This is a genomic window from Pseudoflavitalea sp. G-6-1-2 (assembly GCF_012927185.1).
GTDB lineage: Bacteria > Bacteroidota > Bacteroidia > Chitinophagales > Chitinophagaceae > Pseudobacter.
Window position 1 is genome coordinate 288,358 of sequence record NZ_JABBGB010000003.1, and the last position, 57,671, is coordinate 346,028.

Annotated in this window: 42 protein-coding genes and 2 tRNA genes (2 of these 44 only partly in view); 34 read left to right on the forward strand and 10 right to left on the reverse strand. The window is 46.5% G+C overall.

The window, feature by feature from the left end; all coding sequences use genetic code 11:
• The 4 genes from tuf to nusG form a co-directional block, all read left to right on the forward strand.
• Positions 1-1,127, forward strand: the 3' portion of a protein-coding gene (gene tuf / locus HHL16_RS18445; protein WP_169426823.1) for an elongation factor Tu. It extends 61 nt beyond the left edge of the window; 1,127 of the gene's 1,188 nt are visible here — the last part of the coding sequence; its start codon lies off the left edge, out of view; the stop codon is at positions 1,125-1,127.
• Between the two features lie 100 nt (positions 1,128-1,227).
• Positions 1,228-1,298, forward strand: a tRNA-Trp gene (locus HHL16_RS18450).
• Positions 1,299-1,322: 24 nt separating this feature from the next.
• Positions 1,323-1,517, forward strand: a complete 195-nt coding sequence (gene secE, locus HHL16_RS18455) for a preprotein translocase subunit SecE (RefSeq protein ID WP_169426824.1) — start codon at positions 1,323-1,325, stop codon at positions 1,515-1,517.
• Positions 1,517-2,083 (forward strand): transcription termination/antitermination protein NusG, encoded by a 567-nt coding sequence (nusG, locus tag HHL16_RS18460; protein ID WP_169426825.1) that lies wholly within the window; start codon positions 1,517-1,519, stop codon positions 2,081-2,083. Before secE ends, nusG begins: the two co-directional genes overlap by 1 nt.
• Positions 2,084-3,123: 1,040 nt before the next feature.
• On the opposite strand, the gene HHL16_RS18465 is transcribed toward nusG, so the two are convergent.
• Positions 3,124-3,615: a hypothetical protein gene (locus HHL16_RS18465; protein WP_206022491.1), complete on the reverse strand. Its 492-nt coding sequence runs from the start codon at positions 3,613-3,615 to the stop codon at positions 3,124-3,126.
• A gap of 349 nt (positions 3,616-3,964) precedes the next feature.
• Complete coding sequence (locus tag HHL16_RS18470; RefSeq protein ID WP_169426826.1) at positions 3,965-4,492, reverse strand: hypothetical protein; 528 nt, start codon at positions 4,490-4,492, stop codon at positions 3,965-3,967.
• A gap of 467 nt (positions 4,493-4,959) precedes the next feature.
• Between HHL16_RS18470 and rplK the strand changes: the two genes are divergently transcribed.
• From rplK to HHL16_RS18570, 20 genes are all read left to right on the forward strand, one after another.
• Complete coding sequence (rplK, locus tag HHL16_RS18475) at positions 4,960-5,403, forward strand: 50S ribosomal protein L11 (RefSeq protein WP_169426827.1); 444 nt, start codon at positions 4,960-4,962, stop codon at positions 5,401-5,403.
• A 47-nt stretch (positions 5,404-5,450) separates the two neighbouring features.
• A complete protein-coding gene (gene rplA, locus HHL16_RS18480; RefSeq protein ID WP_169426828.1) occupies positions 5,451-6,143 on the forward strand; it encodes a 50S ribosomal protein L1 in 693 nt (230 codons plus the stop codon).
• Between the two features lie 63 nt (positions 6,144-6,206).
• Positions 6,207-6,740, forward strand: coding sequence for a 50S ribosomal protein L10 (gene rplJ, locus HHL16_RS18485; RefSeq protein ID WP_169426829.1), 534 nt, complete (start codon positions 6,207-6,209; stop codon positions 6,738-6,740).
• 109 nt (positions 6,741-6,849) lie between these two features.
• Complete coding sequence (gene rplL / locus HHL16_RS18490) at positions 6,850-7,224, forward strand: 50S ribosomal protein L7/L12 (protein WP_169426830.1); 375 nt, start codon at positions 6,850-6,852, stop codon at positions 7,222-7,224.
• A gap of 251 nt (positions 7,225-7,475) precedes the next feature.
• Complete coding sequence (locus HHL16_RS18495; RefSeq protein WP_169426831.1) at positions 7,476-8,507, forward strand: LacI family DNA-binding transcriptional regulator; 1,032 nt, start codon at positions 7,476-7,478, stop codon at positions 8,505-8,507.
• Between the two features lie 366 nt (positions 8,508-8,873).
• Positions 8,874-11,156 carry a GH92 family glycosyl hydrolase gene (locus HHL16_RS18500; RefSeq protein WP_169426832.1) on the forward strand — a complete coding sequence of 761 codons (2,283 nt, stop codon included), beginning with the start codon at positions 8,874-8,876 and terminating at the stop codon, positions 11,154-11,156.
• A 10-nt stretch (positions 11,157-11,166) separates the two neighbouring features.
• Positions 11,167-13,476: a GH92 family glycosyl hydrolase gene (locus tag HHL16_RS18505; RefSeq protein ID WP_169426833.1), complete on the forward strand. Its 2,310-nt coding sequence runs from the start codon at positions 11,167-11,169 to the stop codon at positions 13,474-13,476.
• A 521-nt stretch (positions 13,477-13,997) separates the two neighbouring features.
• Positions 13,998-17,804 (forward strand): DNA-directed RNA polymerase subunit beta, encoded by a 3,807-nt coding sequence (rpoB, locus tag HHL16_RS18510; RefSeq protein ID WP_169426834.1) that lies wholly within the window; start codon positions 13,998-14,000, stop codon positions 17,802-17,804.
• A 69-nt stretch (positions 17,805-17,873) separates the two neighbouring features.
• Complete coding sequence (gene rpoC / locus HHL16_RS18515; RefSeq protein ID WP_169426835.1) at positions 17,874-22,163, forward strand: DNA-directed RNA polymerase subunit beta'; 4,290 nt, start codon at positions 17,874-17,876, stop codon at positions 22,161-22,163.
• A gap of 218 nt (positions 22,164-22,381) precedes the next feature.
• Complete coding sequence (locus HHL16_RS18520; RefSeq protein ID WP_169426836.1) at positions 22,382-22,981, forward strand: OmpH family outer membrane protein; 600 nt, start codon at positions 22,382-22,384, stop codon at positions 22,979-22,981.
• Positions 22,982-23,068: 87 nt separating this feature from the next.
• Positions 23,069-24,460 carry an amino acid permease gene (locus tag HHL16_RS18525; protein ID WP_169426837.1) on the forward strand — a complete coding sequence of 464 codons (1,392 nt, stop codon included), beginning with the start codon at positions 23,069-23,071 and terminating at the stop codon, positions 24,458-24,460.
• 3 nt (positions 24,461-24,463) lie between these two features.
• Positions 24,464-25,459 (forward strand): PfkB family carbohydrate kinase, encoded by a 996-nt coding sequence (locus HHL16_RS18530; RefSeq protein ID WP_169426838.1) that lies wholly within the window; start codon positions 24,464-24,466, stop codon positions 25,457-25,459.
• A gap of 122 nt (positions 25,460-25,581) precedes the next feature.
• On the forward strand, positions 25,582-26,484 hold the full coding sequence (locus tag HHL16_RS18535; RefSeq protein ID WP_206022492.1) for a ribonuclease Z: 903 nt from the start codon (positions 25,582-25,584) through the stop codon (positions 26,482-26,484).
• A 39-nt stretch (positions 26,485-26,523) separates the two neighbouring features.
• Positions 26,524-27,165, forward strand: coding sequence for an RNA polymerase sigma-70 factor (locus HHL16_RS18540; RefSeq protein ID WP_169426839.1), 642 nt, complete (start codon positions 26,524-26,526; stop codon positions 27,163-27,165).
• Between the two features lie 44 nt (positions 27,166-27,209).
• A complete protein-coding gene (locus HHL16_RS18545; RefSeq protein ID WP_169426840.1) occupies positions 27,210-28,394 on the forward strand; it encodes a FecR family protein in 1,185 nt (394 codons plus the stop codon).
• Between the two features lie 170 nt (positions 28,395-28,564).
• Positions 28,565-31,894, forward strand: a complete 3,330-nt coding sequence (locus tag HHL16_RS18550; RefSeq protein ID WP_169426841.1) for a SusC/RagA family TonB-linked outer membrane protein — start codon at positions 28,565-28,567, stop codon at positions 31,892-31,894.
• Between the two features lie 10 nt (positions 31,895-31,904).
• Positions 31,905-33,359: a RagB/SusD family nutrient uptake outer membrane protein gene (locus HHL16_RS18555; RefSeq protein WP_169426842.1), complete on the forward strand. Its 1,455-nt coding sequence runs from the start codon at positions 31,905-31,907 to the stop codon at positions 33,357-33,359.
• Positions 33,360-33,370: 11 nt separating this feature from the next.
• Positions 33,371-34,144 (forward strand): DUF4843 domain-containing protein, encoded by a 774-nt coding sequence (locus tag HHL16_RS18560; RefSeq protein ID WP_169426843.1) that lies wholly within the window; start codon positions 33,371-33,373, stop codon positions 34,142-34,144.
• A 15-nt stretch (positions 34,145-34,159) separates the two neighbouring features.
• Positions 34,160-35,695, forward strand: a complete 1,536-nt coding sequence (locus HHL16_RS18565) for a PKD-like family lipoprotein (RefSeq protein WP_169426844.1) — start codon at positions 34,160-34,162, stop codon at positions 35,693-35,695.
• A 25-nt stretch (positions 35,696-35,720) separates the two neighbouring features.
• A complete protein-coding gene (locus HHL16_RS18570; protein ID WP_169426845.1) occupies positions 35,721-37,088 on the forward strand; it encodes a TlpA disulfide reductase family protein in 1,368 nt (455 codons plus the stop codon).
• Between the two features lie 95 nt (positions 37,089-37,183).
• Here HHL16_RS18570 and dapA read toward each other — a convergent pair whose 3' ends face one another.
• Both dapA and HHL16_RS18580 read right to left on the reverse strand, forming a co-directional pair.
• Positions 37,184-38,065 carry a 4-hydroxy-tetrahydrodipicolinate synthase gene (gene dapA / locus HHL16_RS18575; RefSeq protein ID WP_169426846.1) on the reverse strand — a complete coding sequence of 294 codons (882 nt, stop codon included), beginning with the start codon at positions 38,063-38,065 and terminating at the stop codon, positions 37,184-37,186.
• A 236-nt stretch (positions 38,066-38,301) separates the two neighbouring features.
• A complete protein-coding gene (locus HHL16_RS18580) occupies positions 38,302-39,285 on the reverse strand; it encodes an acetyl-CoA carboxylase carboxyltransferase subunit alpha (protein ID WP_169426847.1) in 984 nt (327 codons plus the stop codon).
• Between the two features lie 208 nt (positions 39,286-39,493).
• Between HHL16_RS18580 and HHL16_RS18585 the strand changes: the two genes are divergently transcribed.
• From HHL16_RS18585 to HHL16_RS18600, 4 genes are all read left to right on the forward strand, one after another.
• Positions 39,494-39,567 (forward strand) — tRNA-Asp (locus tag HHL16_RS18585).
• Between the two features lie 225 nt (positions 39,568-39,792).
• Complete coding sequence (locus tag HHL16_RS18590; RefSeq protein WP_169426848.1) at positions 39,793-40,641, forward strand: hypothetical protein; 849 nt, start codon at positions 39,793-39,795, stop codon at positions 40,639-40,641.
• Positions 40,642-40,842: 201 nt separating this feature from the next.
• Positions 40,843-41,463: a class I SAM-dependent methyltransferase gene (locus tag HHL16_RS18595; protein WP_169426849.1), complete on the forward strand. Its 621-nt coding sequence runs from the start codon at positions 40,843-40,845 to the stop codon at positions 41,461-41,463.
• Between the two features lie 115 nt (positions 41,464-41,578).
• Positions 41,579-43,231 carry a Zn-dependent hydrolase gene (locus HHL16_RS18600; RefSeq protein ID WP_169426850.1) on the forward strand — a complete coding sequence of 551 codons (1,653 nt, stop codon included), beginning with the start codon at positions 41,579-41,581 and terminating at the stop codon, positions 43,229-43,231.
• A gap of 60 nt (positions 43,232-43,291) precedes the next feature.
• Here HHL16_RS18600 and HHL16_RS18605 read toward each other — a convergent pair whose 3' ends face one another.
• Positions 43,292-44,191, reverse strand: coding sequence for a helix-turn-helix domain-containing protein (locus HHL16_RS18605; RefSeq protein WP_169426851.1), 900 nt, complete (start codon positions 44,189-44,191; stop codon positions 43,292-43,294).
• Between the two features lie 87 nt (positions 44,192-44,278).
• Here HHL16_RS18605 and HHL16_RS18610 point away from each other — a divergent pair, with 87 nt between their 5' ends.
• Positions 44,279-45,559 carry a serine hydrolase domain-containing protein gene (locus tag HHL16_RS18610; protein WP_169426852.1) on the forward strand — a complete coding sequence of 427 codons (1,281 nt, stop codon included), beginning with the start codon at positions 44,279-44,281 and terminating at the stop codon, positions 45,557-45,559.
• 74 nt (positions 45,560-45,633) lie between these two features.
• On the opposite strand, the gene HHL16_RS18615 is transcribed toward HHL16_RS18610, so the two are convergent.
• Positions 45,634-46,017, reverse strand: a complete 384-nt coding sequence (locus HHL16_RS18615; protein WP_169426853.1) for a VOC family protein — start codon at positions 46,015-46,017, stop codon at positions 45,634-45,636.
• A 61-nt stretch (positions 46,018-46,078) separates the two neighbouring features.
• Positions 46,079-46,876: a helix-turn-helix domain-containing protein gene (locus tag HHL16_RS18620; RefSeq protein ID WP_206022493.1), complete on the reverse strand. Its 798-nt coding sequence runs from the start codon at positions 46,874-46,876 to the stop codon at positions 46,079-46,081.
• Between the two features lie 176 nt (positions 46,877-47,052).
• On the opposite strand from HHL16_RS18620, the gene HHL16_RS18625 reads away from it, so the two are divergent.
• Positions 47,053-49,590, forward strand: coding sequence for a DPP IV N-terminal domain-containing protein (locus HHL16_RS18625; protein WP_169426854.1), 2,538 nt, complete (start codon positions 47,053-47,055; stop codon positions 49,588-49,590).
• A gap of 179 nt (positions 49,591-49,769) precedes the next feature.
• Positions 49,770-52,187 (forward strand): TonB-dependent receptor, encoded by a 2,418-nt coding sequence (locus HHL16_RS18630; RefSeq protein WP_169426855.1) that lies wholly within the window; start codon positions 49,770-49,772, stop codon positions 52,185-52,187.
• A 75-nt stretch (positions 52,188-52,262) separates the two neighbouring features.
• On the opposite strand, the gene HHL16_RS18635 is transcribed toward HHL16_RS18630, so the two are convergent.
• Complete coding sequence (locus HHL16_RS18635) at positions 52,263-52,694, reverse strand: SRPBCC domain-containing protein (RefSeq protein ID WP_169426856.1); 432 nt, start codon at positions 52,692-52,694, stop codon at positions 52,263-52,265.
• A gap of 101 nt (positions 52,695-52,795) precedes the next feature.
• A complete protein-coding gene (locus HHL16_RS18640; protein ID WP_240966266.1) occupies positions 52,796-54,013 on the reverse strand; it encodes an MFS transporter in 1,218 nt (405 codons plus the stop codon).
• Positions 54,014-54,223: 210 nt separating this feature from the next.
• Between HHL16_RS18640 and HHL16_RS18645 the strand changes: the two genes are divergently transcribed.
• The 3 genes from HHL16_RS18645 to HHL16_RS18655 all read left to right on the forward strand — a co-directional run bounded on the left by HHL16_RS18645 (position 54,224) and on the right by HHL16_RS18655 (position 56,987).
• Positions 54,224-54,811: a TetR/AcrR family transcriptional regulator gene (locus HHL16_RS18645; protein ID WP_169426857.1), complete on the forward strand. Its 588-nt coding sequence runs from the start codon at positions 54,224-54,226 to the stop codon at positions 54,809-54,811.
• Positions 54,812-54,878: 67 nt separating this feature from the next.
• Positions 54,879-56,129, forward strand: a complete 1,251-nt coding sequence (fabF, locus tag HHL16_RS18650) for a beta-ketoacyl-ACP synthase II (protein ID WP_169426858.1) — start codon at positions 54,879-54,881, stop codon at positions 56,127-56,129.
• 108 nt (positions 56,130-56,237) lie between these two features.
• Positions 56,238-56,987, forward strand: coding sequence for a zinc-dependent peptidase (locus HHL16_RS18655; protein WP_169426859.1), 750 nt, complete (start codon positions 56,238-56,240; stop codon positions 56,985-56,987).
• On the opposite strand, the gene HHL16_RS18660 is transcribed toward HHL16_RS18655, so the two are convergent.
• Positions 56,941-57,671, reverse strand: the 3' portion of a protein-coding gene (locus HHL16_RS18660; RefSeq protein WP_169426860.1) for a glutamate--tRNA ligase family protein. The gene runs 208 nt beyond the window's last position; 731 of the gene's 939 nt are visible here — the last part of the coding sequence; the start codon falls outside the window, past its right edge; it ends in the stop codon at positions 56,941-56,943. The genes HHL16_RS18655 and HHL16_RS18660 overlap by 47 nt on opposite strands.

The window sequence follows — 57,671 nt, forward strand, 5'->3', positions numbered from 1 at the left end:
TTGACCACGGTAAAACAACTTTGACAGCAGCCATCACTACCATTCTGGCTCAGAAGGGTCTGGCTCAGGCAAAAAAGTATGATGAAATCGATGGCGCGCCCGAAGAAAAAGAGCGTGGTATCACCATCAATACTGCACACGTTGAGTATCAGACGGACAACCGTCACTATGCTCACGTAGACTGTCCTGGTCACGCTGACTATGTGAAGAATATGATTACAGGTGCTGCTCAGATGGACGGCGCTATTCTGGTTGTGGCTTCTACAGACGGTCCTATGCCCCAAACAAAAGAGCACATCCTCCTGGCTCGTCAGGTAGGTGTTCCACGTATTGTGGTATTCATGAATAAAGTTGACCTGGTTGACGATCCAGAGCTTCTTGAGCTGGTTGAAATGGAAATCCGTGAGTTGCTGAGCTCTTATGGCTTCGATGGCGACAACACTCCAATCATTAAAGGTTCTGCAACAGGCGCTCTGGCTGGTGAAGCTAAATGGGTTGCTGCAGTTGAAGAACTGATGGCTGCGGTTGACGAGTACATTCCTCTTCCTCCACGTCCGGTTGATATGCCATTCCTGATGTCTGTAGAGGACGTATTCTCTATCACAGGTCGTGGTACTGTTGCTACAGGTCGTATCGAAAGAGGTCGTATTAAAGTAGGTGAGCCTATCGAGATCGTAGGTCTGATGGAAGCTCCTCTGTCTTCTACTGTAACAGGTGTGGAAATGTTCCGCAAACTCCTCGATTCAGGTGAAGCTGGAGACAACGCTGGTCTGCTCCTCCGTGGTATCGATAAAGCTCAGGTTCGTCGTGGTATGGTACTGTGCAAACCAGGATCTATCACTCCTCACACTGAGTTCAAAGGCGAAGTATACGTACTGAGCAAAGAAGAAGGTGGTCGTCACACTCCATTCTTCAACAAATACCGTCCTCAGTTCTATTTCCGTACAACTGACGTAACTGGTGAGTGCGAACTGCCAGCAGGTACTGAAATGGTTATGCCTGGTGACAACACCAACCTGCATGTGAAACTGATCCAACCCATCGCGATGGAGAAAGGTCTGAAATTCGCTATCCGTGAAGGTGGACGTACCGTAGGTGCGGGTCAGGTTACAGAGATCATTAAATAAGTTGAATCTCAATAAAAAGCCATTAGCGTTTTGCTTTTAGCTATTAGCCTCGGATTACTTATATTTGCTAACAGCTCTTGCATACACTAATGGCTTTTATACGGGCATAGTTCAATGGTAGAATAGAGGTCTCCAAAACCTTTGATCTGGGTTCGAATCCTAGTGCCCGTGCAACACAAAACTGAATGTGTTCTTATGAATAAAGTAACCACCTATTTCAGGGAGTCTTACAGAGAACTGCTTGAAAAAGTAAGTTGGCCCTCCTGGACGCAGCTGCAGCAATCGACTGTGATCGTCCTCGTAGCAACGGTTCTCATTACCGCCCTCGTGTGGGTAATGGATATCATTGCTCAATCGGGTCTTAAATTCATCTATTCACTATTTTACTAATGGAACAAACTACTCAACAACAGGAAACCAAGTGGTACGTGCTGCGCGTTGTGAGCGGCAAGGAGAGGAAGGTGAAAGAGTACCTCGACAAAGAGATTTCCCGCGGGGGATGGGGCGAGGTAGTGAAACAGGTTTTTCTGCCAGTGGAGAAAGTATACAAAGTTCAGAATGGTAAAAAGGTAATGCGTGAAAGAAACTACTATCCAGGCTACGTAATGATCGAAGTACAGGATGGTAAACTTTCCGACGACCTCAAAGAAGCAATAAAGAACACTACCAACGTAATTCACTTCCTCGGAAAAGACAATCCGATCGCCCTCAGAAAGGCAGAAGTGAACAAGATGCTTGGTAAGATGGATGAAATGGCAGAAGTTGGTGGCATGAGCATGGTTGAGCCATTCATCGTTGGTGAGACTATTAAGATCATCGAAGGACCATTCAATGATTTCAATGGTATCATCGAAGAAGTGAACGACGAGAAGAAAAAACTGAAAGTGACCGTAAAGATCTTCGGCCGCTCCACACCAGTGGAACTGAACTATATGCAGGTAGAAAAACTGGCATAAACACAGGGAAACTGATAAAAAGATTAACCACAGCAAACGCTGTGGTTTTTTTGTGTCTGTACGTGATGGCGAAGAGCTCCCGGAAGCAGTAATTATGTTATTCGCTTACATATAAGATAACCGTAGAAACTAAAAAACAGACCTTCATATTCAGTACCCAGGCATGTACAGGCAGGTTCTTATGCACCATTATTTAGTGAAACACTGCTACTGGCAAATGCCTTCAGCAGATCAGCAATGGAAGATAGCGGATGAAAAGAGATCAATGGAAAGCGTGAGGTTGCCATAAAACCAGCGCCTTGAATTCCCTAACCGGAAAAGGATGTATGGGAGGGTTATTATCTCAGACCCAAAGGCTAGGGCTGCAACACAAGCTGGTTTTAATTACGCAAGTTTGGTTATACGATCCAGTCCTGCATAGAAATTACAGCTGCGAAGCATTGGATAGTTCATAATCTAGAAATGAGCATGCTTTAAAAAAACAAGGCAGTCCAAACTATAAGGTAAGAATTCAGTAGAAGAATAAGGATCATGGATTTTGCCCTAACCTTCCTTTAAAGTAATACTCTACCGTTTCTGAAGTAGATTACTGAATCGGCTTTCTATGAATAAAGGCTCCTGAATTCGGTTATGCATTTCCGATAAATAAAAAACAACCAGGCGAAATTGAATTTCGATCTATTTACTGCGCTTTCGGTGCTGGAGAAATTCAGGAAGCGAAAAAGGGGAGATGAGTAATGCATTTTTGGGATCGATGGCATATTGTAAAAGCGCATATCCCTTCTTGTTAGCTAAAAATCCTTCAGTTTTTTCTACCTTTTTAGTTTGAACTGATCATTTCTTATTCTCCTGTAACCCTTATCTGTAGCGGGTTTAGTGGTGGGTATAGTGTGCGTGTGCATCGGCATCGGCAAACATTTCACATCAGTAAAGATGTCTCCGCAGGCTCAGCATTACTATCATCAGTTAGAGAAAATAAAAAAGCCTTTCCGTTCATTCTGCACGGGAAGGCTTCACTTATTTGCGTGATAATAACAGGCTTAGTTATTATCGTCGTCTCCGCCAGATGTTTCCTCTGCGGTATAACCAAAATCGATGGTCGCTTGCTCTTCAGCAACTGGGAAATCGACAACTGCAGGAGCTTCAGGAGCTGGAACTGGTTTTGGTTTCCTTGGTCTTGGCGCTGATTTCTTCGCTTTTTTAGCAGGAGCTGCTTTCTTAGCGGGAGCGGCTTTCTTGGCAGGAGCTGCTTTTTTACCAGCTTTCTTTGCTGCTTTTTTAGGAGCAACAGCTTTCTTAGCTGCTTTCTTTGCGGCTTTAGGAGCTGCTTTTTTTGCTGCTTTCTTAGGAGCGGCTTTCTTGGCTGCCTTCTTTGCTGCTTTTTTTGGAGCTGCTTTAGGTGCTGCTTTTTTAGCTGCTTTCTTCGCTGCTTTTTTAGGAGCTGCTTTTTTTGCTGCCTTCTTAGGAGCGGCTTTCTTCACAGCTTTCTTGGGAGCTGCTTTTTTAGCTGACTTTTTCTTTGCTTTGGCCATAGTGTGATGTGTTTTATAGTTGATGGTAAAGATACAATTACACAGAACTATTTGAGTGCAAAAGCTACGCAGAAATATTCATATTATAAAAAACTCATTGAAAGTTTGATGCCCGGATGATGATCGCAGATGAAATTTACCGCTGCTCATTACCGGTATGTGGAAGAAGAGGGGCAAACTAAACCGGTAATCCGGGCTGGATTTTCGTTGTTGCCGATGGCCGGGATGGGGATCTTAATTACACCTTACCTTCCGGCAATCATCGAAATGGTGTGTTCCCTGAAACACAATACTGTACAGCGTTTCAGCGGAATGTTGTACATGCCTGAATACACCTGCAGCCTCCTTTTTACACCCCATTGATCCACTGTTTTACGCTGCTTTGCATTCGCATTTCCGGCATGCAAACAGCAATTGCGATAGAAGACACTACACTGATGATCTGTTTGCAGATAGCGCTTTCATTTTGTGAAGAGAGTGTGAAGAATTTTAATGAATTTTTTCCTGATTTGGGCTTCCCGAAAGGCCTGTTTGGGCTGTTACCGATACTTGCTCCTGCACTTTCTTCATCATTGCATGCATCGTAATCCTGATGATAGCGGTGTTTTTCTGCCTGTAAGAGGGGAGGGTAGCTGTCCGCAATGTATCGGATGGTGATGCAACAGATAAGAGGATCCCGGCAGTCATGCGCGCGCAGAGTCTGGTAAGAAAAAACAGGATGGATCATATTGGGGCGAGCGTTTTCAGTTTTTCCTTGTGCTGTAAAAACTGAATTGAAGCATTGCGGTATCTGATTGTACTGTACCTGTTCACCTGCACACGATCCGCAGCTGAGGAATATGGTTGGTACGGATCCGATGCTTGAGATTGCGCTCATGACCGTGATCATCGTTGCTGCAATGAAACAGAAGACAGCTGCATCGGCAACAACCAATCAATTCAATAAAAAGTTGCCGGCAGTTTTTAACCGGCGTAACCCGACATCGACAAATGCGCTGTTGCCTGGGTTGCTTTTTCTTCGTCCCGAAGCATGAAGCTCTTCCATCCCGGCAGGTAATCTTTGTTCGCGGATGCCTTTTCCAGCCTATCTTTGCCAGCTCCCTGAGGGACTCATTTTTTTAGAGAAATTGTTCTTCAATCAAAACATTTTCCTACCTTTGCGTCCCCAATTGAAGTTCTTTACAAAGCCCGTTTCAAAACGGAAGCATTGACGGATACAGCGAAAGACCCGGTTTTCCGGGATATTTCAAATTGAAAATCAATTGTTTCCAACATAAAAACGGGATAAGAGGAATTTGGGAGTCCGCCAATTGACGGACGTTTGAACCAATAAATCATTAAGTAATGGCAAAAGAAATTACCGGCTTCGTTAAGCTGCAGGTAAAAGGTGGACAGGCCAACCCTGCACCTCCAGTAGGTCCTGCATTAGGTTCCAAGGGTGTAAATATCATGGAATTCTGCAAGCAGTTCAATGCTCGCACGCAGGATAAAATCGGGAAAGTTCTCCCCGTACTCATCACTGTTTATTCTGATAAGTCTTTCGATTTTGTTATCAAAACCCCTCCCGCAGCAGTACAGTTGCTGGAAGCTGCAAAACTGCAGAGCGGTTCCAAAGAGCCTAACCGTAATAAGGTAGGTAAAGTGAACTGGGCGCAGGTAGAGGCTATTGCAAAAGACAAAATGCCCGACCTGAACTGCTTCACCCTGGAAAGTGCTATGAAGATGGTTGCTGGTACAGCCCGCAGCATGGGAATTACTGTAGATGGTAATGCCCCCTGGGAAAACTAAATGTTCACATTCCTGCTCTGCGGGGATAACTTAAAACCGAATAGACAATGGCAATCGCAAAAAAAAGAAAAGTAGCTGACGCCAAGCTCGATAAAAATAAAGTATACTCACTGAAAGAAGCTTCTTCGCTGGTGAAAGAAATCAACACCACCAAGTTCGATTCTTCAGTTGACCTTCACATCCGTCTGGGCGTAGATCCTAAGAAAGCTGATCAGGCTATCCGCGGAACTGTAACCCTTCCACACGGTACCGGTAAAACAAAAAGAGTACTGGTACTCTGCACTCCTGATAAAGAAGCTGATGCTAAAGCAGCAGGCGCAGACTACGTAGGTCTCGATGAATTTGTAACAAAGATCGAAGGCGGATGGGTAGACATCGATGTAATCGTTGCTACACCAGCAGTTATGCCGAAAATCGGTAAACTGGGTAAGATCTTAGGTCCACGTAACCTGATGCCTAACCCCAAAACCGGTACAGTTACCAATGATGTAGCTGCAGCTGTAAATGAGGTGAAAGGTGGTAAGATCGCTTTCAAAGTTGATAAAGCTGGTATCATCCACGCTTCTATCGGCCGTGTTAGCTTCAGCCCTGAGAAGATCGCTGAGAACAGCCATGAGCTGATCAATGCACTTATCAAAGCAAAACCATCTTCTGCTAAAGGAACTTACCTGAAGAGCGTGTTCATGGCAAGCACTATGAGCCCCGGTATTGCAGTAGACACAAAATCATTGATCAACTAAACAGATTAACGCATAGGCAAAGACTTCTGTCAACGCCTGCGAAATCATAAAAAAATCTGCGTTATGAACAAGCAAGAAAAAAATGAAGTGATTGAAGTACTGAAAGAGAAATTCTCTCAGTATAACAATTTCTATATCACCAATACAGAGTCGCTCACTGTAGAGCAGGTTGGTAAACTCCGCCGCATCTGTTTCGACAAGAATGTTGAAATGAAAGTGGCTAAGAACACCCTCATCAAGAAAGCACTCGAAAGCCTGGATTCTACCCGTTATGCTGGTGTATTCGAAGCACTGAATGGCGTTACCGCTATCATGTTCAGCGAAACAGCAAAAGAACCGGCACTGATCATCTCTGACTTCCGCGCTAAAGGTCCTAAAGACTTCAACAAACCAGTTCTGAAAGCTGCATTCATCGACGGCGACGTATTCGAAGGCGATGATCAACTGAAAGTACTGACCGCGCTGAAGAGCAAGAACGACCTCATCGGCGAAATCATCGGTCTTCTCCAATCACCTGCGAAGAACGTTATCAGCGGCCTGAACGCTGGCAACAAAATCGCCGGTCTGGTAAAAGCACTCGAAGAAAGAGCTCAGTAATTAATTACTATTTCAACTTATTAACGCACGCCTGAGCGTTATATTCAACAAATTTTTTTAAACTTTCCGCCGGAGCACAGGCAATGAAGGCGGAAAAAATTTGACAATTATGGCAGATTTAAAATCATTCGCTGAGCAGTTGGTTAACCTGACTGTTAAAGAAGTAAACGAACTCGCAAAGATTCTGAAAGATGAGTATGGTATCGAGCCTGCTGCTGCTGCAGTAGTTGCTGCTGGTCCTGCTGCTGGCCCTGCTGCTGCAGCTGAAGAGAAAACTGCTTTCGACGTTATCCTGAAAAACGGTGGCGCTAACAAACTGAACGTAGTTAAGATCGTTAAAGATCTGACTGGTCTCGGTCTGAAAGAAGCAAAAGACCTGGTTGACGGAGCTCCAAAACCAGTGAAAGAAGGTATCAGCAAAGCTGATGCTGACGCTCTCGCTGCTAAGCTGAAAGAAGCTGGTGCAGAAGTAGAGATCAAGTAATCTTTGCAATAGCATATTTTACTATAGGCCCCGGATCATTCCGGGGCTTTTTGTTTTTACTGCTTTACGCATACAGAACATCCAATCCCGGCACACGGGAGATCCGCACACAATTCACCCCTCCGCAATTGTGGCTGACCACAAATTTCCGATACCCGCATCCGCTCCGCTGCAAGTATATTTTCACCCAAACCAGCCGTGTGTAGCGCGATCTGCCGGTTAGTTTGTATATTGGCTCCCTTATCTGATCGATGAAAAAAGTTTCACTGAAAGATATCGCCGAAATGACTGGTGTGAGCACTTCCACCGTAAGCTTTATCCTCAATGGTAAAGCCAGTGAAATGCGCATTAGTGAAGCGCTCAAAAAGAAAGTGCTTGCTACTGCCAACCGGCTCGGATATCAACCCAATCAGGTTGCGGTCAGCCTTCGGACCGGACAAACAAAAATCCTCGGCCTTCTTGTTGAAGATATCTCCAACAACTTCTTCGCCATGCTGGCCAAAACCATCGAAGACGAAGCTGAGAAGTTCGGTTACCGTGTAGTGTATTGCAGTACAGAGAACGATAGCAAGAAAGGGCAGGCCCTGCTCCGCATGCTCGCTCAAAGGCAGGTAGATGGATTTCTCATCACGCCCACATCCGGCATGGAACAGGATATCCGCAAACTGCATTCGCAGCATAAACCTGTGGTGCTGATGGATCGCTGCTTTTCCGGCATGGAAGTGCCTCATGTGCTGGTGAACAACTATGGCGGTACATCAGAAGCCATGCAGCATCTGATCAAAAAAGGCTATACCAGAATCGGGTTTATCACCGTTGACCTTGGTCTCAATCAAATGCTGGAGCGCGAAGCCGCGTATTCGGATGCCATTGCCAAAATGCCCGCCACCAAAGCAAAGGCGAAGAAAACCGTACTCACCATCAATTACCACAGCTCCAAAGAAGAGAACAAAAAACAGATCAGCAAATTCATCAAAAGCAATAAGCTCGACGCTGTTTTCTTTGCCACCAACTACCTCGGCATTCTCGGCCTCGAATGCCTGCGCGAACAACAGATCCGCATCCCGAACGAACTGGCGGTTGTCTGCTTCGATGATCATGATATCTTCCGCCTCTATATTCCCGATATTTCCGTAGTTCAGCAACCCGTTGAAGAAATGGGGCGCAAAGCTGTTCACCTGCTGATGGATCAGCTGGGAAAAGAAAGAACAGGATCGAAAGATCAGCAGCTGCGGCTGAACGCAAAGTTCGTAGCGAGAGAATCTACATCCCGCGAAGCATAGACAGTTTCAGTTTTTCTGCATTTGGTCTGTATCGAAAACAATTCCTGCTACAGTGAAGCATGTATAATTCATTTTGCAGTAAGGCAATTACGGCGTAATATTGGAGAATGGTTGCTAAATCGATTTAGCAAAACACAGGAAGAACATTAAGAAGGATTGGTGCGGCAAGTGTGGTGAAGAGTAGAAGCCGGAACAAAGGAAAGACCAGTGTAGTACCGTTCCCGATCAATTCAGCCGGAATTAATATTAGCAGCGTATTTTGTGTACAACAACAACGTTTTTTTGAAGTACGCCGGATGTCAGGTTCAGGGAATCCATCCGGCTTTTCATCAACATATTCGAATTGGCTTTCACTAAACAGCTATTATGAAGAATTGCATCGCGCTGACCCTTGCCCTGTTTGCTTCTGTTGGCCTGATGGCCCAGCACACGCCATCAGCCACCGACCCCGCAGATTGGGTGAACCCACTCATGGGAACCGATTCCAAACCAGGTCTGTCTAACGGAAACACTTATCAGAGCATTGTTCTCCCATGGGGTATGAATGCCTGGATGCCGCAAACCGGCAAAATGGGAGATGGATGGGGATACACTTATGCCTCCGACAAGATCCGCGGTTTCAAACAAACCCATCAGCCATCTCCCTGGATGAACGACTACGGCCAGTTCGCCATCATGCCCGTTACCGGCAAACTGAAATTCAATGAAGATGATCGCGCCAGCTGGTTCTCTCATAAAACCGAGATCTCCAAACCATACTATTACAGCGTTTACCTCGCCGATGCAGACGTAACTGCTGAACTCACTCCCACAGATCGAGCTGCGCAGTTCCGGTTCACCTTTCCGGAATCCGACAGCTCTTTTATTGTGGTGGATGCTTTCGATAATGGTTCACATATCAAAATCATTCCATCGGAAAGAAAGATCATTGGATACACTACCAAAAACAGCGGTGGCGTTCCCGGAAATTTCAAAAACTACTTCGTTCTCAAATTCGATAAAGACTTTGCTCTCGCTTACACTTCCAACGGCAGAAACCTCATCAAAGACTCTCTGGAAGTTACCAACGAGCATGCAGGTGCTGTGATCGGTTTCAAAACAAAAAAAGGTGAGCAGGTCCACGTTCGGGTGGCCAGCAGTTTCATCGATGAAATACAGGCTGAATACAATCTTCATCTCGAAGTGGATGCCGACACTTTCGAGTACACCCTCAAAAAAGCAAAACAAACCTGGAACAATACACTCGGCCGCATCAAAGTGGAAGGCGGTACTGAAGAGCAGACCCGCACTTTTTACTCCTGCCTCTATCGCGCCGTGCAGTTTCCTCAAAAGCATTACGAGATCGACGAGTTCGGTCGTGTACTTCATTACAGCCCGTACAACGGTAAAGTGTTGCCCGGATACCTCTACGCAGGTACAGGTTTCTGGGATACTTTCCGCGCCCTCTATCCATTGCTGAACCTGCTGTATCCGAACACCAACAAAGAAATGCAGAAAGGTTTGGTGAACGATTACAAAGAAAGCGGCTGGTTACCCGAATGGAGCAGTCCGGGGCTTCGTGATGTGATGGTAGGCAACAATTCCGCATCCATTGTAGCAGATGCTTACATCAAAGGAGTGCGGGGATACGATATCGATACGCTGTACAAAGCACTGCTGCATGGAGCTAACAATGAAGGACCACTTACAGCTGTAGGAAGAAAAGGTGTGAAATATTACAACGAGCTCGGCTATGTTCCCTACGATGTTCAGATCAATGAGAACGCGGCCCGTACACTCGAATATGCCTACGACGATTTCACCATCTTTCAACTGGCGAAAATGCTGAAGCGCCCACAGGCAGAGATCGATCTGTATGCAAAGCGCAGCCAGAACTATCGTAATCTCTTCGATCCCGAAACAAAACTCATGCGCGGCAAAAATCGTGATGGGCGTTTTCAGTCACCTTTCAATCCTTTCAAATGGGGTGATGCCTTCACCGAAGGAAACAGCTGGCACTATTCATGGAGCGTTTTTCACGATGTATACGGATTGAAAAAACTGATGGGCGGAGATGCCGCATTCATCAGCAAACTCGATTCGGTTTTCATCCTTCCGCCAGTATTCGACGACAGCTACTATGGAGGCGTGATCCACGAAATAAGAGAAATGCAGATCATGAACATGGGACAGTACGCACACGGCAATCAGCCCATCCAGCATATGATCTATCTCTACAACTATACCAGCCAGCCCTGGAAGGCGCAACAGCATATCAGAAAAGTGATGTCGCAGTTGTACAAACCAACACCAGACGGCTATTGTGGTGATGAAGACAATGGACAGACCTCCGCATGGTATATTTTCTCGGCCATGGGATTCTATCCTGTTTGTCCGGGTACAACGGAATATGTGCTGGGCACTCCGCTCTTCAAAAAAATGACCATCGCACTGGAGAATGGCAAAACATTGGTGGTGAACGCACCGGACAACAGTGCATCCAACCAATATGTGCAGGATCTCAAAGTGAATGGCAAGCTGCATACGAAGAACTGGGTCGATCATTTCGACCTGCTGAAAGGCGGCGTACTGGAATTCAATATGGGCGCCGCTCCCAACAAGCAACGCGGCATCAATGAAAGCGATCATCCTTATTCTTTTTCAAAATAGCACTCGTACAATGAAACGATTACTGCCCGCCCTGCTGTTAACCTTTCCTGCATTCAGTGCAATGGCACAGCACATGGCCGATGATCCGGTTCAGTATGTGAAACCCATCATCGGTACACAGCGCATGGGGCATACTTATCCCGGTGCAACGGTCCCTTTTGGAATGGTGCAATTGAGTCCGGATACAGACACGCTGCCATACGAAATGAATGGCCGGTACAATAAAGACGTGTACAAGTATTGTGCAGGATATCAGTACGATGATAAAACCATCGTTGGTTTCAGTCACACGCATTTCAGCGGCACCGGCCATTCCGATCTCGGCGATTTTCTGGTGATGCCAACTGTGGGCCCGCTGAAGCTCAATCCCGGTCAGGCGGATCAGCCGCGAAGCGGATTCCGGTCTGCTTTCTCGCACAGCAACGAAACGGCAGAAGCGGGCTACTACAAAGTAAAACTCGACGATTACAATATCACAGCCGAGCTAACGGCAACGAACAGGGTAGGATTCCATCAATACACTTTCCCGAAATCCGATCAGAGCCATATCATTCTCGATCTGATGTATGGCATCTACAATTACGAGGATAAGAACACCTGGACTTTCGTTCGCATAGAGAACGATACACTTATCACCGGATATCGTCAGACCAACGGATGGGCCAGAACCCGCACGGTGTATTTCGCCATGGCATTCTCCAAACCATTTTATCAGTACGGCAATAAGAAGTTCGATAAGAGTCAGGTGTACCGTGGATTCTGGGGCAAGTTCGATCAGAGTAAGAATTTCCCGGAGATGGCGGGCAAACAGATCCGTGCGTACTTCGATTTCAAAACGGAAGAAGGGGAGCAGATCAAGATCAAATTTGCGCTTTCTTCTGTGAGTACGGATGGTGCATTGCGCAATCTGCGCGCTGAAGCGCCGGGCTGGGATTTCAATCAGGTGAAACAACAGGCGCAAAGCAGCTGGAGCAAAGAGCTGAGCCGCGTGAGCATCCGATCGAACAACAGAGATGAGAAAGAGAATTTCTATACATCGATGTATCATGCGTTTCTGAGTCCGATCACGTACACGGATGTGGATGGCCAGTATCGCGGGCTCGATCAGAATATCCATCAGGCCAAGGGCTTTACCAACTACACTATATTTTCTCTGTGGGATACGTATCGGGCGCTGCATCCGCTTTTCAACATAGTGCAACCCAAACGAAATGCAGACATGGTGCAGAGCATGCTGGCGCATTATGATCAGAGCGTGCACAAGATGCTGCCTGTCTGGAGCCACTATGCCAACGAAAACTGGTGCATGATCGGATACCACAGCGTGAGTGTGATCGCAGATGCAGCGATCAAAGGCAATGCAGGATTCGATGCCAATAAAGCGCTCGAGGCCTGTGTGCAATCCGCACGCAATGGCTGGTACGAAGGGTTGAACCACTACATCAAACTCGGTTACGTTCCCGAAGACAAGAGTGGTTCATCAGTATCCAAAACACTCGAATACGCATACGACGACTGGGCCATTGCTCAACTCGCGAAGAAGCTGAACCGGAATGATATCTACGAAGAGTTCATCCATCGCTCCAACAACTGGAAGAACGTGTACGATGCCAGCATCGGTTATATGCGTCCCAAAATGAGCGATGGCAGTTTCCGAAAAGACTTCGATGTGCTGAGCACGCATAACCAGGGATTCATCGAGGGCAATGCCTGGAACTACAGTCTCTATGTGCCGCATCAGCCGGCTGAGCTGATCGATGCAATGGGAGGGAAGAAGAAATTCACTGCGCATCTCGATTCGCTCTTCACCATGCACCTGCCGGATAAGTATTTTGAGGAAACGGAAGACATTACCCGTGATGGCATCATCGGCAATTATGTGCATGGCAACGAGCCATCGCATCACGTACCATATCTGTACAACTGGACGGACCAGCCCTGGAAAACGCAGGAGCGTGTACGCATGATTCTGAAGAAGCAGTTCAAACCCACACCGGACGGGCTTGGGGGGAATGATGATTGCGGACAGATGAGCGCCTGGTACATTTTCACTGCGCTTGGTTTCTATCCTGTGGCGCCGGGTTCGGATGAATATGCCATTGGTAGTCCGTCTGTAGATGGCGCCAGTGTTCAGCTGGAGAACGGCAAAACTTTTACGATCGATGTGGCGAACAACAGCGATAAGAACGTGTACATTCAGAAGATACTGCTGAACGGAAAGCCGCTTCAAAGGCTTTTTATGAAGCATGAAGATATTCTCGGTGGCGGCACCCTTCAGTTTGTGATGGGGGCTAAGCCGAACAAGAGCCTTACTCAGTAAGTTTTGGTTTTCAAATGCGATTCCTTGCGCGGCATACTCATAGTGCCGCGCTTTTTTTGCTCTTTTGGGCAGAGTGAACCGAATGATCATTTACCATGTTATTATTAACCGGCACCAGATCGGACCGGGGTAAGGAGGCGAGGGCAGGGAGATGACGAAATTATCAATAAAAAAGCGGGCGGCTGAGCGGAAGAAGGGGATGCGGAGAAGCGCCAATACTGATACACAACTGGTTGAAGCCTGTTTATCAGCAGGGCAGCCAAACCCGCGGAATTCTGCCTTTTTTACCTTAAATTCGGTCTGAATTTTGTAGGCAAAATTTCTCTTGTTTTTTGAACGTATATTGCTTACCTTTGCCGTCCATTTTCATAAACTAATTAGTAGAGGTACGTTTTTTTCATGGCCATAAATTCTTAACTGCCTCATTTTCAGTGCACTGAGAACCTGTAAGTTCTCCTGTATTTTTTTTGTCTATAGACGATTTTTGACGTTCGAACAACTAAAAACCGGTTTTAATCAATATGTCTTCAACAAAATTGCAAAGCAGGATCAACTTCGGTAAGATCAAAAACTTATCAGAAGCTCCTGACCTACTCGAAGTACAGATTCAATCTTTCAAAGAATTTTTCCAGTTAGAGACCACTCCGGACAAACGTAACATCGAAGGACTGTTCAAGGTGTTCAAGGAAAACTTTCCTATCACCGACACCCGCAACATCTTCGTGCTGGAGTTCCTGGATTATTTCATTGATCCGCCCCGTTACACTATCGAAGAGTGTATGGAGCGTGGTTTGACGTATGCCGTTCCCCTCAAGGCGAAACTGCGTCTGAGCTGTAACGACGAAGAGCACGTAGACTTCCAGACTATCGTGCAGGATGTATTCCTCGGAAACATTCCTTACATGACTCCCCGCGGTACTTTCGTGATCAACGGAGCCGAGCGCGTAGTGGTAAGCCAGCTGCACCGTTCACCCGGTGTATTCTTCGGCCAGTCCATTCACCCGAACGGTACCAAGATCTATTCCGCCCGTGTGATCCCTTTCAAAGGAGCATGGATGGAGTTCGCTACCGATATCAATAACGTGATGTATGCGTACATCGACCGTAAGAAGAAATTCCCGGTAACTACCCTCCTCCGTTCTATCGGTTATGAAACTGATAAGGACATCCTCGAACTCTTCGGCATGGCTGATGAAGTGAAAGGAGACAGGAAATCCCTCGCCAAATACGTAGGCCGCCGTCTCGCTGCCCGCGTACTGAGAACATGGGTAGAAGATTTCGTGGATGAAGATACTGGTGAAGTAGTATCCATCGAGCGTAACGAAGTGGTTCTTGAGCGCGACACTGTGCTCGACGACGAAGCTATCGAGAACATCGCCGATATGGATGTGAAATCTGTATTCATCCAGAAAGAAGATGTAGGTGGAGATTACGCTATCATCTACAACACCCTGAACAAAGACACTTCCAACTCAGAACTGGAAGCTGTTCAACATATCTACCGCCAATTGCGCGGCGCTGATGCACCGGACGACGAAACTGCCCGTGGTATCATCGACAAACTCTTCTTCTCCGACAAGCGTTACGACCTTGGCGAAGTTGGCCGTTACAAGATCAACCGCAAGTTGAACCTTACTCAGCCGCTCGACCAGAAAACGCTGACCAAAGAAGATATCATCGAAATCATCAAGTACCTGGTTCGCCTCACCAACGCGAAAGCAGAGATCGATGACATCGATCACCTGAGCAACCGTCGTGTTCGTACAGTAGGAGAGCAGCTCTATGCTCAGTTCGGTGTTGGTCTGGCCCGTATGGCCCGTACCATCCGCGAGCGTATGAACGTACGTGACAACGAGGTGTTCACTCCGGTTGACCTGATCAATGCAAGAACCCTGAGCTCTGTGATCAACTCCTTCTTCGGAACTTCACAGCTCTCTCAGTTCCTCGATCAGACCAACCCGCTTTCTGAGATCACACACAAACGTCGTATCTCCGCACTCGGACCAGGCGGTCTGAGCCGTGAGCGCGCCGGCTTTGAGGTTCGTGACGTACACTACAGCCACTACGGCCGTCTCTGTACCATCGAAACTCCGGAAGGACCGAACATCGGTCTGATCTCTACTCTTTGCGTACACGCGAAGATCAACGAGATGGGCTTCATCGAAACTCCATACCACAAAGTGGACAATGGTAAAGTAGACCTGAAGAAGCTCACTTTCCTCTCTGCTGAAGAAGAAGATATCGCCAAGATCGCACAGGCATCTGCACCACTCGACGAGAAAGGTGTATTTGCTGAAGAGAAGGTCGCCAGCCGTCAGACAGGTGACTTCCCGATCCTCGATAAAGAAGAAGTGGAGTACATGGACGTTGCCCCCAACCAGATTGTGGGTCTCTCCGCTTCACTGATTCCGTTCCTCGAGCATGATGATGCCAACCGTGCACTGATGGGATCGAACATGCAACGTCAGGCTGTACCGCTGATCCGCCCTGAAAACCCGATTGTGGGTACAGGTCTGGAAGGTAAAGCAGCCCGCGACGCACGTGTTCAGATTCTCGCTGAAGGTGATGGTGTGGTAGAATACGTAGACGGTAGTGAAATTCACATTCGTTACGATCGCTCCGACGCTGACCGTCTGGTAAGCTTCGAAGATGATCTGAGAATATACAAACTCACCAAGTTCATCAAAACCAACCAGGAAACCTGCATCAACCACAAACCTTCCGTTAAGAAAGGACAGCGCATGAAAAAAGGCGACTTCCTCACAGAAGGTTATGCGGTACAAGCTGGTGAACTGGCGCTCGGACGTAACCTGCAAGTGGCCTTCATGCCATGGAAAGGGTACAACTTCGAGGATGCCATCGTAATCAATGAGAGAGTAGCACGTGAAGACCTCTTCACTTCTATTCACATCTCTGAGTACGAACTGGAAGTTCGCGATACCAAACTCGGTGAAGAAGAACTTACACCAGATATCCCTAACGTTTCTGAAGAGGCTACCAAAGACCTCGACGAAAATGGTATCATCCGCCTGGGTGCTGCTATCAAGGAAGGTGATATCCTCATCGGTAAGATCACTCCGAAAGGAGAGAGCGATCCTACCCCTGAAGAGAAACTGCTCCGCGCCATCTTCGGTGATAAAGCCGGTGATGCGAAAGACGCTTCTCTGAAAGCACCGAACGGTGTGGAAGGTGTGGTGATCGGTAAAAAACTGTTCCAGCGCGCCAAGAAAGACAAGAACGCGAAGATCCGCGAGAAAGCTTCTCTGGAAAAACTGGAAAAAGTACACGAGAAAAACGTGGAAGAACTGAAGGAACTGTTGATGAACAAACTGCAGTCTCTGTTGAAAGACAAGGCGAGCATGGGCGTAAACAACAACTTCGGTGAGGTGCTGATCGGAAAGGGAGCCAAATTCAATCCTAAGAATCTCGGTGGTATCGACTACCAGAACGTGAATCCGCTGGGTTGGACTGGTGACAATTCAATTGACGATCAGATCAACATCCTGCTCCACAACTACAATATCAAGTTCAACGAAGAGCTCGGGCGTTACAAGAGAGAGAAGTTCAACATCTCTATCGGTGACGAGTTACCAGCCGGCGTATTGAAACTCGCGAAAGTATATCTCGCTGTTAAGCGTAAGCTGAAAGTGGGTGATAAGATGGCGGGACGTCACGGTAACAAGGGTATCGTAGCCAAGATCGTGCGTGCAGAAGACATGCCGTTCCTCGCTGATGGTACACCGGTAGATATCGTTCTGAACCCACTCGGCGTACCTAGCCGTATGAACCTTGGACAGATCTATGAGACTGTACTCGGTTGGGCTGGTCTGAAACTGGGTGTGAAATTCGCAACTCCGATCTTCGACGGTGCTACTGTAGATGAGATCGCTGAGAACATCGCAAAAGCAGGTCTGCCAACCTATGGCCACACATACCTGCACGACGGTGAAACCGGCGAGCGCTTCCACCAGAAAGCAACCGTAGGTGTGATCTACATGATCAAACTGCACCACATGGTAGACGATAAGATGCACGCACGTAGCATCGGGCCATACTCTCTCATCACGCAACAGCCGCTCGGTGGTAAAGCCCAGTTCGGTGGTCAGCGTTTCGGTGAGATGGAAGTTTGGGCACTCGAAGCATACGGTGCTTCAAACATCCTCCAGGAGCTGCTCACTATCAAATCTGATGATATCATCGGCCGTGCGAAAACCTATGAGGCGATCGTTAAGGGTGATAACATTCCGAGAGCGGGCATTCCGGAATCTTTCAACGTACTCGTACACGAGTTGAGAGGTCTGGGTCTGGATCTGAGGTTTGAGTCGTAGTGCTGGTTACACGATAACCCCCGTGTGAGTTGAATTTGAATTATTAAAAAAGAAACTGAAAACTATAATATGGCTATCAAAAAAGATAATCGTCCCAAAGCCACGTTTTCTAAGATCACCATCGGTCTCGCTTCTCCTGATTCCATTCTGGAGCGCAGCTATGGCGAAGTGCTGAAGCCTGAGACCATCAACTACCGTACGTACAAACCTGAGCGTGATGGTTTGTTCTGCGAGCGCATCTTCGGACCTGTTAAAGATTACGAGTGTGCCTGCGGTAAGTATAAGCGTATCCGTTATAAAGGCATTGTCTGCGACCGTTGCGGTGTGGAAGTAACTGAGAAGAAAGTTCGCCGCGAGCGCATGGGCCACATCAAACTGGTAGTGCCTGTTGTACATATCTGGTATTTCAAGAGCCTTCCCAACAAAATCGGTTACCTGTTGGGCGTAAGCTCCAAAAAACTGGAGACCATCGTTTACTATGAAAGATTTGTAGTAATTCAGGCTGGTATCCGCGACGACAAATTCAAAACCGGTGACCTGCTCACTGAAGAAGAATATCTCGAAGTACTGGAAAATCTCCCTAAAGAGAACCAGTATCTGCCTGATGAAGATCCGCAGAAATTCATCGCGAAGATGGGTGCTGAAGCCGTTCACGACCTTCTCGGCCGTATCGAACTGGATTCGCTCTCTTTCGATCTCCGCAATGCTGCTGCCACTGAAACTTCTCAGCAACGTAAAGCAGATGCCCTCAAGCGTCTGAGCGTTGTGGAAGCTTTCCGTGAAGCCAACGGCCGCATCACCAACCGCCCTGAGTGGATGGTAATGCAGTACATCCCTGTAATTCCACCGGAACTGCGTCCGCTCGTTCCTCTGGATGGTGGCCGTTTCGCATCTTCCGACCTGAACGATCTCTACCGCCGTGTGATCATCCGCAACAACCGTCTGAAACGTCTGTTGGAGATCAAGGCACCAGAGGTGATCCTGCGTAACGAAAAACGTATGCTGCAGGAAGCCGTTGACTCACTGTTCGACAACAGCCGTAAATCAAATGCGGTGAAAGCTGAAGGTGGTCGCGCACTGAAATCACTCTCCGATGTACTGAAAGGTAAACAAGGTCGTTTCCGTCAGAACCTGCTCGGTAAACGTGTTGACTATTCCGGTCGTTCTGTAATCGTGGTAGGCCCTGAGCTGAAACTCCACGAGTGCGGTCTTCCGAAAGATATGGCTGCTGAATTGTTCAAACCATTCATCATCCGCAAACTGATTGAAAGAGGTATCGTAAAAACAGTGAAATCTGCCCGTAAACTGGTAGACCGCAAGGAAGCTGTTGTTTGGGATATCCTTGAAAATATCCTGAAAGGTCACCCGGTGATGCTCAACCGTGCCCCAACACTGCACAGGTTGTCTATCCAGGCCTTCCAGCCTAAACTGATCGAAGGTAAAGCAATCCAGCTCCACCCGCTCGTGTGTTCTGCGTTCAACGCCGACTTCGACGGTGACCAGATGGCGGTTCACGTTCCACTGAGCAATGCCGCTGTACTGGAAGCCCAATTGCTGATGCTTTCTTCACACAACATCCTCAACCCGCAGAACGGTTCTCCGATGACCCTGCCTTCACAGGACATGGTACTCGGTCTCTACTACATCACAAAAGGTAAGAGATCTACAGAAACCGAGAAGATCCGCGGAGAAGGAAAAGCATTCTACAGCGCTGAAGAAGTGATCATCGCTCACAACGAAGGCACTGTTGAACTGCACGCTCACATCAAGGTGAAAGCAGTTGTTCGTCTCGATGATGGCACACTCGTAAAAAAACTGATCGACACCACTGTAGGTCGCGTACTGTTCAACCAGTTCGTACCAAAAGAGGTTGGTTATATCAATGCACTGCTCACCAAGAAATCTCTCCGTGAGATCATTGGCGACATCATTACCATCACCAACGTTCCTAAAACAGCGAAGTTCCTGGACGATATCAAGCAGCTCGGTTTCCGTACTGCCTTCCAGGGTGGTCTGTCGTTCTCTATCAATGACCTGATCATTCCTTCTATCAAAGAAGAAGTGCTCGATAACGCGAAAGGTGAAGTAGATGAGGTTTGGGACAACTATAACCTCGGTCTGATCACCAACAACGAACGATACAACCAGATCGTAGATATCTGGAGCCGTGTGGATACCCGCATCACGGAAACACTGATCCGTGAGCTGGCAACCGACAAACAAGGCTTCAACTCCGTATACATGATGCTTGATTCCGGAGCCCGTGGTTCCAAACAACAGATCAAGCAGCTTTGCGGTATCAGAGGTCTGATGGCTAAACCAAGAAAATCAGGTTCTACCGGAAGTGAGATCATCGAAAACCCGATCCTCTCCAACTTCAAGGGCGGTCTGAACGTATTGGATTACTTCATCTCTACCCACGGTGCCCGTAAAGGTCTTGCGGATACGGCCCTTAAAACGGCTGATGCCGGTTACCTCACCCGCCGTCTCGTAGACGTTGCTCAGGATGTGGTAATCACAGAAGAAGATTGCGGAACACTGCGTGGTATCGCTATCTCAGCACTGAAAGACAATGAAGAAATAGTAGAGCCGCTGTACGATCGTATCATCGGACGTACATCACTCCACGATGTATACAACCCTGTTAATGAGAAACTGATCGTTGCTGCCGGCAGCCAGATCACAGAGCTCATTGGCAAGGAAATCGAAGAAGCAGGTATCGAAACCGTTGAGATCCGTTCTGTACTCACCTGCGAAAGCAAACGCGGTGTGTGCGTAAGATGTTACGGTAAAAACCTTGCCTCCGGAAACATTGCACAGAAAGGTGACGCCGTAGGTATCATCGCTGCGCAGTCGATCGGTGAGCCTGGTACACAGCTTACCCTCCGTACCTTCCACGTGGGTGGTGTTGCGGGTTCCGCTTCAATCGAATCTTCACTTCCTGCCAAATTCGATGGTACCATTCAGTTCGACGGTCTGCGTACTGTAACAACTGAGAACAACGAAGGCGAGAAGATCCAGATCGTAATCGGCCGTACAGGTGAATTGCGTATCATGGATGTGAAGAACGATCGTCTCCTCATCACCAACAACATCCCTTACGGTGCAACACTGCTGGTGAAAGATGGTCAGACAATCAAGAAAGGTGAGCCGATCTGCACATGGGATCCGTTCAACAACGTAGTTGTTGCCGAGATCGCTGGTAGCATCAAATTCGATAACGTAATCGACGGTATCACTTACCGCGAAGAGGCCGACGAACAAACCGGTCACCGCGAAAAAGTGGTTATCGAAACAAAAGATAAGAACAAGATCCCGACCCTCGTAGTAGAAGGCAAAGAGGTGAAACTCTATAACCTTCCTGTAGGTTCACACATCGTAGTGGACGAAGCAGAAGAAGTACGTGCCGGTCAGGTACTGGTGAAGATCCCGAGAACACTGCGTATGCAGCGAGATATCACGGGTGGTCTGCCACGTGTAACCGAGCTCTTCGAAGCACGTAATCCGGGTAACCCCGCTATCGTGTGCGAAATCGACGGTGTGGTTAGCTTCGGCGTAATCAAACGTGGTAACCGCGAAATCGTGGTAGAAGCGAGAGATGGTATCGTAAGAAAATACCTCGTTCCGCTCACACGTCAGATCCTCGTTCAGGACGGTGACTTCATCAAAGCGGGTGCTACATTGTCCGACGGACAGGTTGCTCCTGGCGATATCCTCTCCATCAAAGGACCATTCGCAGTACAGGAGTACGTTGTGAATGAAATCCAGGAGGTTTACCGTCTGCAGGGTGTAAAGATCAACGACAAACATATCGAAGTAATCGTTCGTCAGATGATGAAGAAGGTTGAGATCATCGACCCAGGCGATACACGCTTCCTCGAGGAAGACCTCGAAGATCGTATCGACTTCATCGAAGAGAACGACTGGATCTACGATAAGAAAGTGATCACCAACGCCGGCGAAAGCACCAAGCTGAAAGCAGGTCAGATCGCCAGCCTGCGCGAGATCCGTGAAGAAAATTCACTCCTCCGCAGAACCGATAAGGCAGCTGTAGAGTACAGAGATGCAAATCCTGCTACTTCTCACCCTGTACTGCTCGGTATCACCAAAGCATCACTCGGAACACAAAGCTGGATCTCAGCTGCATCGTTCCAGGAAACCACCAAAGTACTGTCTTCTGCAGCCATCCAGGGTAAAACAGATGACATGCTCGGTCTGAAAGAGAACGTGATCACTGGTCACCCGATCCCAGCCGGTACTGGTCTCCGCGACTTCGACAACATGGTTGTAGGTAGCAAAGAAGAATACGAGCTGCTGCAAACCACCCGCGAAGCCATGAGCTTTGATGACGAAGAATAATTACCTGAAAGGATGAATAAAGCCTGATGGTACATATAATCAAGAGTAGGGAGCATTCGCTTCCTACTCTTTTGTTTTTTACCATTACTTCGGGAGCGCCCCGTCGCTCGCGTCTCGCGAGTGATTCATATTTCTTCGCCTCCGGCGAAAACTTTTGGTGTTAAAACTTTTAACAATTTTCTTTTATCTCAAGAACCTATCTTGCAAAAAAGCTTTAGATGAGAAATATCTCTACTATTTTAAGTGTACTGGCCCTCGTTCTGATCGGCGTTCTGTTCTATCTGCATTTCAGTGGAAATAAAGGAACGAAAAAGGTTTCCGATGAAGGCACCAAAGCCGCTCAGCATGATTTTAAAATCGCTTATTTCGATATAGACTCTCTCCAGAACCACTACGAATATTTCAAAGATGTACTGGAGCAAATGAAGAAGAAAGAATCTTCGATGAATGCTGAACTGAACCAAATGAACAATCAGTATCAGCGCCGCGTACAGCAACTGCAGGCAGAGATCCAGGCGAAAGGCCAGGGTGTAACGCAGGCAGATGAACTCAAAGCACAAAACGAACTGCAAACCATGCAGCGTAACTTCGGTGAGCGCAAAGCCTCTCTCGAACAGGATATGCAGAAAACACAGGTAGAGAACATGGCTACGCTCAGAAAAACTGTAGAAGATTATCTGAAGGAATATAACAAAACAAAAGGTTATGCGTTCATCCTTTCATATGAGCCCGGCCTGCTGATGTACTACAAAGATTCTCTGTACGACGTAACCGGAGACCTCATCAAAGGACTCAACGAGCAGTACAAAAAGAAGTAACCAACAAGAAAGGACCCAGACCAACTGACCACGCTGCTCGACCAACGGACAACACCAAAACCCTTATCAATCTAACGACTGCTTATTATGGCTGAACAAACCTCATTCAAACCGAGCCTCGGTTTGCTGGATGCTACAATGATTGTGGCAGGATCAATGATCGGTTCCGGCATCTTCATTGTTGGAGCCGATATCACCCGCAACGTAGGAAGCGCAGGCTGGCTTATCGCCGTCTGGCTGATCACCGGATTCATGACCCTCACAGCAGCCCTCAGTTACGGAGAATTGAGCGGCATGTTCCCCAAAGCAGGTGGACAATACGTTTTTCTGAAAGAAGCCTACAATCCGTTGTTAGGCTTTTTATATGGATGGAGCTTTTTTGCCGTGATCCAAACAGCCACCATCGCCGCGGTTTGCGTGGCATTCGCCAAGTTCGCGGCTTACCTCATTCCCTCGCTAAGTGAAGATCTTGTTGCATTCTCGATAGGTAGTTTTAAAGTCTCGCCGGCCCAGCTGGTGGCCATCGGAATAACCATCATTCTCACTTACATCAACACAAGGGGAGTGAAAGAAGGGAAGATCATCCAGACCTCTCTCACCCTGATAAAACTGCTCAGCCTTTTCGGCCTCATCATCTTTGGTTTCATCATGGCTGATGGTGCAATATGGAAAGCCAACTGGACCAATGCCTGGGACCTTCACAGTCTCACCGACTCCACAACTCCATTACTCGGATTGGTGGCAGCTGCCATGGTAGGCTCCATCTTCAGCTCCGATGCATGGAACAACGTAACCTTCATCGCCGGCGAAATCAAGAACCCCAAAAAGAATATCGGTCTCAGCCTCTTCCTCGGAACGCTGGTAGTAACGCTGATTTACGTAAGCACCAATATCATGTACACAGCTGTACTGCCGATGGATCAGATTGCACATGCGGATAAAGACAGGGTAGCGGTGGTTGCTTCGCAACATATTTTCGGCTCTGCCGGAACCATCGTGATCGCGCTGATGATCATGGTTTCTACCTTCGGTTGCAGCAACGGACTCATTCTCTCTGGCGCCCGCGTGTACTACACCATGGCCAAAGACCAGCTCTTCTTCAAACAGGCAAGTCATCTCAATAAAAATGCAGTTCCTGCGAAAGGCCTCTGGATACAGTGCATAGCTATCTGTGCCTGGTGTCTCAGCGGTTCTTACGGGCAGCTGCTGGATATGATCTCCTTTGTGGTGGTGCTCTTTTACATGCTCACCATTGTAGGCATCTTCATTCTCCGTAAGAAACGCCCCGAAGCTGAGCGTCCTTACAAAGCATTCGGATACCCCGTACTTCCCATCGTATACATCATCATGGGCCTCACTTTCTGCGGATTGCTGATCGTTTACAAGCCGCTTTATACATGGCCTGGTCTGATCATTACGCTGATTGGTGTTCCGATTTATTATATTGCAGTGGCTAAGAAAAAGCCTGCAATAAATTAAGCTATGACAGTGACCGATTTTGAGCAATTATTCGCGCAGTTTGAAAATATTAAGATAGGAGTGATAGGAGATGTAATGCTCGATACCTACTGGTGGGGGCATGTAGACCGCATCTCACCGGAAGCGCCGGTACCCATTGTGGCGCTCGACAAAAAGGAACAGCGGATAGGAGGGGCAGGAAATGTAGCGCTCAATCTCGCATCGCTCCGCGCCAAAGTGAGCATCATCAGTGTGATGGGGAACGACGATGAAGCCATCGCCCTCAAAAATCTCTGCGAACAGCAAAATATCGATACGCGTTATCTGCTGCAAAGCTATAAACGCATCACCACCAATAAAAGCCGCATCATCAGCCGCAATCAGCAGATGATGCGCCTCGATGCTGAGATCACCAAAGATCTCGATGCCGCCGACGAAGCAGCTTTGCTGAAAACCGTTGAGCAATACATACAACAGGAACAACCCCGTGTGGTGATCTTCGAAGATTACAACAAAGGCGTTCTCACTGCCTCCGTGATCAAAGAAGTGATTGCCCTCTGCAAAAAATACGGCGTACTCACCACCGTCGATCCCAAGCGAAAGAACTTCTTCGCATACAATGGCGTTGACATCTTCAAGCCCAATCTCAAAGAAGTAAAAGACGGATTGAACCTGCTGGTTGAGGAAGTGAATCTGCCGGCACTGAACGATATCCACCTCAAACTGCAGCAGCAACTGCACCACCATATTTCTTTCATTACGCTTTCAGAGAAAGGCGTGTTCTTCCAGAACAGCGACAGCAGCCGCATCATACCATCGCATCTCCGCAATATCGCCGATGTATCCGGTGCGGGAGATACGGTGATAGCCGTGGCCTCCCTCATTTATGCCACCACCGGCAGCGTAAACCTGATGGCCGAAGTGGCCAATATCGCCGGAGGGCTGGTATGTGAGGAAGTAGGTACTGCCGCCATCAACCGCGACCGCCTCTTGCAGGAATGCAGGATTTTACTAAATTAGTCCCGGTTGCCGCCCAATTTCGGGGCATTACCCGCAAAAACAGGTATTTTGTTGGTGACGTGCAGCAAAGCAACGCCCGGAAAAGTCTTTAAGCTTATATGATCAATTGAAATAATGTTCTGATGCTGGCTGTTACGATCCTTGGAAATAATTCCGCTTTACCCGCATATGACCGTCACCCGACGGCCCAGTTAGTGACGTTGGATGATCAGTTGTTCCTGGTAGACTGTGGAGAAGGTACCCAGGTGCAGCTGAGCCGGTACCGTGTGCGTTGGGGCCGCATCAATCATATTTTCATTTCGCATCTCCATGGCGATCACTATTTCGGATTGCCGGGTTTTCTCAACAGCATGGGATTGCTGCACCGCGAAAATGATCTTCATCTCTATGCACCTGCCGAGCTGGAAGCCATACTGGACCTGCAGTTCAAGGCAGCGGGCACTATCCTTCCCTACAAATTGTTTTTCCATCCGCTCACCGAAGAAGGGGTGCTGGTGAAAACCGATAAATTCAAGGTAACCTGCTTCCCTACCAAACACCGCATCGCCTGCTGGGGCTTCAGGTTTGAACAGGTGAAAGCGCCGCGCCGTGTGAATCCCGAAAAAGCGGTGAAACATGGCGTTCCTGCTGCATTCTACGACAGACTGAAATGGGGCGAGAACTATACCACCAAAAGCGGAACGCTGATTGCCAACGATCAGGTTACCGACCCCGCCGCCAAACCGAAATCATACGCATACTGCGCCGATACCATCTACGACGAAGAACTGATTCCGCGCATAGCCGGTGTAGATATGCTCTATCACGAAACCACCTACCTCAGAGAATTGAACGATCGCGCTGCAAGCCGCTTCCACTCTACAACAGAGCAGGCAGCCACTATCGCGAGAAAAGCCGAAGTAGGGCGATTGCTCATCGGGCATTTCAGTTCAAAATATGAGAACCTCGATCAGTTTCAGGAAGAAGCCAGAGAAGTTTTTCCTGCCACCGATCTCGCCATTGAAGGAGTTACCTTCCGTTCATGATAAATTTTCCTGTATTTTCGGGCAATTGCGCCCCTGCATATGACCGGAGAATTGCACATCGATCTTCACGAGAAAGAGTTATTGAACCGCGTGGCGGCAGGCGATGAGTTGGCATTTGCCACTTTATTCGCTTCGCATCGCAACCGGGTCTATGCGCTTGCTTACAAACTTACAGGGGTGAAGTCGGGTGCAGAAGATGTGGTGCAGGATGTGTTTCTGAAACTATGGCTCCGCCGCGAAGACCTTCCGAATATCCGCAACTTCAGGGCTTATCTCAATACCATCACAGCCAATCTGGTAAGCAATATGCTGCGAAGAGTAGCGTACGAATATCGGTTTCTGAACGAAACCATCAGAACCGATGTAAGCCAGAATGCAGATGGCATCAGTGTTTCAGCCTTGCACGAACTGCAGAACAAAATACACAAAGCCGTTTCCTCTCTTTCAAAACAGCAGCAGAAGATCTTTCTGCTGAGCCGCGAACAGGGTATGAAATACTCCGCGATTGCTGAACTCCTTGGAATTTCAACCGCTACCGTTAAAACACATATGGTAGATGCATTGCGCAATATCCGCGCACATTTATCAGCCAACGGTATCGGCATTTTAATCACCTTATTGCTATCTCTCTCCTGGTTGCTGGAAAAAATTAATATTTTTTTAGAGAAGAGGTCAACCTGATTTTCTTCTCGTGTGTCCAGTAATATAGGAGCTAAACCAATGCTATGGAATCGAAGATTTCACGATTCGTCTATTTGTTCGATCTGTACAGTAACGGAACCTGTACCACCGCCGAAAGGAAAGAATACCTGGAGCTGGTACTCGACCCTGCTGTACAGCCTGTGCTCGATCAGCTGATCAGAAACTCAGTGGAGCAGCACAATGCGGAGCTCCCGATAGATGAACCACGCAGCAAAGAAATGCTGCAAAACATATTGACCCTAAACCCCGAGCTCAATACCTATGATCTTCCCCTCCCTGCGCGAAGCGGCACAGTGAAACGGATTGCATACAGTGCAGTTGCAGCCGCTGTGTTGTTCGCCGTCGGGATCGGAATCTGGAGATGGCTGCGTACCAGCCATCCTGCCGATAATCAGATTGTTAACAACGAACCGGTGATCCCTCCCGGCAGGGAAGGAGCCCTGCTCACCTTGTCGGATGGCCGCACTGTAGTGCTCGACAGTCTCGGCAATGGCTGGGCCAATCAGCAGGAGGGGAGCACTGTAACATTGAAAGACCGTCAACTGGTGTATCAGCAATCTGATAACGGAGATGGGCAAGTGCATTACAATACCATGCAAACGCCCAGAGGGCGCAGGTTTCATGTGAAGCTGCCCGATGGCACGCTGGTATGGCTGAATGCGGCTTCGATGATCCGCTATCCAACTTCCTTTACCGGTAAAACCAGAGAAGTTGAACTGAATGGAGAAGCTTATTTCGATGTGGCAAAGAACACTGCTGCGCCATTTGTGGTGAAGAAGAAAGAAACAACGGTTACTGTACTCGGTACAGCCTTCAATGTGAACGCCTACGAAGATGAGCCCGACATGAAAGTTACGCTGGTAAAGGGTTCTGTGAAGGTAGCCGATGCTACGGACGCTTCCACACTCCAACCCGGCCAGCAAGCTGTGATCGATAAAAGCATCAGAATAATTCCTCATGCAGACATCGAAGCAGTAACGGCCTGGAAAGACGGATTATTCATCATGCGATCTGTAACCCTGTCTGCACTGATGCGCCAGATCAGCAGATGGTACGATGTAGAAGTGGTAGTGGAAGGTAACCTGCCGCAAAAACAATTTGGTGGCATTCTCGGAATGGATCTGCCATTGAGTGATATGATCAGAACCTTACAATCCTATGGACTTAGCGTAAAACTGGAGAACCGAAAATTGACAATACAGCCTTAAAGAAAAAGCCGCATCGTCTGACTCACGAGGCGGCCAATTCAGGCAAATGCAGCGACCTCGCAGTCTGCTTATTCATCAACCTAAACCAATTCAAAGGTATGCATTTTGTTGCACTCTTTGTCCGGGGGAGACGTATGCCCACCGGGCAATTCACCAAAACCCTGCGGATCATGAAACTCGCCGCCCTGATGATGCTGGTAACCTGTCTCCAGGTAAGCGCCAGAACTTTCTCACAGAAAGTAACCATTCAGATGAAGAATGCCTCGTTAGAGAAGGTATTCAGTGAAATCAAGTCCCAGACCGGCTTGTACGCCATCTGGGATGAGCAGGCATTGCTCAGCGCCAAACCTGTTGATGTATCCGTTCGCGATGCATCGGTACAGGATCTGCTGAACCAGTGTTTTGCCAATCAACCGCTGACATATTCCATTGTCGGCAAAATGATTGTTGTAAAAAAGAAGATGGTAGTGCCTGCACCGCCATCCATTTCTCCATTGGTGTTATACGAAGCGCCCCGCCTCACTATCTCTGGTGTGGTACTCGACGAACAGGGCAAGCCTATTGCCAATGCCAGCGTGCAGGTGAAGGGAACCAAAACCGGTATCGCTACCGGCAACGATGGATCTTTCAAACTCAGTGTAGCCGATAATAAAGTGGTGCTGATCGTTACCAGTCTCGGATACGAAAAACAGGAGATCACTGTAAGCAATGATGAACCCATTCGAATCGTACTCAAAAAGTCTGAGAAGGAAATGGATCAGGTAGTGGTTACTACCGGCATCTTCAACAGAAAATCCAGCAGCTACACCGGCGCAGTAACAGTAGTTACACGTAAAGAGCTGCAGATGGCCGGTAACAGAAATCTCATCACCTCACTTCGCAATATCGATCCCTCATTCAATATCATCGAGAGCAATAACTTCGGATCGAATCCAAACCGTCTGCCCGAAATTCAGGTGCGTGGCAACTCCAGCCTTCCCAACGTAAATCAGTTGCAGGATCAGACTCGCGTGGGCATCAACACACCACTGGTGGTACTCGATGGTTTTGAAACTACTTTGCAACGCCTGCTCGATCTCAACGAGAATGAAGTTGAAACCATCACTCTATTGAAAGATGCTTCTGCTACTGCCATCTATGGTTCACGCGGAGCCAATGGAGTAGTGGTTGTTAAGACGAGAGCTCCACAGCAGGGAAAACTGCGGGTATCCTATAAAGGAGATGTAACGGTTGAACTGCCTGATATTACAGGATACAACCTGTTGAAGTCGCGCGAAAAACTTGAATTGGAAAGATTAGCCGGATTGTACTCTCATACCAATCCTTCCATTGCAATTCCACTGGAGAGATATTACAATAATATTTACAACGATATCAATGCAGGAGTAGAAACAGACTGGATTTCCAAACCTTTGAGAACCGGCGTGGGCAATCGTCACAACCTTCGTCTCGAAGGTGGGGATGATAGATTCCGCTATTCAGCATCTGCTCAGATCAACAACATAGAAGGTGTGATGAAAGGCTCTTCACGCAAAATGTTCAATGGAGCCATCACGCTCAGTTACGTTTTCAAATCATTACGTTTTACCAATAATCTTATCATCGGATTAGGTAAGAACCAGGAATCACCGTACGGCAACTTCAGTGATTATGTAAAACAGAACCCATACTGGAGGGCTTATGATGAAGGTGGTAAACCTTTGAGAGTGCTGGGCTATTACGGAAATAACGATTACGTTGACCGGTGGGGAACAACCCTTCCCGGCAATCCGTTATACAATGCTTCGCTCAATACATTCAACCGGGGCAATACTTCAGAGCTCATCAACAACTTCTCCCTTGAATGGCGTTTCCATCCCGATCTGGTTTTCCGTGGTTCACTGGGGCTGAGAAGAGAAACAGATGAAAGGGATATCTTCAAACCAGCGGCACATACAGACTTCAATTCATATACCGGCTCTGATATTTTTCGTAAGGGGTCTTACAGATTCAATACCGGAAAGAATCAGGGATATGAAGGCGCACTCAATATCAGCTATAACCGAAGTGTGAACAAACACACAATTTTTGGCGGGCTCGATTACAGAATCAGTCAGCGTACCAGCTCGGCATACGGATTTGAAGCGGAGGGATTCACCAATCCAAATTTCGATTTCATCTCTATGGCGCAGCAATATAAGAAAGATGGAAAACCAGACGGAAGCGAAAGCCTTACCAGAACAATTGGTATTACTGGTAACGCCAGCTATATGTACGATGGCAAATATTCTGTTGACGTTGCAGGCCGCGTAGATGGTGCGTCTCAGTTCGGTGCTAAGAACCGCTTTGCTCCATTCTGGTCTGCAGGCCTTGGCTGGAACATGGAAAGAGAACCCTGGCTGGCTGATAAAACCTATATCAACCGACTGAAGCTTCGTGGTTCGGTTGGTATGACGGGGTCTCAGAAATTCAATGCCTATCAGGCTTTGAGCACTTACAAATACTACACCGATAACCGATACTACAATTGGGTTGGATCTTATCTCATGGGCTTCGGCAATGAGAACCTCAAGTGGCAACAGAAGATGAACTACAATATCGGGCTGGAAGGAAACTTCCTGAATAACCGCCTGAACTTTGTGGCTGATTACTATATCGAAACAACTCAGGGCATGATCTCCGCAGTTGACCTGCCTGCGTCAAACGGATTTTCGAGCTACATCGATAATATCGGTAAGATTGAAAACAGAGGAATAGAACTGAAAGTAACGATAGGCATTATACGAAGTAAAGATTTCTCCTGGAGTATCAATGGTGCTTTAGTGCACAACAAGAACAAAATTCTGAAGATATCCGAAGCGCTCAAAGAAGCTCAGAAAGGCATGGAATCTCAGAAAGGAGCGATACCCACCACGTTGTATAAAGAAGGTTATTCAGACAGGACCATTTGGGTAGTACCATCATTGGGTATCGATCCAAGCACCGGAAAGGAAATGTATCTGGATCGCTTCAACAATACCACTTTCGTTTGGAACTCGCAGGATATCCGTGCTACCGGAGTTGAAACGCCCAAAGTAATGGGCAATTTCGGAACACTGGTTCGTTACAAAGGGTTTACCGCAAACCTGATCTTCGGATACCGGTTTGGAGGGCAGGCCTACAATCAAACCCTGATTCAGAAAGTGGAAAATGCAGATTTCAAATGGAATGTGGATGAAAGGGTGTTCAGAAACCGCTGGCAGAAACCAGGCGACAATGCTGCCTTCAAAGGCCTGCTGGTTGTAACACCAACAGAAAGGTCTTCCCGGTTTGTACAGAACGAAAATGTGCTGCAATGCCAGAATATCAACCTGAGTTATGAAATACGCAACAAAGCTTTGCTGAACAAACTCGGTGCATCGTTTTTGTCTGCAGGCTTTAACTTCTCAGATCTGTTCTATATCTCCAGCATCAATCGTGAAAGAGGTATTGATTATCCGTTTTCCCGTCAATGCTCTTTCACCTTAAACGTTACCTTCTAAAATCTTCAATATGTCATTTTCAAAATATACATGGGTTGCTGTGCTGATTGCCATCAGTACTGCCAGCTGTAAAAAATGGCTGGATGTTCAACCGAAAACCGAAATGAGGCGCGATGAACTCTTTACCACTCAAACAGGGTTTCAGGATGCTTTGAGCGGCGCTTACATCAAGTTGAAAGATGCAGATCTGTATGGCTACAATCTAACCATCGGTGCGCTTGAACACCTGGTGTCGTCATGGGATGTGGTTGCCAATTCTACCAATCAACGCATCAACCGGTTTATTTATCAGGATGCCGGAGTAGAGTCTGCATTCAGCCAGATCTTTTCAAAACAATACAATGTGATCGCTTCCGTGAATGCCATTCTCGATCAGATCGAAACAAAGAAGAGTGTGTTCAGCACACCGGGCATGTATGAAATGATCAAAGGCGAGTGTCTGGCTTTACGAGCCTATGTGCATTTCGATCTGCTCCGCCTGTACGGCCCCGTTCCTGTGAACACAACAGGTGAACCGATAATTCCTTATGTGAAAACATTGTCCATCGATCATAACCCCCGCCTTTCATTCGAAGCGTTCAAAAATGCAGTGATGGCCGACCTGGAGGAAGCCGATAAATTGTTGAAGAACATCGATCCTGTGCTGCAATATTCGTTAGTGGTGCTGCTGAATCCAAACGGTCCACTCAACGATTTCAGACCAGATGATCCGTACAAGGCCTTCAGACAGTTCAGAATGAACTACTATGCTGTAAAAGCTTTGCAGGCAAGAGCCTGGGCCTGGTTTGGAGACAAGCAGAAAGCTTTTGAACTGGCTAAACTGGTAGTGGACGCGAAAAATTCTGATGGAACTTCAAAGTTCGCACTGGGTACCGACGCCGATATGGTGAAGGGTGATTTTGTGCTGACACGCGAACATATCTGGAGTCTGTACGATTTTGAATTGTTCAGGAAATACACAGACTACTTCAAGAATCCTCAATTGTACAAAGGCAAAAACGATGCTGCCATCAAAACAGATCTCTACGGAGCAGGTTCAGAAAAGGATATCCGGGCATTGAAATTATGGGAACCGGTTGTGCTCAACCCGGGCGGAAATTTCTACGTAACTAAAAAGTATTCAAGCGCTGAAAGATATGAATTCGCCAGCGATGATACCAAACGATGGCCAATGCTTCGCATCAGCGAAATGTATCTGCTGATGGTGGAATGCGGCCCTGCAGCTGATGCGCAGGCTGCATGGAATGCCTTCTGCATCGCGAGAGGTATGGTGGCTGCTCAGTTGCCGGCAGATCCTGCAGCTGTGACTACGCTGGTGAACAAAGAATTCAGGAAAGAATTTTTTGCAGAAGGCCAGGCATTCTACGCCTACAAGAGAATCAATGCTCCCACTTTCCTCTGGGCACCTCCGGGTTTCGCCATCAATTATGTTGTTCCGGTTCCCCGCAATGAATTCACCCGCTAAAACCAACTGTCATGAGATTATTAAATATAGTATTACTGACAATGCTTACGGGGTTGATGACCTCCTGTAAAAAGGACGCCTATCAACTCTACAATGAAGCTGCTTTATTGCAGTTTGGCCCCGATACCTCTCTGTTGTATAACCCCGGCTATAACTTCATCGACTCTTCACAGACTTACACTTTCGTTTCAAAAAAAGCTGAGATTATTCAGGATACCGCCTGGTTCAATATCTACGCCATTGGTGGAGTATCAGACAGAGACAGACCATTCGTACTCCGTCAGGTAATGATAGATGGTGTTGAAAATGCAGTAGCAGGCAAGCATTACAAAGCATTCAGCGATCCATCCATTGCAGGTTCATATGTGATCAAGGCTGGTAAAATGCACGCATTTGTTCCTGTTGTAACACTGCGTGATCCTGAGTTGCGAAAAAAACAGATGACGCTGAAGCTGGAAGTGGCTTCCAATGAATCTTTCAAACCGGGAGAGCAGCTGAATACCTGGCGTAAGCTCTATATCTCTGATAAGGTAGCACGTCCGGCGGCCTGGGATAGTTATATGGAAGTAGCGGTAGTAGGCAAATACAGCGAAGAAAAACACCGGTTCATGATTCTGGTAACCGGACAAAAATGGGATCAGGAATTTTTTACAGCTCTCAAAATAGACTTCCCCGCACAGGGATATTACAAGTCGAAGCTGTCTGCTGAACTGATCGATTATAACAATGCGCATCCCGGTCAACCACTTCGCGATGAAAACAACCAACTGGTTGAATTCCTCTAACACCAAACTGCAACAATGAAAAAGATCTTTTATATAGTTCTGAGTCTTGTGCTCAGCACAGCCATGATTGCCTGCTATAAAGACAAAGGCAACTATAATTACGACGCCAATGAACTGATCACCATCAAGGGACTGGAGAAGGGATACAGTAAACTTTCCATGATAGAAAGACTTCAGATAGATCCTGAAGTCAGTTCTTCCATGCCCGGTGCCCAGTTGGAGTATCTGTGGAGAATGTACGAATATCCTATTGAAGGTGTAAGACCCAAAATGGTAACCATCGGAACAGAAAAAAAACTTGATTACCTGGTGGAGAATGATGCCAGAGAATGGGTTTTGCTGCTCACTGTTACCAACAAAAAAACAGGTTTTGCACAAACATTCGAAACCCGTCTGAACGTAGCAACGAATTATACACAGGGCTGGTATGTACTCAAATCCGATAACAACCAGTCTGACATCGATCTGTTTAAAACCCCCGAGAATATTTTCCCCGGAATTCAGATCGAGAATGTATTCAGCAAGGTGAACAACAGAAAACTGGCAGGCAATGCTACACTGCTTCAGTACTACAACAATTACAAAAACAGAACAAGTGATGGCAAAAGCGAAAATGTGAATACACTTTTTGCATTGACCGATAAAGACGGATCAGCAGTGAGGTTGAATACTATGACTGAACTCAGGTCATTCGGAAAGTTCTTCTGGGATTATCCTGCAGTGATGGCACCCGGGTTTCTTTTTGAAGGCGGTTATGGTAAATATGTAGTGAACGACGGATCGCTCTATGGTATCTTTTCCTTCAATATCAATTATGGTACGTTTGGAGCGAGGATCCTGGCCGATAACAAAAACAGGCCTTACAGTCTCAACCAGTTCTATCTAACAAATTTTGTGAGCCTCCCTGTGATGTTCGATGATGTTTCAAGCAGCTTCATGACTGCTGATCTGAACTCACCCTACATGTACGAGTATGGCGATGCAGATGGAACATCGATGCCAGCTGCCAAAAACAATCAGCGATTGCTGTTCATGGGGCAGGCTTCAACTTTTCCGTTCAAAGGATATGCTGTAATGCAGGATAAAACCGATCCCAATATCAAGGTGGTTGCCAGCATTGAACCAACAAGTTCTAAACTGAAAATTACAACCAGCCCCATACTTCCAGGTCAGAAACTATTCAATGCCAGATTACATACACTGATTAATAACAGCGAAAACCTGCTGTATTTTGTTACAGGGAATGAACTGTATTCAAGAGGTCTCTCCAGTGGTGTGGAAGAGTTGCAGTTCAAAGCGCCGGAAGGTGAAACTATTACATTCATCAGACACAGGTGGTATACTGCCAGTCTCGACCCTGCTTACAAATTCGATTATGTAATGGTTGGTACAACCTCAGGTGGAAAATACAAAGTGCGCATGTTCAAAAAGCAGGCAGGTAGTCTGGTAACTACTCCTGATTTTATTCTCGAAGGAAATGGTGAACCAAGAGATGTGATTTACATCTCTCCCAGAATGCGCCCTTCACAGGAGATCATAAACAGTTACTAATCATTCAACAATCCTCCGTATAGCAATGAAAAAACTCATAACGGCCTGTATGCTGCAACTGGTAACAGTTGCAGCCTTTGCCGGCCAACCATCCCTCATCAAAGGAACCTGGAAAAGAAAAGCAGAAGGCAATAAGATCAGCCTCTACAAAGTTACCCATGGAAGGCTCGAAGAGCTTGCCACAACTAAGCCTGCAATGGACGGCAGCTTTGGATTCTGCTTTTACCCCGAATACACCGGGCAATACGTTATCGGCACCGGAGCTTCTGTATCTGCATCAGACAAATATCCTTTCTGGTTCAAAGGTGGGGAAGAGCTGAACCTGCATGTAAACGATTCTTCCTATTTGCTAACAGGCAAGAATACACGCGAAAATATCGCTATCACACAGTGGCACGATCAGATCAGTCAGCTAGAAAAAATAGGGGTTAATTTCATGAGCGCACCCAGCACTTACTTAGATTTCTTTCCGCTACTGGAGAAATTCAATCAGCAGAAACAAACGGTAACATCAACCGGCAATAAATCTTTCGATGTGTTGTTCGGCAAGTGGAGAGAATCGCAGCTGGCATTTATTGCTACATCGATATTATTCACGCCAAGATCTGCACATCCGAAAAAAGAAGAGATCCCATCTTCCTACAAAAATCTGCAGATTGCGAAATTCGCCGGAGATGCATCTTTACTCAATTATTATTTCGGCAACACCTTGTTGCGCAATCTCGAAATGATGCCGATGGTACTTACCGGCGAGAAGCCACCTTCCTTGGCTACACTGGATAATCAGCTCGATGCAATTGCAAGCGATACCATGAAAGGTGAGATTGTTCTGCTCAATGCCTCCCGCGCGAAGAATTATGCCGAGTATGCTGCCATGGAAAAAGAGTATGGCAAATACCTTATCACTGAAGATCAGCGCAACAGAGCTGTGGATGTGGTGAAAAACCTCACCAGAGGCACGGTGAAAGCCGGCAAGCCTGCCGTAGATTTTACTTATCCTGATCTCGAAGGAAAGCGTACTTCATTGTCCGATTTCAAAGGGAAAGTAGTGCTGGTGGATGTTTGGGCTACCTGGTGCGGACCATGCAGAAAAGAAATCCCGGCATTGAAAGAACTGGAAAAGGAGTTTCATGATAAAGATGTTGTTTTCCTGAGCGTATCCATCGATGAGGCAAAGGATGAACAAAAATGGAAAGATTTTGTAAAGAAAGAAGACCTGAAAGGAGTGCAGCTCTTTGCGTCGGGCTGGAGTGAGATCTGCCAGATCTATGAGATCAAAGGCATTCCGCGTTTTATGGTTTTCGACAAACAGGGGAGGATCGTAAACACCGATGCGCCACGTCCTTCGGATCCTGAGTTGAAAACCATGCTGGAAAGCGAATTGAAGAAGTAAACATCAATCCACAAAAGTTCTGTTCAGTAGCAATAATGAAAGAGGCCCTGTAATTTTACAGGGCCTCTTCGTTTCTATTATGCTAACGCGATAAGCTACTTCTTCAGGTATGTTTTCACTTGATTGTGCAATACTTCGCTCAGAGGAAGCATTGGCATGCGGAGATAGTTCTCCAGCAATCCCAGTTCGGCCATGAATGCTTTTACGCCTGCCGGGTTGTTTTCGGCAAACATCAGGTCGTATGCCTGGATCAGCTGATCGTTCAGCGTTTTGGCGGCTTTGAAATTATACTGAAGGCTTTCACGCACCATGGTGGTGAATACTTTGGGTAATGCATTGGCTGCAACGCTGATCACACCATCCATGCCACAGGCAATCTGAGGCAGCACCAGGGCATCGTCTCCGCTTACCACGAGGAAATCTTCAGGACGATCTCTCAGTATCTGCATGCACTGCGCCATGTCTCCGCTGGCTTCTTTGATACCGGCAATTTGGGTAAAGTCTTTTGCGAGGCGAAGGGTTGTTTCAGCAGTCATGTTTCTGCCGCTTCTTCCGGGAACATTGTACAGCAGAATGGGTTTTGGAGTAGCAGCTGCCAGCATTTTGTAGTGCTGATAGATGCCTTCCTGCGAAGGTTTATTGTAGTAGGGGCTCGCACTCAGGATGGCAGTGGCTTTATCGAGCGGAAGTGTTTCGAGTTCCTTCACGAGGCTGTACGTGTCGTTGCCGCCAACGCCCACCACAACAGGAACTCGGTTATTCACCTTTTCGTAAGTGTAGCGGATTACAGCGATCTTTTCTTCCTTGCTCAGCGTAGGAGTTTCGCCGGTAGTACCGAGTGTAACCACATATTCAACACCGCCATCGATTACATGATCGATGATGCGGCCCAACGCGTCGAGGTCGACTTCCATATTTGAGCGGAATGGAGTAACCAGTGCAACGCCTGTACCTGAAAGAGTTTGCCTGAGAGACATCTGAAACTTGTTTTTGGTTTTGATTGTAGACGATCTGTTTATGTTGTGCTATTGCATTGCATGAAAACAAAAAAGACCTTCCTGTTACGGGAAGGCCTTTGAATATTTGCTGACAGACAAAGCGATGTCAACCTTCCCGTTGTATGGAGATGGTCTTGACTTGCTTGGTATGTTTTTGTATGTTCTGCATTAACGGTACCAAAAGTAGTGCGCAAATAATTACTACGCAAATTAAATTATCCTTCTACGGATACTTCGTCCCAGAAGCCCATTTTATTGAACTTCTCGATACGTTGTTTAACGCGTTCTTCCGGATTCATGTCTTTCAGCTCGGCAATGGCATTCAGCAGAAAAGGTTTGAGAAGATCTGCTGCACCCTGATAATCCCAGTGTGCACCACCGATCGGTTCCGGAACGATGCTGTCGATCAGTCCGAATCTGTGCATATGGTCGGGGGTGAGCTTCAGCTCATCTGCTGCTTTTTCCTTGAACTCCCAGCTGCGCCACAGGATAGAGCTGCAGCTTTCGGGAGAGATTACGGTGTACCATGTATTTTCCAGCATGAATACTCTGTCTCCTACACCAATACCCATTGCTCCACCTGATGCGCCTTCTCCTATAACCACACAGATTACAGGTACTTTGAGGCGGCACATTTCGTAGATGTTGCGGGCGATGGCTTCACCTTGTCCGCGCTCTTCGGCTTCGAGACCAGGATAGGCGCCGGGTGTATCGATCAATGTAATGATGGGCTTGTTGAATTTCTCAGCCAGCTTCATCAGGCGAAGCGCTTTACGATATCCTTCGGGGTTGGCCATACCGAAATTGCGCAACTGACGTGCTTTGGTGTTGATACCTTTCTGCTGACCAATAAGCATTACAGTTTGTCCATCCAGCGAAGCGAATCCACCAACCATCGCTTTATCGTCTTTTACATTGCGGTCTCCGAAAAGCTCCACGAAGTCTGTGGTCATCTTGTCGATATACTTCAATGTATAGGGGCGATCCGGATGGCGGCTGAGTTGCACTTTCTGCCATGGAGTAAGATTCTGTGTAATGTCTCTGCGGGTTTCCATTACACGCTCTTCCAGTTTCTTTATTGGATCGGAGAGATCTATCTTGCTTTTTTCTGCTCTCTGTTTCAGTGATTCGATATCATCAAAGAGATCTTTGATCGGTTTTTCAAATTCCAGGAACTGACGGTTTTTGTCTTGCGGCATAAGCTCGGGTATAATGAATATGGCGGTAAAATTAAGGGTTAGAAATTTTTTTAAAAATTTTTGTTGGTGATTGAAAAAAGTACATATATTTGCAATCCCAAAAACGACGTAATAGTTTGAAAATAAGGTGAGAATGAAGGATTTGGGAAATAGCTCTTACAGTGATACATCACTATATATTTGAGGTTGCTAAGTTCATCTTAGTAAAGGATTGGTAGTTCAGTTGGTTAGAATGCCGCCCTGTCACGGCGGAGGTCGCGGGTTCGAGTCCCGTCCAGTCCGCAAGAAAAGGTTCACAGAAATGTGAGCCTTTTTTGTTTTATGGCTATCTGAGAATCTTTGTTGTGATGCTTAGTATGTGGCCCTGTCATTCCTATCGGTATTGTGCGAATAGGCTTGTGTTCATCCAGTGCGCTTCCAAAAGCAAAAGCCCTTAAGTCGATGATTTGAAGGCTTTTTTATTTTAACTATTTTAAGAACTTTGGTTAAGTAAGATGCTTTCAATTAATGGATATATTACACACTTTTGAGTTATACCAACTTCAATTAGAAGACATCAATGCAAATGGATACTGGTCCCGTCCTCAGGTATTGAGAGCATTCCGGGAGCAATTCCGGCATTTTACTGCTGAAGATATTAGCACGCTAACCACGTTTTTAACTGATAATAGAAAAAAATGGTTTGTTGCGGACCTGCTCAATCACCTCGATACATTCCCTGTTGATTTACTGAAACCCATGATCTATGCGGCTGTCGATGAGCCTGATCCAGGTTCAAATAAAGAGTTCATAAAACCCTGCAGAAGGGTATTTGGCTATCTGGAGATTCATCATATACTACTTGAGATCTTTCGTGAAGGAGACAAAGCTCGGAAAATAGGAGTTCTTAAAGCTTTTTATTGGACGAACCAAACAGTATATACTTTGACTGTTTCAGAGGGTAATAATCGATATGAACTAAAAGGGTATGATACTTTCTTTTGGGATATAGACTTCAAATCATTTGAAGAGGAATTCAAAGAGGATGCGGAAGTCTACAGGAAAGAACGACCCCGACAGAGAGCTGCTTACATAGAACAACTTAACGCAATGCTGTCAGAGTTTTTCAGCACTAGCGACCTTGAACTAAAATACCAGATAGCGCTCTATCTTCCCCAAAAAATAGAAGACTTCCCAGAAGAACTTTCAGAACAGGGGCACATTTTCTTAAGAAACAAGTCTAAACAAGGTGTACCTAACAACATTGCTGAATTAGATGAAGTCCGAAACATCAAAAGTTATTTTTTACGTAATGTCTTACTTAGGATAAAAAGAGCTTTCACGAAGGGAGGTAATATTACTTTGAAACAGAGATAAGGGGGCAAAATTATTGCTTCGAACTACCGATGCTTAACCCCGCAGGAAAAGGTTCACAGCGTTGTGAGCTTTTTTGTTTTACGGCTGTTCAATATCCTCCCACCTCTGCATTTGGTAGGTTTCTACCCGCGGTTTGTAGTTTCTCTGCAACATCCTTTCCGCTATTCAGTAAATTTAGCTGTACAGTGCAAAATCAATTACATGAAAAAGCCGGAAACGTTTTGGAACCGATCTGCAGACAGCTACGACAAAGAAGAAATGAGCTACAGTTCCACCCGTTTCAAACTTCTCGCACGCACCAAAAAACAACTCAGTAAACAAGATCATGTACTCGACTTCGGCTGCGCCACCGGCATCCTCGCCACTGAAATTGCAAGCGACGTTCACTCCGTTATTGGCATCGATACCGCAAGTCGTATGATAGAAATTGCACAGGATAAATCCGTCGATCTTCATATTACCAATGTTGCATACTCCAACATCGACATTTTCGATTCAACGCTTCGCCCTTCTTCCTTCGATGCAGTGCTTGCTATTTACCTTCTTCATCTGCTCGATAATCTGCCTGCGTATTTGAATCGCATCCATGATTTGATGAAACCCGGAGGTAAATTCATTTCACTCACACCATGCCCCGGTAAAAAATCATTTATCGGAAATGCACTGCTGCTTGCAGGTAAGATCGGTTTGATTCCATCCCAAACATTATTCAGCGTCTCCGAACTGGAAACCCATATCGCCAATGCTGGTTTCAGAATTTTGTCTTCAGAATGTCTGGCTCAGAAAGGTCGTCAGCAATTTATTGTAGCGAAGAAGAATTAGTAAAAGACGCATCAATGCTGCATCCTGACAGCCACTATACCGCCCGTCCATGTTTTAACTGCCATCTCACCGAATTCTTTACATTTGACCTTTATTACCGAAATACATTAACGATATGCAGTCCATTCTGAAAGCAATTCTGTTCGGTTCGCTGCTTCCTGTAGCTGCCTGCAACAACAATGATCAACAGGAAAAGAAACCGGAGGTCGAAACCGGCCAATCTTACGTAGCGCAGCGCCTCGCCGGTTATGCGCCTGTGAAATTAACAGCAGATCTCAGTTCGCTTACTGAGAAAGAAAAGCAAATGATCCCACTGCTCATCGAAGCCGCCAAAATTATGGATGATCTCTACTGGCAGCAATCGTTTGGCAATAAAGACAGCCTCCTCAATAGCATCAAAGATTCCGCTGCCCGCGAATTTGCGCGCATCAACTACGGTCCATGGGATAAGCTGAACAGCGATACGCCTTTCATTGCCGGCTTCGGAGCCAAACCTCATGGCGCCGAATTCTATCCGCATGATATGACCAAAGATGAACTCGAAAAATCTTCAGCAAAAGATAAACATGGCGAATACTCTGTAATTCGTCGTGACAGTACAGGAAAACTTATTTCCATTCCTTACCACCAGTTCTATCAGGAGCCGCTGAAACGCGCATCGGACCTGCTTTTGCAGGCAGCTGCACTCGCCGAAGATGCCGGACTGAAAAAATATCTCGAACTGCGTGCACAGGCGCTGATCACCGATAATTACATGCCCAGCGATATCGCGTGGATGGATATGAAGAACAACGGTCTCGATGTAATCATCGGCCCCATCGAGAATTATGAAGATCAGTTGTACAATTCACGCAACGCATTCGAAGCATACATTCTCGTTAAAGACAAAGAGTGGAGCAAGAAACTGGAGAAATATGTATCCATGCTTCCGGAACTTCAAAAAGGACTTCCCGTTGATGAAAAATACAAAAGCGAAAAGCCCGGTACTTCTTCTCAACTGAATGCCTATGATGTGATCTACTATGCAGGGCATAACAACTCCGGAGGAAAAACCATTGCAGTGAATCTGCCCAATAACGAAGAAGTGCAAAAATCAAAAGGCACACGCCGCTCACAACTCAAAAATGCCATGCGTGCCAAGTTCGATCAGATACTCATGCCTATCGCAAAAGAGCTGATCGATCCCAGCCAACTCGCGCAGGTGCAGTTCGATGCATTCTTTGCAGATGTAATGTTCCATGAAGTATCACATGGTCTCGGTATCAAAAATACCGTGAATGGCAAAGGGACCGTGCGTACTGCATTGCAGGAGCAAGGCTCATGGCTCGAAGAAGCCAAAGCTGATATCCTCGGTCTCTACATGGTAACCAAACTGGTTGAAATGAATGAGCTGCCCGGACCAATCGAAAACTATTACACCACATTCATGGCTGGCATTCTTCGTTCTGTTCGTTTCGGAGCAGGTGAAGCGCATGGTAAAGCCAATATGCTTGCCTTCAATTTCTTTGAAGAAAAAGGCGCTTTTGCCAAAACAAAAGACGGGCACTACAAAGTAGACGTAGCTAAGTTCCGCGATGCCATGAACGAACTGGGCAAGCTCATCCTTACCTTGCAAGGCGATGGCGATAAAGCTGCAGTTGAGAAACTGATGAAAGAAAAAGCTGTGGTGCGTCCTGATCTGCAGGCAGATCTCAATAGATTGCAGAAAGCAGGCATACCCGTAGATATCTTATTTGAGCAGGGGGTAGGTGTGCTGGGACTGAAATAGTTTCATGCGCATTTCTTCCAAAAGCAAAAGGCTCGCAGTAATGTGAGCCTTTTGCTTTTATTATCTTGTCTCCTCTGTCAGAGAGGCTGTGCAAACCGGCGCCGCAGACTCTTCTGTGAGGCTTTTTCTGAAGGCTGAAGGACTGATCCCTTTGTATTTCTTAAATGTTTTAGTGAAGTGGCTTTCATCCGTAAACCCGAACTCATCTGCTATTTCGTTCAGACGCATATCGCTGTGGCGCAGTCTTATATCGATCAATGAAAGTTTGTATTGCATAATGTATTGCTGCATGCTGCCATGTGTATGCTTTTTGAAATATTCGCTCACATAGTTGGGAGAAATATTGAAATGTGCAGCAATGTTTTCACTCTTCAGCTTTTGTGGTTCGTGGATATGCTGATGAATGAATTGCAGAATATGATGCCCTGTATCGGAAGAACTCTCTTTTGTATGATGCATGGAGATATTGCGCGCTATCACTGTAATGGTGGTATTGATCAGTTGCAGCATCAGTTCGTTCTGTAAAGATTTCTGCGAATCCAAGCCTTGCAGAATAGCCTCGAACACAGCTTTTGAAAGTGGCTGATCTTCGGGTTGAAGATTTACCTGACCCTTCAGATGACTTCCGTTTTGCAGAATGTATTCCAGTTTATGCATCCAGTCGCTTAGTGCGTTAAATTGTTTGTCTGTTCCATATTGCGCCTGAAGATAGATGTTGTTGAATCTGATAAACAGAAAACTGGTGGTGCTCTTTACATTGGTGAAATGATCAGATCCGGGTGGAACCAGAAAAAGATCGTTTTCCTTATAGTTGAAAATATTTCCATTGATATTGTATTCACCTGTTCCTTTCCGGATATAGGTTATCTCGAAATAGGTATGCATATGACGTTTGCAGGGACATTCATCCACTTCAAAATGCTCTACCTCAAACGGCTTTATCAGATTCTGGATCTCCATACCCGGAAAATTACAAATTATGCCCAAACTTGTACAAAGGAACCTCCCCAATTTCTTTGCAGCTTTGTCTTAAATAATTACAACAACATGAAAGCGATAAAGTTGACTGTGCTGTTTCTGGCGCCCTTTCTCTATGCAACAGCACAAACAAAGAGTACAGGATTCGATCCCGAAAGGCTGAAAAGAATAGACAGGTTCTTCGAAAATGAAATCAAAGAAAAACATATTCCCGGTGGTACAGTGCTGCTGATAAAAAAAGGTGAAGTGGTTTACAATAAAGCCTACGGCTATGCAGACATCGAAAGCAAAAGAAAAATGAAGACGGATGATATTTTCCGCATAGCCTCACAAACAAAGGCCGTTACCAGCGTAGCTGCCATGATGTTGTGGGAAGAAGGAAAATTTCTGCTCGATGATCCCATCAGCAAATACATTCCTGCATTCAAATCTCCCCAGGTGCTGGTGAGTTTCAATCCAAAGGACAGCAGTTATACCACCCGTCCTGCTAAGAGAGAAATCACCATCCGTCACTTGCTTTCCCACACATCCGGATTGATCTATAATCTGCCGTATATGGGAGATCCTGAACTTACCGCCATTTACCACAAAGCCGGCATCGCAGGTATACTGGGTAAAGCCAGCTCAACAGCAGGAGCTCAGATACCGCAACTGGCAAAACTCCCGCTGCTGCACGATCCCGGTGAATTTTTCACTTATAGCATCAGTACAGATGTGATCGGTTATCTGGTTGAACTGCTCAGCGGACAGGATCTGGAAACTTTCTTCCGTGAACGCATTTTCATTCCGCTCGATATGAGCGATACCTGGTTCAATCTGCCTGCAGATAAAGTACACCGGCTCATAAGCATTTATCAGCCAACTCAGAATGGGGAACTCATCAAAGCCGATCGTGTATTTGATCAATCTCCGGCCAACTATCCTGCCGTCGCACGTACAAATTTTTCCGGTGGTGGTGGATTGAGCTCAACCACTGCCGACTTTGCAAAGTTTCTGCAAATGATGCTGAACAAAGGAAAATATAAAGGCAAACGATTGCTGAGCCCTTCAACAGTTGAACTGATGCTTACCAATCAGCTGTCGGACAGTACACGTCCTTCGAAATATTCCTCCAAACCGGAAAGTTATCAGTTTGGATTGGGCTTTGCACTGGAAACAGAAAAGAACGATTTTCTTTTGCCCGTTAATAAAGGCACTTTCAACTGGGCAGGTGCATTCGCAACCTACTACTTTGTTGATCCAAAAGAAGAACTGATTGCCTTGTACTACACGCAGGAGTATTTGCCGGCACTGTGGAATTACTATGAAGAAATGACCAAGATAATTACCTATCAGGCCTTGTCTGATTAAGGTTATTCAACGATTTGCATAGTACGCAGTGAGAAGCTTTAATGTTTCTCACTGCGTTTTTTTATGGCAATACTTTATGGTTTGGTTGTAGTGATCCACCAGACATTCCCGAAAGGATCTTCCACACCACCGCTTCTTCCGTAATCTTTGTCATCGGGTTCCTGCACAGAAATTGCGCCAAGCTCCAGCGCTTTCTTATAGGTAGCATCTGCATCTGCAACATGGATATACAAACCGGCTGTCATGGGAGGCCAGTCTGTAAGCGAATTGGCAAACATGATGGTGCTGTCTCCAATGAAAACCTCCGCGTGCATGATCTCTCCCGTATCTCTTCTTCGTACCATTTTTTCTGTGGCATTGAAAACAGCTTTCATGAAGTCCATGAATTTTACTGCATCATCAACAATGATGTATGGCATCACCGTCTGATATCCCTGAGGAATAAATACCTGTTCCATAGTTCAGTTTTTATCAAAATTAAAATGGGCCAGGCGCCCAAAATTGTAGAATCCCGACAATTTAGCCTTCCCTCCACTCAGCGCCTTCAGGCCTGCCATGGAAGTATTCTTTGGGATGATATCCGGAGAAGGATTTGAAATCGCTGATGAAATGCGACTGATCATAATACCCGCACTCATACGCGATCTCCGTGAGGAGTTTATGCTGGCTGCCAAAATCATTCAGCGCTGTTTTGAACCGGCTGATGCGGTGCAGCAGTTTGGGACTCAATCCCGCATATTCCTTGAAATGCCGTTGCAGCGTGCGCTCCGTCATGTTGTACATTCCGGAAAGATGCGGAACAGAATCTATTTTTTTTGCATCGATCACATGCCGGATGGCGCTGAATGCAGCATTGTTATCTGAATATTGATGGAGCAATCTTTTTTCAAGAAATTCGATCAGCAATTTCTTTCTTGTTCCATTGCCTTGTGCAGTGATGATTTTTTCTTCGAGTTCCCTGCCCTCCGCTCCCAGCAAAGTGGGCAGATCGTAGGCTGTATCTGTTGCCTGATGCGCAGGAAAATTAAACAGCAGCGGAACTGCAAAGGGATACAGGTATGCTCCGAATATTCCGAACTGTTCGTTGATGATAAATCGCCGGTGCTGCTTTGTTTGCGCATGCAGTGTGGAATGAGTGGCATCTCCGTTATCGAGATCGGTGAATATGCCTTTGTAATGAAACAGCAATTCCACACATCCGTCGGCCATCGATCTGTACACATATGGGTTCGATTCGAAATTGCTTTCGAAAACCCAGAAGCATCGTACAAACTGTTTTAGACTCTCAGGAGGAGCGAAACAATAATAGTTCATCATTGAACAATTTCTGTTTACAAGGTAACACATAAATATTGCATCTGCCATAGAACCTGCAATTGGCGTGCCTCCCGCTTTGTGCAGAAGGCGTTATTTGGTGATAACCGGCGACGTTGATTATCCATTATTTAGATCAATTACCGATCTTCATCGCCATAAAAAACCTCTATACCGAGATGAGACTTATTTGCCTATTCACCCTGTTGCTCACCTGTATTGCAGCAACAGCACAACAGCCCCCGGTAACTAAGGCCAATTATCAACAGGCCGCAAGATTTGCTCCCCGCAAACTCAGCAAACTGATTTTCAGCACCAGCGTAGATCCGCACTGGCTCAAGAAAAGCGATCGCTTCTGGTACGAATACGAAACCACAGCAGGTAAGCAATGGATAATCGTAGATCCTGCAAAAGGAGAGAAGAAGCCCATGTTCAATAATGCAGACATGGCCGCAAAACTTACCCGCATTGTTAAGGATGCTTTCGATGCGCAGCACCTCAATATCGACAGTCTTCGTTTTGTGAAAGATGAGAACTGGATTCAGTTTGAAGTAAAAAGCACCATGGACGTAGTGAAGAAAGATACTGCCGCTAAAACCGGCAAAGGCGCACCTGCAACTCCGGTTCGCGAAAAAAAGACCTTCTACTTCGAATACAATCTCAACACTGCCGAGCTGATTGAATTGCCTGATTTCAAAAAGCCAAAGAGAAAACCATTCTGGGCAAATATTTCACCAGATGGGAATTTCATCCTCTTCGGCCGCAACAATAACCTCTTCTGGATGGACAAGGCCAATTACGAAAAGGCGCTTGTGAAGGAAGACGACAGCACCATCGTAGAAAACGCACTCACCAAAGATGGAGAAGAATTCTTCAGTTATCATGGTGCAGGCGCTTTTGGTGGTGGTGGCGAAACCAATGTAGACAAAGAAAAGAACAAGGATAAACGCAAACCTGTACCTGCAAGATGGTCGCCAGACAGCAAGTACTTTGCCATCATCCGCACCGATACCAGAAAAGTGAAAGACCTCTGGGTGATCAACAGCATCGCAGATCCACGCCCTACCATCGAAACCTACAAATACATGATGGCAGGGGAGAAGGAAGCTCCGGTAGATCATCTCTATCTGTTCGATGCAACTGCAAAAACAAGCAAAGAACTGCAGGTGAGTCTGTTCAAAGATCAGAGCCTGAATATCTGGGGTGATGTAGAAAAAGCAAATACGCGTGATGATGATTTCCGTGCGGCACGCTGGCTCGGAGATGGGCAATCATTCTATTTCAGCCGTACCGGCCGCGATCTCAAGAAGATCGATGTATGTAAAGTAGATATTACCACCGGTGCCGTGAAAGTATTGATAGAAGAGCGTTTCAACTCTTTCATCGAAGTACGCAGAATCGGACTGGTGAACAACGGAAAAGAAATCATTCACTGGAGCGAACGCGACGGATGGGCGCATTTTTACCTCTACGATGGAAACGGAAATCTCAAAAATCAGATCACATCCGGCACCTGGCACGCTGAAAATATCCTTGGTATCGACGAAGCCAAACGCGTACTTTATTTCTCCGGCAACGGAAGAGAAGCAAACGAAGATCCATATTACCTGCATGCCTATCGTGTGAACTTCGATGGCACAGGTCTGAAACTCCTCAACCCCGGCGAGTTTGAACATGCCATGAGTTTCAACGACAACAACAATTATTTCGTAGATAACTACTCAAGAGTAAACACAGTTCCGAAATCAGCACTCTACACATCCGACGGACGGAAAGTGATAGATCTCGAAACTGCCGATCTCTCTTCACTCATGGCAACCGGTTTCAAATTCCCTGAAACCTTCAAAGTGAAAGCGGATGATGGCATCACTGATATCTATGGTGTACTGTACAAACCGATGGACTTCGATTCCACAAAGAAATATCCGGTGATCGAATACGTGTATCCCGGCCCTCAGACAGAGGCGGTGAACAAAGCATTCGGCCGCTCGATGGATCGTACAGACAGGCTGGCTAATCTCGGTTTCATTGTGGTAACAGTGGGCAATCGTGGCGGGCATCCATCGCGCAGCAAATGGTATCACAATTTCGGATATGGCAATCTCCGCGACTACGGTCTCGCTGATAAGAAAGCAGCGGCCGAACAACTGGCTGATCGCTACACATGGTTCGATGTAAACCGCGTGGGCATTCATGGCCATTCCGGTGGCGGATTCATGAGCACTGCAGCCATGTTGGTTTATCCGGGATTCTTCAAAGTGGCAGTGTCTTCAGCAGGCAACCACGATAACAATATTTACAATCGCTGGTGGAGCGAACAACACCATGGTGTGAGTGAAGTGATCACCGGACAGGATACCAGCTTTGTGTACAATATCGAGAAGAATCAGGATCTCGCGAAGAACCTCCGCGGACACCTCATGCTGGCGCATGGCGATATCGACAATAACGTACACCCTGCAAATTCTGTACGGGTAGCCAATGCACTCATCAAAGCCAACAAGCGTTTCGACCTATTATTGTTGCCGGGACAGCGTCACGGCTTCGGCGACATGACGGAATATTTCTTCTGGAGAATGGCCGACTACTTCACCCTGCATCTCATGGGCGATACCACAGAACGCCCTGTGGACATGGAAGAAGCGAACCGTGAAATTGAACAGAGCGGTCCCAAAGGAATGAGCCGCGGCAGATCTCCTTATTCAACCGAAGAATAAATTATTGTTTCAATACAAAGCCCTCTGCCGATCGCAGAGGGCTTTTTTTATGGCTCTACCACAATGTTTTACCCGATTTCGTTGTTGCCATTTCCTCATTTCGTAAGCTAATCCTTTGTTCTGCTTTTAGTTTTGCGCGAAATATCTCCCCAGTGAAAATTTATTTCTTCAGACAGTTAATGTTGACTGCAATCCTGGCCCTGATCACGTTTGTTTCATTTGCACAGGAAAAATCCGGAAGCATCCGGGGTACTGTAATTACTTCAGACAGCACGCCTGCAGCCAATGTGAGCGTAATTATTCAATCCACCAAACAGGGAACAGCTACCGATAACGATGGCAATTTCGAATTTGCCAGATTGAAAGCAGGGCAGTACGTATTGCAGGTATCATTGCTGGGATATGAAGAAATTGAGCAAATAGTAACAGTGGTAAGCGGACAAACTGCTTCTCCATTGTTCACGCTAAAGATCAGCAACAACCAACTGCAGACCGTGATCATCACGGCCGGGAAGAATAAATTTCTGGTGAAGAAAAGTCAGACAGTCGCTAAAATGCCGCTCTCGAATCTGGAGAACCCACAGGCATACAGCAGCATTTCCAAAGAGCTGATCAAAGAGCAGGTAACAACAGATTTCAGCAACCTGCTGAAGAATGCACCGGGTGTGTACAAGATATCAGGAACACGCGGTATCAACCTCGATGGAGCAACGGCCTACAGTCTCCGTGGATTCAGAACCGAAGTGTCGATGATCGATGGCATGCCTTCGCAAACGAATGGAGAGATAGATCCTGCGAACGTAGAAAAAGTTGAAGTGCTGCGCGGACCATCCGGTACACTCTTCGGAGGAGCCGTTACTTCATTCGGTGGAGTGATCAACATCATCACCAGAAAACCTCAGGAGAAATTTGGCGGAGAAGTGAGTTATGCTACCGGCAGCTTTAATCTTAATCGTGCTACCGCTGATGTGTATGGATCACTGAATAAAAAAGGATCAGTGCTCGGCAGAATCAATGCCAGCTTCCAGCGCCAGGGCAGCTTTCAGGATGTTGGTTTCAGGCAAACGTTCTTCATAGCACCTGCACTCGAAATCCGCATGAACCCAAAATTAAAGATCAACCTCAATGCTGAGATCTATAATTCGGAGTTCACCAATGCAAGCTCTATCTTTCTCAACCGTGTTCGTCAACTCGTAGCAAGAACGCCTGATGAATTGAAATTCGATTGGCATCGTTCCTACACTACCAAAGACATCACCATGAAAACGCCCACCACCAATCTCAGGGCGCAGGTGCAGTATCAGCTTGCAAAAAACTGGACTTCCACCACCATCATCTCGCGCAATGAAAGACGCAGCAATGGTTTCTATCAGTATGAATTCATCAGGTTGACCAACGATTACATGCTGGAAAGAAATATCAGTTTGCAGAAAACGCGCAACGCCACTTTTAATGCGCAACAAAATTTTGTGGGAGATTTCAAGATCGGCAAACTGCGCAACAGACTTGTATTTGGGCTCGATTATGTGAACTTTGGATTGAAGAACAACAATTCTCCCTATATCGCATTCGATACCATCAATGCTCAGCAATACGACGAAGCCAAATACAGAAGCCTTACACGGGATGCAGTAATGGCAAAGATCACTGCAGCGCAGAACAATCCCAAAATAAGCCGGGTATGGAACAGCAGCCAAAGCAACGTCTACAGCGCTTATCTCTCCGATGTGCTGAACATAACTGATAATCTGATGGCAATGGTAAGCCTTCGTTTGGATCGTTTTGAAAGCAATGGCACTTACGACGGAGCAACCGATACATTGCAAAAGAATACCAAATTCGGTCAGACAGCGCTTTCACCAAAGTTTGGCCTGGTGTATCAACTGATCAAAGATCGTGTATCGGTGTTCGCCAATTACATGAATGGTTTCGCCAACGTAACACCGAAAGTGCAACCACGCAGTGATATTTCTCCGATGATGAAACCGCAACATGCCAATCAATATGAAGCTGGTGTGAAATTAGACCTGTTGAATGGCAGACTGAATCTTACAGCCAGTTACTACGACATAAAATTGAATAATGCCGTCCGTACTGATGTTGTAGTGATCAACGGCGAAAGTGTTCCCGGTGTAACAGTACAGAATGGAATGCAGTACAGCAGAGGGTTTGAGCTGGAGGTGATCGCCAACCCTGTAAGCGGACTCAATCTGGTGGCAGGGTATACGCACAATAACAGCGAGTTCACCAAAACATCGGCAGAGACTGATGGCAGAAGACCTCCCGGCGCAGGTCCATCTGATCTTGCCAACGCATGGATCAGCTACGGTATTCCAAAAGGAAAACTGAAAGGACTTGGTGCAGGCTTCGGCGGAAACTACGTAAGCAAATTCAATACGGTGAATACGGTAAAAACAGGATTGTTCACTTTCCCTTCTTACACATTGCTGAATGCAACTGTGTTCTATGAAACAAAGCGTTTCAGGGTAGGTCTGAAAGTGGATAATCTCAACGATGTTGATTATTTCCTCGGCCAAGGTGTAATAGCTGCACAAATGCCGAGATCATACATCGCTAATTTCACCGTGAAACTATAGTTTTTAGATTGTCAACCGTCAAAGAACAGCAAAGGCCCGGATGTTTCCGGGCCTCGTTGTTTAATCGATATTGATCTAGAATTTTCTTTCCTGATAAGGCGTACCTGTCTGTTCTTCGCAATACGATTTCAGGCTGTAGAGAAACATGGCCCAGTTGTAATTGCACCAGCGGTAGAACTCTGTAACTTCAGCCCAGTTGAAATGTTTGAGCACGATAGCTGTTACCCCTTTTTTGTTTTCGGATAGTTCAAATGAGATACCGGTTCCAATCCATTCTTTATCGCTATCCACGCATTCCCAGACGATCTTTTCGTCCTGTTTCAATTCAAGCACCTTCATTTTGGTGAGAGGATCTTCGTCGAAATCGAATTCGTTGATGAATCCAACTTCAGGTTTTACGTTCAGTTTGGTGGTCCATACTCTGCCTAATCCTTCCTGGGTTGTGAGTGCTTTGTAAACGACCGATGCGGGAACTTTGATGTAGTTGATATGTTCAATTGCTGCCATGTGATGTTTTTTTGCAGCAACAAGTTAACTCCAAATCGCATGTAAATAAGATGCAGACTGCATTTTGCCGTATTCGACACCAGTTGCATCGAATAAGACAATCATGCTTTGCCCGGTGCAGCAGCAGTTCTTGCGCGTGGGTCTGTGAATGCGAGAAAAGTTGCGATCAATCCCAAAACAAAAAAGCTCAGCACCAGCGGAAGAATATTGCTGCGCAGAAAATGACTGATCAGCGATCCTAATCCTGCCCCAATAAAAAAGAAAGATGTGCCATACAGTGAGCTTGCAATACCTGCCGCATTGCCCAGTGGTTCCAGTGCAAGAGCGCTGCTATTGGGTTCCACGGCCAGATTCAATCCGAGCAACAATGCAATGGCAGTAAAGAATACAGGCATAAATGGAGGATCTCCAAAAACGATTGTATTGATCAGCAATGCGGCGCTTGCGAGTGAATAAAAACAGAGCAGCCATTTGATCACCACCCGTGCTCCGTATCTGGAAGAAAGTTTTGAGTTCAGCAATGTACAAAGAGATGCAGCGAGCCCTCCACCTGCAAATACCCACACAAACAGATCGGGCCTTTTGTAAATATCTCCGATGATATGTTCCGAACTCGATACGTAAGAACTCAATGCCGTAAACAGCATGGTTGTGATTGCTGTGTATCTTAAAAAAACACGATTGCTCAAAACTGATTTTACGGTCCGGGAAATGCTTTTCCAATCGGGAGGAATACGTTTTTCTTTCGGAAGTGATTCTTCCAGTCTGAGCGACCACACAAATACAATCATTGCAAATAATGGTGGAGTGAGAAAAACTGCTTTCCATGAAAATACATGGAGGATGGCTGCCCCCGCAAACGGTGCGAGTACGGGCGTGAACAGAAAAATGGTGAAGATGAGGCTCATGATGCGGGCCATCTGATTGCCCACAAATCTGTCACGTACACTGGCAATGGTTGTCATGAATACTGCTGATGCGCCTACTCCGGCGAGGAATCTTGCAGCGAGCATCACTTCGAGGTTTGGAGCAAAAGCAGCAATGAGTCCGCATACGATGTAAAGCGGAAAACCCAGTCGCAGTATCGCCAGTCTTCCATATCTGTCCGACAAAATACCGAATATGAGTTGTGCGATCTGGCCCATGAAGAAGAAAGAAATGATCTTCGAAGTCTCAGTTGATTCATGGCTTAATCCAAATTCCGTGCGTAATGCTGCAAAGGCTGGCAGCATAATATCGATACCCAATGCGGTTAAAGCCATGGTGCAGGCAGATAGTGCAATAAACTCAGCCGGCTTCATTTTCATTGAAATAGTCATGGTAGGTTTTTTGTTGGTCGGTTTGGTCGGACGGGGCGGGAACGATCGGTACCAATGTTAATGCAAAGTTATTGCCGCAGTTCAAGAGCAGAAGGGGGTGATCTGGACCTGCTTGCGGGGTAATCTGGACTTTAAATGAACAATCCGCGTATTTATAAAATTTGGAAAAATATACCGGTTGGTATAATTTTGCGGACTGATCTGCCAACTATGTCAAAAAGTGATGAAACAAAAGCGTATATCATTGAACGAACTGCGGAGCTTTTCAACCGGAAAGGTTTTGCGGGTACTTCATTGTCTGATATGACCCAGGCTACGGAACTCACCAAAGGCAGCATCTATGGCAATTTTGCCAATAAAGATGAAGTAGCGCTGGCGGCATTCGATCATAACCTGAAACAAGTGAATGATGTGCTGGTGGAGGAAGTATCCAAACATAGCACTGCCAGAGGGAAGCTGCTGGCGTATGGAAAGGTCTATGCAAATTTTGAAGATTATCCTTTCCCCGGTGGTGGATGCCCTGTGCTCAATACAGCCACAGAGGCGGATGATACGCATCCGGCACTGAGAAAAAAAGCAAAGGCAGCGCTCAACGGCTGGAAGAAAAAAATTGAAGGAATCGTACAGTCCGGTATCGATAATGGAGAATTCCGAAAAGATACCGAGGTGGAAAGAGTGGCACTGACCATCATTGCATTGATCGAAGGGTCGATGATGATTGCCTGTACGCTGGGCAAACCGGAGTACCGGAAAACAATCATGCAATCACTTGATCAGTTCATTCGTCAACTGAAATAAGTTTTTACTGTTATAGCTAAAGTTAAATAACGGAAACCCAAGAAGAATAAATCCAAAAGACCAAAAAATGAAAAGAGTAGTTGTTACCGGCCTTGGCGCCATTACACCCCTGGGAAATAGCGTAGAGGAGTTCTGGAAGAATGTAATTGCAGGTGTTTCAGGAGCTGATGTTATCACAAAATTTGATACAGCCAAATTCAAAACTCAGTTTGCCTGCGAAGTGAGAGGATTTAATCCCGAAGAATATTTCGAAAAGAAAGAAGCGAGAAAATACGACCTCTTCACTCAATATGCAGTAGCTGCCAGTGATGCAGCCATCAAAGATGCTGGTCTCGATCTGGCGAATTTTACCAATGAACAGCGCAATGAGATCGGTGTGATCTGGGCTTCCGGAAACGGTGGCATCGGAACATTCGAGGAGCAGCTGAAAGAGTTCTTTGCCGGCGATGGTACGCCGCGATTCAATCCATACTTCATTCCTAAAATGATTGTAGATATCGCTGCGGGTGTGATCTCTATCCGCCACAAATTATTCGGACCGAACTATTGTACCGTATCGGCCTGTGCGTCTTCCAACACGGCACTGATCAATGCTTTCGATACCATCAGACTGGGTAAAGCAAAAGTGATGGTAACCGGCGGATCTGAAGCTCCTGTAACCAAATCGGCTATGGGCGGCTTCAATGCATCACAGGCGTTGAGCAAAAACAATGAAGATGCGAAAGGCGCTTCACGTCCGTTCGATAAAACCAGAGATGGTTTTGTGATGGGCGAAGGAGCGGGTGCAGTGATTCTCGAAGAGCTCGAACACGCCCTCGCACGCGGAGCGCGTATCTATGCTGAGTTCATCGGTGGCGGAATGGCCGGCGATGCTTACCATCTTACAGGAACTGCTCCCGATGGATATGGTGCTGCGCTTGGTATGAGAAAAGCACTCGAAGATGCAGGCATCACTGCCGATAAGATCGATTACATCAATACACATGCTACCAGCACTCCGCTGGGTGATACCAGTGAAATGATCGCTGTTGATTCTCTGTTCAAAGGAATGCCGGTGGTAGTAAGTGCTACCAAATCCATGACAGGTCACTTGTTGGGAGCTGCGGGCGCTATCGAAACCATCATCTCCGTATTGGCGATCAGGGATAGCATTGTGCCTCCAACCATCAACACTACTGAGATCGATGATGAAATCCCCATGAAAGAAAATATCCTGCTTGGATCAGCGAAGAAGATGGAAGTGAATTATGTTCTCAACAACACTTTCGGATTCGGAGGCCACACAGCCAGCTCTATTTTCAAAAAATATGAAGCATAGTGGTTTTTCGATCGATGGATTAGCAAACCTGCTTCGTAAAAAATACCAGATAAAAATGAAAGGCTCGCAGCATTGTGAGCCTTTCGTTTTAATATTATCTTTAGCTCCATGTCGCTTCAGATCCCCTGGCTCAACTCTCTGATTCATTTTTTTATGCGTGGTCGTGAGGCCGCAGTGAAGGCCGTGGTACCTGTTTTACAATCGCAGTTTCCTTTTTTCAACAAGCTGAGTATGGAACAGCGGAAGTTGTTTGCAGCACGGGTTTACCTGTTTTCGAAGTCGAAGAATTTTCATTTTCTGGGGATGGAGACAAATGCAGATATTTCTACACTGGTAAGCGCGGCAGCCATTCAGCTAACATTCGGACTGCCCGAATTCAGGTTCAGTTATTTTGAGGATATCTTCATCATCAAAACAGCGTATACAGTGGGGGAGAGTAACGTTCCGTGGGCCGGGCACGTAACTCCGCAGGGGATCTATGTTGCATGGGATCATGTACAGCGTGGATATGCAACCGAAAACGACGGGTACAATGTTGGCCTGCACGAAATGGCTCATGCAATGGAATATGAACTCGCGTTTGGAGCGTATGCAGAAGACCCGAAACTCGGCTATCGGTTCACTCAACTGAAACTTTGGATGAATGAAAATATACTGAATCGAACGGCTTCGGATAATTCATTCTTGTTTTCAGAACAGGGACGAAACAATGTGCATGAATGCTGGGCGGAGAGCGTGGAATTGTTTTTCGAGAAGCCTGCGGAATTGAGACAGGCCTATCCCGATTTATATGAAAGAATTTCCTTGCTGCTTAATCAGCGTCAGCTGGGGAATGTAAAAGCTGATGTTGTTGCTTAGTTTCAAAGTATTGTATGGCGAAGGTTTCCCAGTTTTTGATTGTTCCCGCCTGCAGGCCACAATATTCAGCCAGGTGCTGATAAATTTCTTCTTTCTTCATACCTTCTTTTCTCAGATATTGAATGGAAATGGACCCTGCGGTTTTTGAAAGTTTTGTTCCTTCACTATCGTGTAACAAATCATGATGATAGAAACCTGCCTTTCCGAAATCATTGGTGGAGATCAGCTCCGAAAGGTATGTTTGTGCAAGACTTGAGTGCCAGAGATCATTTCCTCTTACGATAAAGTCTACTCCAAAATGAATATCATCTATCAGTGAAGAGAGTTGATAGCTGGGTATTCCGTTCTTCTTTCTTACAACGAAGAATTGCATCAGGGCGGGCAGTGCAGTACTGATGTTTCCCTGTTCGAGCGTGTGGATCATCAGTTGTTTTTCCGGCGAGGTGTGGAGACGCCAGTTGATCTGCGCTTCGGAGAGGGCAGGCCCGTTTTTGGTGCAGGTGCCGGGGTAGCTGCCATCGGGCGAAAGCTGATTCAGCAGAGACCGGCTGCAGCTGCAGGCAAATACCTGACCGGTGCTCCTGAGCTGATCAAGTGCATGCTGATATAAATGCAGGCGATGCGTTTGAGAATACTGCTGACGAAATTCGCTGAGTGTGCGGGGGCCTTCGTCCCAGGGAATTT

Coding starts and splice junctions, on each gene's coding strand:
- rplJ (WP_169426829.1), top strand. CDS start 6,207: ATGAACAAGCAAGAAAAAAATGAAGTGATTGAAGTACTGAAAGAGAAA.
- HHL16_RS18590 (WP_169426848.1), top strand. CDS start 39,793: ATGGATATATTACACACTTTTGAGTTATACCAACTTCAATTAGAAGAC.
- HHL16_RS18525 (WP_169426837.1), top strand. CDS start 23,069: ATGGCTGAACAAACCTCATTCAAACCGAGCCTCGGTTTGCTGGATGCT.
- HHL16_RS18470 (WP_169426826.1), bottom strand. CDS start 4,492: ATGAGCGCAATCTCAAGCATCGGATCCGTACCAACCATATTCCTCAGC.
- HHL16_RS18565 (WP_169426844.1), top strand. CDS start 34,160: ATGAAAAAGATCTTTTATATAGTTCTGAGTCTTGTGCTCAGCACAGCC.
- HHL16_RS18520 (WP_169426836.1), top strand. CDS start 22,382: ATGAGAAATATCTCTACTATTTTAAGTGTACTGGCCCTCGTTCTGATC.
- fabF (WP_169426858.1), top strand. CDS start 54,879: ATGAAAAGAGTAGTTGTTACCGGCCTTGGCGCCATTACACCCCTGGGA.
- dapA (WP_169426846.1), bottom strand. CDS start 38,065: ATGTCTCTCAGGCAAACTCTTTCAGGTACAGGCGTTGCACTGGTTACT.
- secE (WP_169426824.1), top strand. CDS start 1,323: ATGAATAAAGTAACCACCTATTTCAGGGAGTCTTACAGAGAACTGCTT.
- HHL16_RS18605 (WP_169426851.1), bottom strand. CDS start 44,191: ATGGAGATCCAGAATCTGATAAAGCCGTTTGAGGTAGAGCATTTTGAA.
- HHL16_RS18630 (WP_169426855.1), top strand. CDS start 49,770: ATGTTGACTGCAATCCTGGCCCTGATCACGTTTGTTTCATTTGCACAG.
- HHL16_RS18640 (WP_240966266.1), bottom strand. CDS start 54,013: ATGACTATTTCAATGAAAATGAAGCCGGCTGAGTTTATTGCACTATCT.
- HHL16_RS18595 (WP_169426849.1), top strand. CDS start 40,843: ATGAAAAAGCCGGAAACGTTTTGGAACCGATCTGCAGACAGCTACGAC.
- rplK (WP_169426827.1), top strand. CDS start 4,960: ATGGCAAAAGAAATTACCGGCTTCGTTAAGCTGCAGGTAAAAGGTGGA.
- HHL16_RS18495 (WP_169426831.1), top strand. CDS start 7,476: ATGAAAAAAGTTTCACTGAAAGATATCGCCGAAATGACTGGTGTGAGC.
- HHL16_RS18615 (WP_169426853.1), bottom strand. CDS start 46,017: ATGGAACAGGTATTTATTCCTCAGGGATATCAGACGGTGATGCCATAC.
- rpoB (WP_169426834.1), top strand. CDS start 13,998: ATGTCTTCAACAAAATTGCAAAGCAGGATCAACTTCGGTAAGATCAAA.
- HHL16_RS18535 (WP_206022492.1), top strand. CDS start 25,582: ATGCTGGCTGTTACGATCCTTGGAAATAATTCCGCTTTACCCGCATAT.
- HHL16_RS18570 (WP_169426845.1), top strand. CDS start 35,721: ATGAAAAAACTCATAACGGCCTGTATGCTGCAACTGGTAACAGTTGCA.
- HHL16_RS18655 (WP_169426859.1), top strand. CDS start 56,238: ATGTCGCTTCAGATCCCCTGGCTCAACTCTCTGATTCATTTTTTTATG.
- HHL16_RS18560 (WP_169426843.1), top strand. CDS start 33,371: ATGAGATTATTAAATATAGTATTACTGACAATGCTTACGGGGTTGATG.
- HHL16_RS18620 (WP_206022493.1), bottom strand. CDS start 46,876: ATGATGAACTATTATTGTTTCGCTCCTCCTGAGAGTCTAAAACAGTTT.
- HHL16_RS18610 (WP_169426852.1), top strand. CDS start 44,279: ATGAAAGCGATAAAGTTGACTGTGCTGTTTCTGGCGCCCTTTCTCTAT.
- HHL16_RS18625 (WP_169426854.1), top strand. CDS start 47,053: ATGAGACTTATTTGCCTATTCACCCTGTTGCTCACCTGTATTGCAGCA.
- HHL16_RS18505 (WP_169426833.1), top strand. CDS start 11,167: ATGAAACGATTACTGCCCGCCCTGCTGTTAACCTTTCCTGCATTCAGT.
- rplA (WP_169426828.1), top strand. CDS start 5,451: ATGGCAATCGCAAAAAAAAGAAAAGTAGCTGACGCCAAGCTCGATAAA.
- HHL16_RS18580 (WP_169426847.1), bottom strand. CDS start 39,285: ATGCCGCAAGACAAAAACCGTCAGTTCCTGGAATTTGAAAAACCGATC.
- HHL16_RS18555 (WP_169426842.1), top strand. CDS start 31,905: ATGTCATTTTCAAAATATACATGGGTTGCTGTGCTGATTGCCATCAGT.
- HHL16_RS18530 (WP_169426838.1), top strand. CDS start 24,464: ATGACAGTGACCGATTTTGAGCAATTATTCGCGCAGTTTGAAAATATT.
- HHL16_RS18645 (WP_169426857.1), top strand. CDS start 54,224: ATGTCAAAAAGTGATGAAACAAAAGCGTATATCATTGAACGAACTGCG.
- HHL16_RS18550 (WP_169426841.1), top strand. CDS start 28,565: ATGAAACTCGCCGCCCTGATGATGCTGGTAACCTGTCTCCAGGTAAGC.
- HHL16_RS18635 (WP_169426856.1), bottom strand. CDS start 52,694: ATGGCAGCAATTGAACATATCAACTACATCAAAGTTCCCGCATCGGTC.
- rplL (WP_169426830.1), top strand. CDS start 6,850: ATGGCAGATTTAAAATCATTCGCTGAGCAGTTGGTTAACCTGACTGTT.
- HHL16_RS18600 (WP_169426850.1), top strand. CDS start 41,579: ATGCAGTCCATTCTGAAAGCAATTCTGTTCGGTTCGCTGCTTCCTGTA.
- HHL16_RS18465 (WP_206022491.1), bottom strand. CDS start 3,615: ATGGCCAAAGCAAAGAAAAAGTCAGCTAAAAAAGCAGCTCCCAAGAAA.
- rpoC (WP_169426835.1), top strand. CDS start 17,874: ATGGCTATCAAAAAAGATAATCGTCCCAAAGCCACGTTTTCTAAGATC.
- nusG (WP_169426825.1), top strand. CDS start 1,517: ATGGAACAAACTACTCAACAACAGGAAACCAAGTGGTACGTGCTGCGC.
- HHL16_RS18540 (WP_169426839.1), top strand. CDS start 26,524: ATGACCGGAGAATTGCACATCGATCTTCACGAGAAAGAGTTATTGAAC.
- HHL16_RS18500 (WP_169426832.1), top strand. CDS start 8,874: ATGAAGAATTGCATCGCGCTGACCCTTGCCCTGTTTGCTTCTGTTGGC.
- HHL16_RS18545 (WP_169426840.1), top strand. CDS start 27,210: ATGGAATCGAAGATTTCACGATTCGTCTATTTGTTCGATCTGTACAGT.